The organism is Aquirufa salirivi (genome assembly GCF_045310485.1).
Classification (GTDB): domain Bacteria; phylum Bacteroidota; class Bacteroidia; order Cytophagales; family Spirosomataceae; genus Aquirufa; species Aquirufa salirivi.
Window position 1 is genome coordinate 242260 of sequence record NZ_JBEWZH010000002.1, and the last position, 57671, is coordinate 299930.

The following is a 57671-nucleotide window of genomic DNA, read 5'->3' on the forward strand; positions in this document are numbered from 1 at the left end:
AAAATGGATGTTTTTTGAATATTTTGCTGCACAAATACAGTTTCTAACCCAAATAAAAAAGGACATCCCTAGCTGAAATGTCCTCTTATTTAACTGATTCATTGTTTTGTGACCCCGGAAGGAATCGAGTCGAGCGCGACCCCGGCCTCATATTAGATACCTGAAACCTACCTGATTTGAGTTTATTTGATTCATTGTATATGTGCCAGTATTTTGTGTAGAAAATGGATGTTTTTTGAATATTTTGCTGCACAAATACAGTTTCTAACCCAAATAAAAAAGGACATCCCTAGCTGAAATGTCCTCTTATTTAACTGATTCATTGTTTTGTGACCCCGGAAGGAATCGAACCTTCATATTAGGTACCGGAAACCTACATTCTATCCATTGAACTACGGAGCCATAGAGTCAAAATTACGAAAACTTCTCCAACTGTTTGACAAGCACTCCGAAATCTTTCGGGTAGGGAGCCTCGACTGTGATAGGGCTACCATCCAACAAATTGAAACTCAAGCTATGTGCATGTAAAGCCACTCGCCGAATCAAGGGCAGCTCTTCTGTATCTTGTTTGAGATGAAACTTCTTCTTTAATTCCGATAAATAAATATCCTTGCCTCCATACATGGCATCCGCTACTATGGGAGCCTTTAAGCATGCCAAATGTATACGAATCTGGTGCATTCGTCCAGTGATGGGCATGCACTCGACCAAGGTATAATTTTTGTAAACTTTCAGCGTTTGAAACCAGGTTTCAGCATGTTTTCCTTTCGCTCGATCGATAACCACAATGCCATCTTTTAAAGGTAAAATGGGTAGATTGACCAACATCCCATCCCAATCGTGCATACCTTCCACTACCGCATGGTAGCGTTTGGCTGTTTCTCGATGCTCAAATTGCATGGAAATATGTCGGTATGCCTCTGGATTTTTGGCTATCACCAAAGCCCCTGAGGTCTCTTTATCTAGGCGATGTCCTACCTGTGCATCATCTGAATAAGCCTTAGCCAATCGTAAAACATTGGGAGCAAACACATCTTTTCGCTCATCTAGTGTGGAGATTCCAGAAGGTTTATTGATGACAAAAAAATCGCTGTTTTCGAAAAGGATAGCGTCCTCTAATTTCCATTTCATAGACAAATTTAGTTCGGTAGGCTAATTTTTCCTAAACTTAACCATGGGGAATCCCCCAATCGTCTATTCGGAGCCACTTGGTCATCCATCAATGTCTCGTTGGCCAACAAGGCAAAAAGCACAGCTTCCTTAGCTTCAGAGGCTATACCCAATTGATCTGATTCGACGACTTTCATCTTGGGATTAATTTTGCTTAATCGCTCCATTAATAAGGGATTTTTGCTACCACCACCACTCACAATCAAGTTGCAATGTATAGTTTGAATCGCTGGAATATAATTTTGCATGGCATTAGAGATACTTTGAGCGGTTAATTCTGTCAAGGTTCTCAAGGTATCTACTGGCGTTAAAGAATACCCATTTTTATGGATAACCTGGTTCAATAATTCTAGATTGAAATATTCGGGTCCAGTACTTTTTGGGAAAGCCTCATTGAAAAAAGGTAAATTTAATAAGGAGTCTAATAATGGTATATGCAAAATTCCTTGTCGAGCTAGCCGCGCATCTTTATCATAATGAAAACCTGGGAAATGTTGGCGCACGTAAGCGTCTAATAAAGTATTTCCGGGTCCGGTATCGGTAACTAAAATATCTTTGGGGTCTTGACTGGCCGACAAATACGTAAAGTTTCCTATCCCGCCAATGTTTAGTAAGATGCGATGTTCCTCTTTTTTAGAGAATAAAAAATAATCACCATACACCGCCAATGGGGCTCCTTCTCCACCTCCTGCAATATGTTTTTGGCGAAAATCGGAAAAGGTAATAATGCCTGTCAAATGAGCAATATGATCAGCATCGCCAATCTGCATTGTTGAGTTTGGCAAATTTCCAGAACGCATCGGACGATGCATTACGGTTTGACCATGCGAGGCAATTGCATCAACTTCTTTTGGAGCAATTCCCCAGCTTTGCAAGCTGTCTAAAATGTATTTTGCATGTAAACGTCCAATTTGAGCATTCAATGTAGATAAGCTAGGAAAATGAATCTGATCCTTGGCAAATACTTCCCGAATAGATTGCTTGAATTCCTCTGGATAGGGGATGGTATGATGTTTGACTAATTCTACTTGTGTCTGTAAGCCAAAACCACTAAACCGACAAAGAGCTAGGTCTAAACCATCCAAGGAGGTACCCGACATTAAGCCTAGAATCAATCGACTAGGTTTTTGAGCAATCTGGTATAATTGGGCGATTTGTGGATTCAATTTTTATTGATGGTTTAAAATGGTGCACCAGTAATTCTAATGAATAACATCATGTTATGGTAGATTTGACAACTAGATTTGACAACTAGATTTGACAACTTTTCAAAAGTTGTCAAATCTTAGTGCCATTAAACTAAACTAAACTAACTTAACTTAACTTAACTTACAGTTAGCATAACTTAATTACTAAACACATTAACAAACCCCTAATCTTAACCCCAAGCTTAGCACTAGCAAAGCTACAAAAAAAGAGGCTTTCCCCTTGACATAAATTATCAAGCAAGCGATAATTAATTGATAATTCCACCACCCGATTCTGTATATTTGTATCATTTTTTAAACAATTTGACATTCATGGCTTTAGATGTAATTATTGTAGGAGGTGGTATTGTAGGTCTAGCAACAGCTCATCGATTATTAGAAGCAAAACCCGATTTGCAAATTGCTTTATTTGAAAAGGAAAATATGGTTTCTCTGCATCAAACAGGGAATAACTCCGGAGTCATTCACTCAGGATTGTATTATAAACCAGGCTCCTTAAAAGCCAAGAATTGCATCGAAGGCTATCATCAATTGATTGAATTTTGCGATCGTGAATCTATTCCATATGAGTTGACTGGTAAAATCGTGGTGGCAAGTAATCACGATCAGCGGAGTCAATTGGAAAATTTATTTCAACGAGGTCAACAAAATGGTTTGGAAGGTCTAATGAAACTGTCTTTGGCTGAAATGCAAGAACATGAACCTTATGTGACTGGGGTAGAGGGTATGTGGGTTCCACAAACAGGAATCGTGGATTACCGTGTTGTAGCGGCTAAATTGGCTGAAAAAATCCAGCAGGCAGGTTGTACGATTCATTTAAATGAACAAGTAATAGGTATTACTAAAGGTATTAGCTATTCCATAGTTGAAACGATTAAAGGCGTTTATGAAACCAAATTGATTATTAATTGTGCAGGTTTGTATTCCGACGAAGTGGCCCAATTGTCTCAAAGAGAGCCTTTAGATGTGCGAATTGTGCCTTTTAGAGGGGAGTATTTTAAATTGAGAAAAGAGAAAGAATATTTGGTTAAAAACCTCATTTATCCCGTTCCAGATCCTAACTTCCCATTTTTAGGCGTTCACTTTACTCGCATGATGCGTGGTGGTGTGGAGGCTGGACCTAATGCAGTTTTAGCATTTAAAAAGGAAGGGTACAAGAAAATGGGGGTTGATTTCAAAGAACTTTGGAATACCTTAACTTGGCCAGGCTTTCAAAAAGTGGCTGCCAAATACTGGGAAACAGGTTTGGGTGAAATGTACCGTAGCTTCTCCAAAGAAGCATTTACCAAAGCTTTGCAAGTGTTAATTCCCGAAATTCAAGAGCAAGATTTAGTGGAAGGGGGAGCAGGTGTTCGTGCGCAAGCTTGTGACCGAAACGGTGGTTTATTGGATGATTTCTCCATCATTGAAGATGCCAAAATTATCAATATATTGAACGCACCAAGTCCCGCAGCCACCTCTTCATTATCTATAGGTAAGACGGTATCAGAGATGGCATTAACTAGATTTTAACCGTTTTTGGGACTTGGGGAACCCAAATTCACTTGAACTCGTTCAAGAATATTACCTTCACCATTAGACAATTCCCAATGAAATTATTATTTACCTATTTAAGTCATTACCGCTGGCGTGTGGTTGGAGCCTTAGCTCTAGCGGCCACGAACCAGATTTTTTCATTAATGGACCCCTATATTTTTAGGAAAATCATTGATGATGTAGCTGCTGTATATCGATCGAATACGCATACGATGGATCAATTCATACAAGCTATATGGCCCTTGGCCTTGGCTTCAGTAGGGGTTGCATTCGTTTCTCGTGTAGCTAAAAATTTTCAAGATTATGTCATCAATACGGTAACCCAAAAGGTGGGAGCCAATTTGTATTCCGACGGTATTCGGCATTCCTTGGAATTGCCATATGAAACTTTTGAAGATCAACGTTCGGGAGAAACACTAGGAAAATTACAGAAGGTACGTATTGATGTCGAGAAGTTAATTACAGTCGGTATCAACATTCTTTTTCAATCAGTCATAGCCTTGATTTTTATCTCGGTTTATGCCTTTTCAGTGCATTGGATGATTTTACCTCTGTTTTTATTGACAGGCCCTCTCATTGCTTTTGTTTCATCCGTCCTGAGTCGGAAAATTAAAACGATTCAAATTCAAATAGTTAAAGAATCTACCGCCTTAGCAGGTTCTACCACAGAGTCCCTACGGAACATAGAATTAGTAAAATCCTTGGGATTGGCAGATCAAGAAATTCGACATTTGAATGCCACTACAGAAAAAATCTTATTGTTAGAGCTAAAGAAAGTGCGTTATGTGCGCTCTATGGCTTTTGTTCAAGGAACTTGCGTGAATTTATTACGTATGCTCATGGTTGTAGTCTTGATTTATTTGATTTACCAAGGTCAAATCACCATCGGTCAGTTTTATTCTTTAAATATCTATTCTTTCTTCTTATTCAATCCTTTGCAAGAGATTGGTAATGTGGTGAATACCTATCGTGAAGCGGAAGTTTCATTGCAAAATTTTGAGCAAATTTTAAATATTCCCATTGAGAAGAAACCAGATAATCCTAAAGCGATTACTTCCATTCAAACCTTGCAATTTGATCAAGTTAGTTTCCAGCACCAATCGGCAAATTCAGAGGCTTTGAATAATATCAGTTTTGATGTGAAAGGAGGAGAAACCATTGCATTTGTGGGTCCATCAGGAGCTGGTAAATCAACCTTAGTAAAATTGTTGGTAGGTTTGTACCGTCCAAAAAAAGGAAAAGTCTTTTATAATGGAGAAGAAGGGGAACATATCGACTTTGATCAACTAAGAAAGAAGATTGGTTTTGTGACTCAGGATACTCAATTGTTTTCAGGATCGATTCGAGAAAATTTATTGTTTGTTAATCCCAATGCTACGGATGCCCATTGTTTGGAAGTATTGGAAAAAGCAGCCTGTCAAACACTATTGGCACGTGCCGATAAAGGTTTGGATACCTTGATTGGAGAGGGTGGAGTGAAAGTGTCGGGTGGTGAAAAGCAGCGATTGAGTATAGCTAGGGCATTATTGCGGGATCCCAATTTATTGGTTTTTGATGAAGCTACTTCGGCTTTAGATTCTTTAACAGAAGAGGAAATTTCGGAAACGATTCGAGCTATTTCACAAGAAGCAGAGCATCTAACGATTTTGATTGCACACCGTTTATCAACCATCATGCATGCTACCCGAATTTATGTATTGGAAAAGGGACGTATCGTAGAGCAAGGTTCGCATGAGCAGCTTATTGATAGCAAAGGATTGTATTATGCTATGTGGCGTCAACAAGTAGGAGAAAATAAATCCAGCGAAAGCTTGTAAGATACCTTTAAAAAATTTTGCAATTCCTTGATTATCCATACATTATTTGGGAATCTTTTGTTTCGAACAAATAGGATTGTGTATATTTGTTGTTTGAAAAAATTTCATACCAAAAGACTATGTCATTAAATAAATTCTCTAAAACTCTTACTCAAGAGATTACAAACCCTGCAGCTAAGGCGATGTTGTATGGAATCGGATTGACATCTGAGGACATGCAAAAAGCACAAATTGGTATTGCTAGTACAGGTTATGAAGGTAACCCATGCAATATGCACTTAAATGGTTTGTCAGTCCATGTGAAAAAAGGAATTCAGGAGAACGGCATGGTAGGTTTGATATTTCACACCATCGGGGTGTCGGATGGTATGACCAACGGAAACGACGGCATGAGCTATTCTTTGCCATCTCGTGATATTATTGCAGATTCCATTGAAAACGTGGTAGGAGCCCAGTGGTATGATGGAGTGATTGCCGTGGTTGGTTGTGACAAGAATATGCCTGGAGCTATGATGGCTTTGGCACGTTTGAACCGTCCCGGTATGTTGGTTTACGGAGGAACGATTAAATCGGGTTTATATAAAGGAGAGAAATTAGATATCGTGTCGGCTTTCGAAGCATTGGGTAAGAAATTCGCAGGAAATATTTCTGATGAAGATTACGAAGGAGTTATTCGTAATTCTATTCCTGGTCCGGGTGCTTGTGGAGGTATGTATACCGCTAATACCATGGCTTCTTCGATGGAGGCTATGGGTTTGGTACTACCTAACTCATCCACTTATCCTGCTACTCACGAAGGTAAAAAAGAAGAATGTTTAGCTATAGGTGCGGCGATGAAAGTGTTGTTGGAGAAAAATATTTGTCCACGTGATATCATGACGCGTCATGCCTTTGAAAATGCCATGACCGTTGTAATGGCCTTGGGAGGTTCTACCAATGCTGTTTTGCATTATTTGGCCATAGCATATTCCGCAGGAATCGAATTTAGTCTGAAAGATATTCAAGATATTTCGGATCGTACGCCATTATTGGCTGATTTGAAACCTTCTGGCAAATATTATATGGAAGATGTGTTAGCTATTGGAGGAATGCCAGCTATTTTGAAATATTTATGGCAGCAAGGCTTTTTACATGGAGAATGTATGACCGTAACGGGCAAGACCATGGCGGAGAATTTAGTGGATGCTCCAGATTTGAATTTTGAAACACAAAAAATTATATATCCAGTAGCTACACCGATCAAAGCTACGGGGCACTTGCAAATATTATATGGCAATTTGGCTACCGAAGGCGCCGTAGCGAAGATTACAGGAAAAGAAGGGGAGCGTTTTGAAGGTACTGCCAAAGTATGTGAGCGCGAAGAAGAGGTAATCGAGTATATTTCTAAAGGAGAAATTAAGCCAGGGCATGTGGTCGTTATCCGAAATGAAGGCCCTAAAGGAGGTCCTGGAATGCCAGAAATGCTAAAACCAACTTCTGCTTTGATGGGAGCGGGTTTAGGAAATAGTGTGGCGATGATTACGGATGGACGATTCTCAGGAGGAACGCACGGTTTTGTCGTAGGTCACGTAACGCCAGAGGCGCAAGAAGGAGGAAACATTGGATTGGTTAAGGACGGTGATAAAATTACGATTGATGCAGTAGATAATCAGATTATCTTACACGTATCGGATGAAGAATTGGCCGAGCGCCGTAAGCAATGGAAACCATTGGTTTCTGAGCATACTACGGGAGTTTTGAGAAAATATATCAAAAATGTATCATCAGCCAGCTTAGGTTGTGTCACAGATTTGTAAAAAATGACCAATTCAATTTTTTTCTAGATGAGTATGACTTAAATTAGTCGGACCATTTAACTGAAACAAAATATAGACCAATTAATCATGGGAAAAACCCAAGTAGAAGCTACTCAACCTACATCAACTCAAACCTCAAAATTTAAAACTGGGGCTCAAGCGGTTATGCAATCGTTGGTTGAGCAGGGGGTGAGTACCATTTTCGGATATCCAGGTGGAGCCATTATGCCTACCTACGATGCTTTGTTTGATTATCGTGATCAATTAAAGCATATCTTAGTGCGCCATGAACAAGGTGCAGGCCATGCCGCACAAGGCTATGCCCGTATGTTGAATAAGGCTGGTGTTTGCCTTGTGACTTCTGGTCCTGGAGCAACAAATTTAATTACACCTATTGCCGATGCCATGTTGGACTCTACTCCTATGGTATGTATTGTAGGTCAAGTAAGGGCCAATCTATTGGGAACTGATGCTTTTCAAGAATGTGATGTAATTGGTATGTCCATGCCGATTACCAAGTGGAATTATCAAATTGTTGATCCAAACGAAATTCCTGAAATTATAGCAAAAGCATTTTACATAGCAGAAACGGGTAGACCGGGCCCTGTATTAATTGAAATTACTCGTTCTGCCCAAGCAGAAACAATGTCGATTCCATTTGAATACAAAAAATGTGAATCGATTATATCCTATAAGCCTAGATTAGAGCCAAAAGAAGAGCACGTGGAGGCTGCAGCTAAATTGATCAATGGCGCTATGCGTCCATACATTTTAGCAGGCCATGGAGTATTAATCTCTCAGGCAGAAAATGAATTAAAGGAGTTTGTCGAGAAGACGGGTATTCCAGTGGCTACAACCCTTTTGGGAATGTCTGCTATGGATGCTGATCATCCGCTTTTTGTCGGTTGGCCAGGTATGCATGGAAACTATGGAGCCAATGTCTTGACTAATTCATGCGATGTTTTGATTGCGATTGGTATGCGTTTTGATGACCGTATCACAGGTGATTTAAGTACTTATGCCAAACAGGCCAAAGTAGTGCACATTGAAGTTGATCCGAGTGAGATTGATAAGAATGTGAAAGCAGATGCGCCCGTGGTAGGTGATGCTAAAGCGGCTTTAAAAGCTTTATTACCTTTAGTTAAAAAGGCAGAACATAAGGAGTGGAGAGCGGAGTTCAAGAAATATGACGACGAGGAGTATGAAAAGATTACCAAGAAAGATTTATATCATGAAGGTAATCAAATCAAAATGGGAGAAGCCATTGCTTTATTGTCTGATAAGACAAAAGGGGAAGCGGTGGTTGTGACCGATGTAGGTCAACATCAAATGATTACCAACCGTTATTACCGATTTAAAAAGCATAATTCCATCGTAACCAGTGGAGGAGCAGGAACCATGGGCTTTGCCTTGCCAGCTTCTTTTGGAGCGAAAGTAGCCGTTCCTGATCGAGAGGTCGTTGCAGTGATTGGTGATGGTGGCTTCCAAATGACTTTGCAAGAATTAGGTACTATTGCACAAAGTGGTTTAGCTGTGAAGATCATCATCTTAAATAATAATTTCTTAGGTATGGTTCGCCAATGGCAATCCATGTTCTTTGATAACCGTTATTCTTTTGTTGAATTGCAAAACCCAGACTTTATTACCATTGCTAAAGGTTTTGGAATTGAAGGGCATACCGTGAGTGACCGAAATAATTTAGGAGAATCATTGGATACCTTATTGAACTCGAATAAGCCTTATCTATTGGAGGTTATTTGTGAGAAAGAAGAAAATGTATTCCCCATGGTGCCTGCGGGTGCTTGTGTGACTAAAGTAATGCTTGAGTAGAAATTATATATGTTAACAACTTACACGATATCTGTATTTACTACCAACACGATTGGTTTATTGAATCGCATCACGATTATATTTACGCGCAGAAGGCTGAATATTGAATGTTTGACGGTTTCAGAAACTGAGCGTAAAGGGGTGTCTCGTTTTACGATTGTGATTCGCAATGAGAATCGAGAGATTGTAGAAAAATTGGTTCGTCAAATACGTAAAATTACGGACGTATTGGCGGTTTTTGGTTATTTAGATGATGAAATTGTATTCAATGAAATTGCCTTATTTAAAATAGCTACGCCTTTGGGTTCCCCATCTTTGGATGTAAAAACCATTAATTTGGATTGGAATGCCAAGGTTGTTCATTGGGGTTTAGATTATGTTGTAGTAGAAAAAAATGGATCCGAAGAAGAAATCAATGAATTCTATGCTTATTTGAAGCAATGGGAAATATTGGAATATATCAAATCGGGCAGAGTGGCTGTAGGTAAAACAGAAAAAGGATTAGTGGAGTATTTACCAGAAGGTAATTGGGAAATTGTATAAAATTTGAAAGTATAATAAATTAATTAGAAAAGAATTTAAATTAAACAAAAACGAAAATGGCAAAGATTAATTTCGGTGGGGTTGTTGAAGATGTAGTAACAAGAGAAGAGTTTCCATTAGAGAAAGCTAGACAAGTATTGGCTGATCAAACAATCGCAGTTATTGGTTATGGAGTTCAAGGTCCAGGTCAAGCATTGAACATGAAAGACAATGGTCTGAATGTGATTGTGGGTCAACGTAAAGGAAAAACCTTTGATAAGGCTGTTGCTGACGGCTGGGTTCCAGGTGTAAACTTATTTGAAATTGAAGAAGCGCTTCAAAAAGGAACGATTATCTGTTATTTGCTTTCAGATGCGGCTCAAATTGAAATGTGGCCAACAGTGAAGAAATATTTGACAGCTGGTAAGTCATTATACTTCTCTCACGGATTCGGTATTACTTATAAAGAGAAAACGGGAATTATTCCTCCAGCAGATGTGGATGTATTCTTAGCAGCACCTAAAGGTTCTGGTACTTCACTTCGTCGTTTGTTCGTAGAAGGCAAAGGATTGAACTCTTCATTTGCTATATATCAAGATGCAACAGGTAAAGCTCGTGAGAAATGCATCGCTATGGCGATTGGTGTAGGTTCTGGATATTTGTTTGAAACAGATTTCTACAAAGAAGTTACTTCCGACTTAACAGGTGAGCGTGGAACATTGATGGGAGCTATCCAAGGTATTTTTGCTGCACAATACGAAGTATTGCGCGAGAATGGTCACTCCCCTTCAGAAGCATTCAATGAGACGGTGGAAGAATTGACTCAATCTTTGATGCCATTAGTTGCTGAGAATGGAATGGATTGGATGTATGCCAACTGTTCTACTACAGCACAACGTGGTGCATTGGATTGGTGGAGACCTTTTAAGGAGGCTACAAAGCCAGTATTTGAGAAATTATATCATTCTGTAAAAACTCAAGCGGAGGCTGCTCGTTCAATCGATTTGAACTCACAGCCTGATTACCGTGTAAAATTGGAAGCTGAATTAACGGAATTACGTGAATCTGAAATGTGGAGAGCTGGTGCTGCGGTACGTAGCCTTCGTCCAGAGCGTACCTAGTTAATAGATGTTTAAAAAAGGGGGCAATTAATTGCCCCCTTTTTTAATGGCTCAAAAGCAAAAAACGCTCACCTTTTTCTAACGCTGTCAAGGTTTCAAACCTTGACAGCGTTGAGCGTTAAACGATTTTCAAAACTTTTTTATTGTCAGTTTTCTATCTAGTTCTTGATAAATCAACTTGTTTTTATCTGTTTGATCCCTACCATGCAATTCGTGATTAGAAATCGGAAACATTTTTATTAAAATAAATTGATTTAATTTAATAAAATTTTATTCTAGACAATTGTTTTAAATAAGTTTATTTGTCTTTATTGATTATAAAATTTAGATTTTTACTCTTATTTTTGCTTGTTATTTTAATTTTTGTGGATTTTTAATCTAAAAATTTACTGTTTCGATATTTTTGTTTTTTGGTTAATAATGTAATTAAAGCTAGTTTTACCAAGCAATTAACAGAAACAAACCTATGAATAATCGTATACAAATATTTGATACTACGTTACGTGATGGAGAACAAGTACCCGGTTGCCAGTTAAACCGTGAGGAAAAAATTGAAGTAGCGAAAGAACTCGAAAAATTAGGTGTCGATATTATTGAGGCAGGTTTCCCAATTTCTTCCCCAGGGGATTTTGCTTCAGTCAAAGCCATTGCGGAAGTGATAACAGAGGCAACAGTCTGTGGTTTAACGCGTGCAAGAAAAGAGGACATAGATGCTGCTGCTGAAGCCTTAAAGCCAGCACGTAAACCGCGTATACATACTGGAATTGGTGCTTCTGATGTGCACATCAAGCATAAATTCAATTCAACTCGTGAAAAAATTATTGAGCAGGCCATTTGGGCAGTTGAATATGCCAAATCCTATGTAGAAGATGTAGAGTTTTTCGCGGAAGATGCTGGTCGTGCCGATTTACCCTTTTTAGCTCAACTAACCCAAGCAGTAATTAAAGCGGGAGCAACGGTTGTAAATTTACCCGATACTACGGGGTATTTATTGCCCCATCAAATGCATCATCGGATATCTTATCTTTTTGAGCATGTTGATAATATCCATCAGGCAACCATCTCTATGCACAATCACAATGATTTAGGTTTAGCTACAGCCAATACCATTGCTGGTATTCAAGCTGGAGCACGGCAAGTAGAGGTAACCATAAATGGAATTGGTGAAAGAGCGGGAAATACGTCTTTGGAAGAAGTGGCCATGATTTTAAATGTCCACAAGGACTTAGGTTTTACCACAGGAATCAATCCAAAACTTTTATTTCCCATTTCAAATTTAGTATCCAATTTGATGGGTATGCCTGTTCAAGCCAATAAAGCAGTGGTTGGAGCCAATGCGTTTGCCCACTCATCCGGTATACATCAGGACGGCTTCTTGAAACATGCTCAAAATTACGAGATCATGAATCCTGAAGATGTAGGTGTACCTTCTTCCGCTATCCTATTAACTTCTCGTTCGGGTCGTGCTGCGCTACGTCACCGTTTGCAATTGTTAGGCTTTGAATTAGAAAAATCAGATTTAGATAAATTATACACCCGTTTCCTTCTAATGGCCGACGAGCGTAAGATGATTCATGATGAAGATTTAAAAGAACTAGTTGGCTAGGTCATATTGGGTGCTGTTGCACTGCTTACTAAGCTGATTTTAGCTTCATGTAAACAGGTTAAAATACCCAAATTAATTTCTTGTTTGACGTGTTGGAATTTCCCATAATCACTAGTTTGAACAAAAAATGTTACCGAGATATCCAATGAATAAGTACCAAAGCCCTCAAATATAATTTTGGGGGCTTTTTTCTTACATAGAGGTTCTGCCAATATGAGTTGTTCGATTTGAGGTAAAACCGATTGGATTTGTTCAGGTTTACTCTGTAGAGAGCATGACAAGGTGTATTTTGCCCTACGGAAATGTCGTTCGCTCATATTTTCTAAGGACTGAGACGTTAATAATCGATTGGGAATCATGATCAAATTTCCATCCAAAGCCCTCAGTCGAGTACTTCTAAAGCCAATTTTTTCAACATCACCTGAAATGCTTCCAACCTGAATACTATCTCCCACCACAAAAGGTAAATCCAAAAAAATAGTGAACGAAGCAAATAAATTTTCTAAGGTTTCTCTTGCCGCCAATGCCAAAGCCAAACCTCCTAATCCTAATCCAGTAATGAGGGCCATTACATCTACTTGAAATACACGACCCAATAAGACAAATCCAGAACCTGCAATAATAAACACCATACCTAAATCGTTCAGGAATGGAATGAATTGTTGTTTTGACTTTTGTTCTACCCCCTGCCATTTTTGTTGGGCTATTAAAATAATCACTTTCAACATCCGTACTATCAACCAAGTGAAAGTGATAATGATGGCAGTTTCAAAGGCTTTTTGTAATAAAAACAATAGACCAAATTTTTCTACAGGATTGAAATGCCAAGCACTAGGAACATGCAAATATTGAATGCTGAAATACAAAAATATCCAAAACAACAAGAGCTCAACAGGCTTCCTCAACAATTGGATGCAATCTTGAACCTGAATAAATTGATTTGGCAAAAAACGAAAAATGATTTTAGAAAAGGAATTGGAAAAGAACCTTCTCAGTACTAGGCCAACAATCAATATTCCAATAAAAAATAATATGTCCTCCGCCGAATTTTCCAATAAATACCAATTAGCCAATGCTTCTCTCATCTGAATTATCAATTTTGACCCCAAATATAGAGAATAACTTAGTCGAATGTGAAAAAAAAGTACGACCTTTGCAGACTTACAGGCTAAGCTGTATGGTAAATTATTTTATGATTCTTCGTCCTTTGATTATCCAAAATTCTAAATTAAAAACAAGCCGCGTCTTGTTTCTAGCACTTAGCTTATTCATTAGTGCCGTTGTTAGCTTTGAAACTTCCGGCCAAACCATATTAAATTCACCACTTTCTTACATTGGAATGGGTGAACTAGATGAGGGAGGAAGCCCAAGTAATGCCATGATGGGTGGTATAGGTGTTTCTAATTCCAATGGAATTTATGCCAATATGATTAACCCAGCCCTATTGGCAAGAAATAGATACACTGTTTTTGAAGTTGGTGCCAAAACTGAACTAAAAGATTTACAAGATACACGTCAACGCCAACAAATCTTTGGTGGAAATTATCATTCTCTTAATTTGACTTTACCTATTACGAGTCGTTGGACTGCCTCTATTGGAATCCGTCCTCACTCATCTGTGGAATATGCTACTCGTTCATTCCGCCGTTTGAACTTGCTAGGAGTGGATAGTTTGATATATAGTTATGATGGAAAAGGTGGGGTAACCAAGTTGTCATTTAATAACGGTGTACGAATCGGGAAAGAGTTTTATTTAGGTTTCGGGATCGATTATTTATTTGGAACCGTAAATCGTAATGTGTCTACCCAGAATTTATCAGATGGTCAATACTATAAAATTCAATTAGAAAATAGAATAGATTATTCCGATTTTCTTTTTAGAGGAGGTTTGGCCTACCGCAAACAATTGAAAAATGACCTTTATGTCAATTTTGGAACATCTTTTGACCTTAGTTCTACACTAAGTTCAAAACAATTGAAGCGTTTTGCTATCATGGATCTCTCCGGAATTACCGCCATTAATGCAGATACTTTAAATAAGTCAACTCCATTTACTCAAAACCTACCTGTTACCCAGCATGTGGGTGTTAGTTTAGAAAAATTAGCTAATTGGATGATTGGAATCGATTATTCAAGAACGGATTGGACCAAAGTAGACAATAATTTAGGCCGCTCCACCAAATTGCCTGTCAGCTCTCGCTGGTCAGTAGGGGGGGAATATACTCCTGATTTTGAAGCTATTTCCAGCTATTTTAAAAGAGCAACTTACCGCGCAGGATTCAGCTATTCGACCACTCCCTATGATTTCTTGGGAAATGGAAAATATGCTGTGGATAAGTATGTTAGCCTTGGCGTTGCTTTGCCATTACGAAACCTATCGTTTTTGAATATTGCCTATCAAATTGGTAAACGTGGCGTCTTAGGGGAGAATGGTTTAGAGGAACAGTATCAACGAATTACCATTGGCTTAACCCTAAGTGACCTTTGGTTCCAAAAGGTGAAACTCAATTAACACCTCCCATGCGCGATTTGAGAAATCTCTTTTTGCTGCTTGTCCTGTCAATTGTCTCCCTGGCTTGTCGTGAAGATAAAACAGCTAAAAATCTGATTTATGTGGGCCCAAAATCCGAATTAACGGATATTGATATGGTCTATTCTGATTCGGCAAGAACCGTTGTTCGAATGGTGACGCCATCTCAAATCACCCTATACTCTGAAGATCGAGTGTATCCCAAAGAAGTGAAACTATGGTTTTACGACAAAATGGGAAATGTGACTTCTCAAGTTAGAGGAGATTCTGCTCATTTTTTTAGACAAAAGAATTCATATAAAATGATGGGCAATGTGGTGATTTTTAATGTTCAACAAGCAGAAACATTAAAGACTGAGGAATTCACATGGTTGCCTGAGGAGAAGCGAGTTTTCACTGATAAGCCAGTTCAAATTCGTACCAAGAAAGAAATCATTTACGGTGTAGGAATGGACGCTGCCCAGGATTTTACCCATTATTCCTTACGTCACGTAACTAATTCAGTCTTGACTGTGGAGAGTTTACCGACCAACTAATTACAGTTTTTTAATGCCAATCGAGCACTGTCCAAGGAAAAAATCCGAGGATCATTACCCCATTTATCACGCAGATATGTCACAATTTCAGCTACATCCAGTGCTTCTAATTTACTGTTTCCCGGCATGTAATTTTGATACGATTTTTGATTCACAAGTATGGCTGATTTTTGGCCATTCTTAATGATACATGCAACTTGACTCGCATTTAATCTTTTCCATAGATCGGTTTTGGACAAAGGTGGATACAAATCTTTTAATCCCGAGCCATCCTTCTGATGGCAATTTTCACAGTGTTTCTCATATTGCATCATTCCTTCCACCACATATTGCTGCCTGAAAATTTCTTCTTTGCTTTGACAGGAGGATTGAACAACTAGTAGTATACTGGCAGCGAATAGGCCAAAAAATGCTTGCTTAATTCTCATTTATTTTTCTTTCAATAATAGTTCGATGTCTTCCATTAAATGATTGACCTCTTGTTCCTTTGTTCCATCATAAATACCGCGTACATGACGCTGTTTATCCACAAGAATAAATGCACCACTGTGTACAAATCCTCCCGCTTCATTTTTGTCTTCTTGTGCTGTGACCATGAAACTTTTTTGTCCTAATTCATAGATTTTAGACTTATCTCCAGTGACCAAATTCCATTTGGGAGCTTTGACTTGTAATCTTGTCGCGTAAGCATTCAACACATGCGGACGGTCAAAGTCTGGATCTATACTAAACGACAATAAGGCGATTTGGTTTTCATTGGCATAGCGTTCATATAAACGTAACATCTGCGTTTTCATTTTTGGACAAATGGTAGGGCATGAGGTAAAGAAAAAATCTGCTACATAAATTTTCCCCTCATAATTTTTGTCACTTACCCAGGTAGAATCTTGATTTAAAAATTGAAAAGCTGGGATTTGGTGATAAATAGTATCCACCTTTCCCGCTTTTACCACCGTATCTTTATGTCCTAGAATAGGTAAGTTTTTTTTCTCCTGACAAGCTGAAAATAGTATGAAGGTGAAGAAAAATAGTCTCCTCAATTTATTTTTTATATTGATTGGCGGCATGTAGGGTTGAGTCTGTTAATGTTTCTACCGTTTTTAATTTATTCAATTGCACTTGTAAATAAATGAGCTTTGCTTTGAAATCCATGTTAGACAAAGAGTCAATGGAAAATTGATGCATCCAATTCATCATTTCGTTATCCGCTTTATCCAAAGATTGAATCAGTTTCTTTACATGTACCGAATCAGGGCCTTTACTCAAACTGTCCAAGCTTGTTTTTAATTGAATGATTTTTTCTGTTTTGGGCATTAATTCGTCATGCAATGTCATGACAGAATCATTTAGCTTTTTTATGGCAGCATCTTCGGTTTGGCTACAAGATGCTAGAGCAATGATGACAATAAAAAAGTAGAATAAGTTATTGGATTTCATATCAGGTTTTATCTAGGATAGATTAGCATTCATAAGTTTGCGGACATTTTCTTTCAAATCAAGATATCCTGATTGTCCACCAATCATTTTAGCAATTTCATCAATTCGATCTTCACCTTCTAATGTTTTTATGCTAGAGACCGTTTTTTCACCTTCATGATTTTTATATACAAACCAATGAGTTTGGCCAGTTACTGCTATCTGCGGTAAATGAGTGATGGCAATCAATTGGTGTTTTTGACTCATTTGAGTTAACATTTGACCCATTTTAATGGCAATTTCACCAGAAACACCCGTATCAATTTCATCTAAAATCAAAGTAGGCAGCGCTCTTTTTTGTGCTAATAAATGCTTGATGGAAAGCATCAATCGACTTAATTCTCCACCCGAGGCTATTTGCTTAAATGGTTTAGGGGCCAAACCCTTATTGGCAGAAAAAAGTAATTGAATTTTGTCTTGACCAGTTTTTGTCAATTTGGTGGATTGAGTGTCCCAAGCCATTTGTGCATTGGGCATTCCTAATTGCTGTAAGGATGCTTGGAGTATTTCCTCAATGGCATCCAATGATTGCATACGGCTATTATGTAATTCCATTGCTTTTTCTTGTGCCAAATTTTCAGCTTGTACAAGAGCTTGATTGGCTTCTTCTAAGGCTTGGTCAACATTTTCATATTGAGCTAATTCCTCGGAAAATTGATCCCTCGTGGCGATTAAATTGGCTATATCTTTTGATTGATATTTTTGTAAAAGTCGATTCAAAAGGTCTAGTCTTTTTTGGCATTTTTCCAATGCCACGGGATCCAACTGAAAGGATTCAGCTTCTCCTTCTACCTCTACTGATAGATCTTTTAATTCTATCCAAAGTGATTGAATGCGTTGATTCCATTGTTCAAATGTTTGACCCCACTTGGACAAACTCTGACTTAACTGCCGGGCTTGACCAATTTGTTCCATGGCAGCAGATTCTGATAAACTTAAGTAATTGGCTAATTGAGCCAACTTTTCTAGGATCTGTTCTGAATTTTGGAGTTTTTGTACTTGTTCACTGAGGTGCTCATATTCTCCAATTTCTAAATGAGCCTTGTCCAATTCTTCCCATTGATATTGTAGGAAATCAAGGGCTTGATTTCCTAATTTTGATTTTTGAGCCAATTGCTCTTGATGCTGTTGAGCTTGTTGAAATGCTTTATAAGCTTTTTCGTAAGATAATTTTACCACCTGATTTTGAGCAAAATCATCTACCAGTTCCAAGGCAAAATCAGGATGTCCCATCCAACCATTATCTTGCTGAGAATGTATGTCCACCAGTTCTTGACCAATCCGTTTCATGCTTTCCAAAGTAACAGGCGTGTCGTTGATAAAACATCTCGACTTTCCTTGAGGATTAATTTCTCGTCGGATCAAACAAGGATCTTCAAAATCAATCGCTTCTTGTTCAAATATTTCCTTCAAATGTGGATAGGCTGCAACGGAAAAAGTACCTTCAATAACACATTTTTTTTGGTCGTCATACAAGCTTTTATTATCAGCCCTTTGTCCCAATAGCAATGAAATGGCGCCTAATAAGATGGATTTTCCAGCTCCTGTTTCCCCTGTAATTACAGTCAAGCCCCCAGCTAGATGTAAATCAAGCTGGTCAATCAATGCATAATTTTGAACCTCTAAGTGCCTAAGCATGTATTTGGAATGGAAGCTTAAATTTACGGAAAATAATTTGTTGAAATATTTATTTACTCCCTCTTAAAGCTTTTTAAATTAATTTATCAATAATTTGTACCTTTGGAAAAATTTTTCGCCTTAGATTAATTAAACCAGACAAAATGAGTGTTTTAGTAAATAAAAATTCCAAAATTATAGTTCAGGGTTTTACAGGTACGGAAGGAAGTTTTCATGCCGAGCAAATGATCGCTTATGGAACCAATGTAGTCGGTGGTGTTACTCCAGGTAAAGGAGGAGGAACGCATTTAGATCGTCCTATTTTCAATACCGTTGCTGAGGCTGTAGATAAAGCGGGAGCTGATACATCCATTATTTTTGTTCCGCCGGCATTTGCTGCTGATGCCATTATGGAAGCTGCTGATGCTGGAATTAAAGTGATTATTTGTATCACAGAGGGTATTCCTACCAAAGACATGATTATTGCAAAGGAATATATTTCTACTAAAGAGTGTCGTTTAATTGGACCAAACTGCCCAGGTGTGATGACAGCTGAAGAATGTAAAGTAGGTATTATGCCAGGCTTTATCTTCCAAAAGGGGAAAGTGGGTATCGTTTCTAAATCAGGAACGTTAACCTATGAAGCCGTAGATCAATTGACTAAAGCAGGTTTAGGTCAAACCACAGCCATTGGAATTGGAGGAGATCCTATCATTGGAACTACCACTAAAGAGGCTGTTGAATTATTAATGAATGATCCAGAAACCGAAGGTATTGTGATGATTGGAGAGATTGGTGGTGGAATGGAAGCTGAAGCAGCTCGTTGGATCAAAGCGGATGGAAATAGAAAACCAGTAGTTGGCTTTATTGCAGGTCAAACAGCTCCTAAAGGTCGTCGTATGGGTCATGCTGGTGCCATTATTGGTGGCGCTGATGATACAGCAGAAGCTAAAATGAAAATTATGCAGGAATGTGGCATCCACGTGGTGTACTCTCCAGCCGATATTGGCGAAACCATGTTGAAAGCATTGTCTGCTAAGTAAAATACTAAAGGATGATTCCTTTTATTGAAAAATCTGCTTCATTCCACGCATTCGTGCTACGATGGAGCAGATTTTTTTTATGGTTTATGCTTTTTACTTCAACAGCGCAAGCTGCAGTTTGGAAGCCCTTGCATTCCATTGAGAAGGAATGGTTGGTTTATCAATCTTCCTGGAACAGTTTTTTGCCTTATATTCCAAGTCAACATTACGCTTACCATTCCAAATCCATACAACTAAGTAACCGGGATTATTACCAAGCTTATTTGACAATTAAACCCAAAGAAACCTATCATTTGTTCATTGATGGGGCATTTCAGCGCAAACTTGAAAAGGGTGAATTGGTCAGAATGTCTTTAGATAGTTTACTTAAAGAGCATCATAAAGAACAAGTAATAGCAACATTCTATAGTAGTAGCTTAGAGGGGCTTCCAGGAAACTTAAGTATTGAAAAAAAGTTTGATCAAGTGATTGCACAGAATAGGGAAGTTCAATTATTCTTGAATCGCGCTCCTGCCGTTTATACTCATTTTTTTACCCTAGGCTTTTTAGTACTATTGGCTCTTTCAGCTTTGTTATTTGCGGGATTCCCTCGCTATTTTCATGTATATTTTCGTTTTAGCGATTGGGTCAATTGGGAAAGTAAAGAAAATACCATGGTCAAAAGCCCTTTTGCTTTGGCCAACATGTATGTGCTTTTCATATTAAGCCTCCTGATTTCCTTATTGGCTTTTTATAATGGAATCAGCTACCGTTCGGGAGACGCTTTTTTTGTGAACGAAGAGAATTATAGTACCTTAATTCCTTCTCTATGGTTTGTTTTTTCTAGAACTTTATTGGCTTACTTTATTTTTATTTTACAATACTTCTTATTTCAGCTTTTTGCCAATTTATTTAAATTAAAATCAGTTGCGAATTTACATTTTTTCAAATCTATTCAGACTAATATTCAATTCTTTATCATCATTTTCATTGGAATAGGATTGTATGCTGTTTATCGTGGCCCCGCATATTCCATCGACATGGAAATTGTTTCTTATTTCCTAAACGCCTATTTTATCGTTCGTTTCATTTATTTTACCCAAGTTTTCAATAAAGTTCTATCAGTCAATAGATTATCTCTATATGCATATCTGATTATCACCGAAGCCATCGTCATTTTGTTTGGAATTCGAGAATTGATATTTCCACAATACACCTAGACTTTGGAGAGTGATTTTCAAGATTTTTTTTTGTATATTTGCCACATAAAGTTGACTATTCTAGATTGTCGAGTTAATACAAATTTGATTTATGAGTGAAATAGCTAACGTTGCTACCCCGGACATCAAGCGGTTAAAAAAAGTTAAAAGTATTTTAGTTACTCAAGCAGCACCTACTGATGCCAAGTCTCCTTATTTTGAGATTGAGAAAAAGTATGGTGTTAAAGTGGATTTTCGTCCATTCATTGAGGTGCGCGGAATAGCCTTTAAAGATTTCCGAAAGCAGAAGATTCATGTTTTAGAACATACGGCTATTATTTTTACTAGCCGTAATGCCATAGATCATTTCTTCCGTATTTGTAAGGAAGCCAAAATAGAAGTGCCATCAGATATGAAGTACTTTTGTATCACGGAGCAAACGGCCAATTACCTGCAAAAATACATCGTCATTCGTAAACGTAAAGTGTTTACTGGGACAAAGACCGCATTGGATTTATTGGAAATTATCAAAAAGCATAAATCGGAGAAATTTTTATTCCCTTGTTCTAACAAGCGCCAAAAAGATTTACCTGACTTTATGGGGACGAATGATTTTCAATTGACTGAGGCCGTCATGTACGAAACGGTATCAGCTGATTTGTCCGATTTAGAAGAAGTGTTCTATGATGTATTAGCCTTTTTTAGTCCATCAGGTATTACTTCTTTGTTTGAAAATTTTCCAGATTTCAAACAGAATAATACACGAATAGCTGCATTTGGATCAACCACAGCTCAGGCTGTGACTGATGCAGGTTTACTATTAGATATTCAAGCGCCTATGCCTAATGCGCCGTCCATGACAGGTGCACTAGAACATTATATCAAGCAAGCTAACGCTTAAAATGAAAGCCCCGATTCGGGGCTTTTTTGTTAATATATGTCATGGAGTTTTCTCGTTTGAAAATAATGCTTATTTTTAGCCATCAAATCGCCTAACAAGCTAAAAATTGAACATGCGCTTCAACAAGCAATCACTCATTTTACCCTCATGGATTTTTGTGTGCTTTGGCATAGGATTGCTATTTAGGAGTCCTAGTATGTTGGCACAGCAAGATCCGGGTTTAAGCATGTTTCAGCTAAATGCAATGAATCAAAATCCTGCTAATTCAGGATTAAGAGGGGCAGCATTTGCGCAATTGCACTACCGAAATCAATGGACACAGTATGAAGCTAGTATCGAAGGGCCAGGAAATCTGGGAACTCAATTACTCAGTGTTTCTCTGCCAATAAGTAAATTGAATCTAGGAATAGGTTTATTGGTTATGTCGGACAAGACTCCATCTGGAGTAGGTCAGCAAGCCATGAAAATTCAGTTGGCCTATCATTATACCATAGGAGAGGCCATTTTTTCTGTAGGATTACGAGGAGGATTACAAGGTAAATCATTTGACGGCCGAGTATATCGAATACGAGATGATAATGATCCTATTGCTAGCCAGTTATCGGGAAAAGTAATTAGTCAAAACCAATTTGACCTTGGTTTAGGGATGCTATATTCCAAAGACAATTGGCAAATCGGAGTATCAGCTGATCATCTGACTTCTCCAAAATTTACCATGGATACTCCGCAAGGTAATATGCCAGTTAATCTTGTGGCTGCTTTACACGGTTCAGCTGAAATCGCTTTGTCAGAGAATTTGGCCGCCATGCCATTCGCACAGGTGCGCTATTATTCGAGTAAAATTTTACCTGAGTTAGGAAGTAGATTCGGGTACAAAGATTTGTTCTGGTTAGGAGGATCTTACCGTTTAAATGATGCCGCAATAGGTATGGCGGGAGTGTCTTTATTACAGCAAAGATTAGATATTGGTTATTCATTAGATGTGTCCATGGTGCAAGCAGCGGTAAAAGCACCATTGACTCATGAGATTTTTATACGCTTTCAAATACCTTCTTTTCAATCCAATGGAATTAAGGGGCTTCCTGTAAGAACGCCTAGGTTTAAGATTTTATAGGATTTCAGTGTAAGGCATAAAAATTTGTACTTTTGCTGAAATATTCCTAGAAAATGCTTTAAATTTGAGGAATTTGAATGAGTGTGAGTAGGGTTAATTGTGTAAAAACAATTTTTTGAACCCTGTTACGTTAACAAACAGTAATTTTAATTTGCTTCTATGAATTTTCAATTTGTTGAAAAGAGATTAATAGTAGGACTGTCGATTTTGGCAATGGCTGTTGTTTTAAACAGTTGTGGATCCAAAAACTCAGGTGGTTCCAAAACACTAAGTAGTAAGAAAGGCTCTTCTGGTAAAGGAATTTTGGGAATTGGCAAAGCTAATAAAGAGGTTCCGGGTGTCCAGAATGGAGAGATTGTAGCTACTACTCGTAAAGGATGGTCACAGCCAACGCCTTATGGAATGGTATTAGTCCCATCAGGCAGTTATATGATGGGTCAAGCAGATGAAGAGGTATCACACGCAGGAGTTAACTTTAACAAGCGTGTAACTGTAGCCGCCTTTTACATGGATGATACAGAAATTACCAATCATGAGTACCGTCAATTCACTTATGCCTTATTGAAAGATTCAGTATCTGTTTTAGGAGAAGATAAAATCATGTCGGAATATTATCCTGACACCACAGTATGGAAGCGCGATTTTACGTATCACAACGGGGATCCGATGACCGAATATTATTTCTCTAGTCCAGCCTTTGATCAATATCCTGTTGTGGGTGTTAGCTGGGTGGCTTCCAAGTATTTTTGTTTGTGGAGAAGTAAATTGATGAATGATTATCGTAGAAAACAAGGTCAATTTATTTTACCTCGCTTTGAGCTTCCATCAGAGTCAGAATGGGAGTGGGCAGCACGTGGAGGAAGAGCATCGGCTAAATATCCTTGGGGTAATCCATATATTTCCAACGCCAAAGGTTGTTTATTAGCGAATTTCAAGCCTCACAGAGGTAATTATGATGCGGATGGTTATTCCTATACAGCTCCAGCCAATGCCTATGATCCCAATGATTTTGGATTATACAATATGGCAGGTAATGTGGCAGAATGGTGTGAAGATGCGTATGCAGACAATGCCGTAGCTGTCACTTGGGATTTGAATACCGTCAACAAAGATTCGGATGAGCCTAGAAAAGTCACACGTGGTGGTTCATGGAAAGATATTGCTTATTACCTAGAGACAGGTACCCGAGCTTATGAATTGGAACAAAACAAACGTTCATATATTGGGTTTAGATGTATGATGCGCTATTTGGGACGTCCTAAGCAAAACTAAATTTTACTCTTTATCTAAAATATATTACATTCTTTTTAACATGGAAAAATCAATCAATGTCATCGCTAGTTTTGGTGCGGCAGTAGTAATTGTAGGAGCCTTATTTAAAATTGTCCATTGGGATGGAGCCAACGAAATGTTAATGGTTGGGATGTTCACCGAAGCGGCCATTTTTATTTTGTTCGGGGTTTTGTACTTACAAGCAAAACCAGAAAAATCGTATGATTGGGAAAAGGTTTATCCAGAGTTAGTAGGCGGTGCTCCGGTAGCAAGACCCACTTCTACGAGTGGTATAGATGCTTTATCTAGCTTAAAAGGATTAGGCCCAGAAGTAGTGGAAGGATTGACAAAGAGTTTGAAGGGGCTAACCGAAACGGCCAATAGTCTACAAGATATTTCTAAAGCTACCGTGGCAACCCAAGATTTTGTGAAATCTTTATCTTCGTCTTCTGAATCTTTAGGAACCTTAAACAAATCGGTGTCTGAAGCAGCGAATTCATTAGGGGCTATTTCTGTTTCTTCAGTAGAAGCAGCTAAATATGCACAACAATATGCTAAAGCAGGTGATCAATTATCTACTTTGAATACCATTTATGAAACGGAGATCCAAGAGGCTACCAAGCACTTGAAAGCTATTAATAGTTACTATGGGAATGTTAATTTGACAGTTGAACAAATGGCCGCTACTCAAAAAGATGCGGAATTGTTCAAAACAGAATTGGCAAAATTGAATGCGAATATTCAATCATTGAACCAAGTATATGGTAGTATGTTAACAGCTATGAAAGGCTAATTTTTTTCCACTTTAGCTTTGATCTCATAAGTATATGGCAAGTTTAAAAGAGACCCCCCGGCAGAAAATGATCGGGATGATGTATTTGGTACTCACGGCCCTGTTAGCTTTACAGGTAAGTGATGCACTTTTACAGAAATTCACCTTGTTAAATAATAGTTTAGAAATTGCAAATCAATCGGCAAGTTCTAAGAATAAGAGTATGGTCACTGGTATTGAAGAACGCATTAAAGATCTTCCCAATCCAGCTGCTTATGCTGATATTCTTAAGAAAGCGAATGAAGTACGCAAATTGGCAGATGAATTAGTGAATCACATTGATGGATTAAAATCCAAAGTGATTGAATCAGGTGGAGGAATTGATCCAGAAACAGGAACAATTAAAAATCCAAAAGAAGAAGAGAAGGTATTTGAATTGATGGTAGGAGCTAATTCTAAAGGAGAAGCATATCAATTGGTTCCTATGTTTGATCAATATGTGGCCAAAATGCAATCTATTGCTGATCCAGGTACAAAATTTCCATCTTTGGCGCTAGCCGCTAAAGACGATCCTGTGGCGAGTCGTGATGCAGCACAATCCAATAAAGATTTTGCGGAATTGAATTTTGAACAAACACCAGTACCTGCTGCTTTAGCTACACTAAGCCAGAAGCAAGCTGAGATTAGACGTTATGAAACGGAAGTATTGAGTCAATTGGCTTCCAAAGTAGGAGCTAAAGAAATTAAGTTCGACAAAGTTTTTGCACAAGTTTCAGCCAATGCCAACACCGTGGTAGCGGGTATGGAATACCAAGCTGAAGTGTTCATTGCAGCTACTTCATCTGGATTTACTCCTCGTATGAGCTTTAATGGAGCTTCTATTCCAGTGGTGGATGGACGTGGTCAAATTAAATTTAAAACCTCTGGTGGTGGATATGATGCGAATGGGCTTTCTAAAAAGACTTATACTGCAACGGTGGCTTATATGAGTCCAGCTGGTCCAAAAACAGAATCCATCCAAAAAGAATATTTTGTATTAAAGCCTACCTATAATATTGAGACTGCTACTTTGCCAGCTTTATATTTAGGTTGTGCGAATCGTTTAAGTGTAGTTAGTCCAGGCTTAGGTGCTTTATGGAATCCTCAATTCTCGGCAGAGGGTGGAGAGGTTATTCCTGGCCAAAACAGAGGCAAGGTGACCGTTGTCCCTTCTTCAGCAAGCATTACGTTAAATGTGAACAATGGAGGTACTTTACTTGGGAAAGAAACGTTTAAAGTTCGTCGTGTTCCTAGGCCTGATGTACGCATCTTCGGTAATGGAGGTGAATTAAATGAGAAAAAAGGTACTAGTGCATCTGGTTTGAGAACCTTAGACGCTAGAGCCATTGCAGATGAGTCATTTAAAGCTACAAACCCCGATGATGCCAATTACCGTGTGGCTCAGGTATATGTAGCTCTAGTGCGTGGTCAAAGAAAAATTGACGAAATAGCTAATTTACCTGGTTCTGGGTCAATTGCTAAGTTAGCTTCTCAAGCTCAGCCTGGAGATCGCTACTACATTGAAGTAAAAGAAGTTCAAAGAAAAAATTTCAAAGGAACTATTGAGACTATCCCTGTATCGATGGTCAAAAATATCCCTTTGAGTGATTAGGAAAACCCTGTATATGAAATCAGTCAATCAGTTATTATTGTTAATTTCTCTGATCTGTGGATTCAGTGCCCTGGCTCAAGAGAAACCTATTGATGAATCTAAGTTGAATTCAGTGCGCCCCATTGATCCAGCGAACATTCATTATAAAGCTCGCTTATGGCGCAGGATGGACTTGAATGAGAAAATTAATCAACCATTTTTCTCTGTCAATAATGAGATTTCTAAATTCTTAGTGGAATGGGTGGAAGCTGGTATTTTAGTACCTTATGTGAATGACTCATTAGTGACTAAATTAAGCACTGCGCAGTTTAAGGAAAAGTTACGCATGGATGATTCCATAGGTGAAGGAAGTCTATCCGAAGCAGAGAAAGCTGCTGGATTTGGTGCTGAAGGTGGGGATAAAAAAGCTGGTGAAGATGATGGTTGGGGAACAACCACAAAACCTGGTGCAACTGTAAAAAAAGCTGATGATTTTGATACAAAACCTGTAGCAAGTCTGGATTCTTATTTTTTTCCGAAAGAACTTTCAATCATTGAAATTAAAGAAGATGCGATCATCGATCGTCAACGTTCGAGATTGTATTTTGATATTCAGGCACTTACCTTAATTATTCCAGCTTCTAAAACAAAAGCTGGATTTGATAAACCTGTAGCATCTTTCCGATATAAGGATGTGTATAAGTTGTTTAGAAGTAACCCCAATTGTATTTGGTACAATGCAGAAAATGAAACTCAACACAAGAACATGGCCGACGCCTTTGATTTGAGAATGTTTCAGGCTAGAATCATCAAAAAAGGAAACCCAGAAAATAAATTCTTAACGGATATTTATAGTTCTGATCGTGAGGGACTCTTAATGTCTCAGCAATTGGAATATAAATTATTGGAAATGGAACATGATATGTGGGAAAACTAAAATAATAATTTTTAGAAGGAAAGGAGGCCTAAGCCTCCTTTTTTTATGTCCAATTGGTTGATATTCTCTGTTATTTATCAACTTATTTGTACACTATTATTCATCTATATTCGAAATTGTGACATTAAATTTCTAACCATGCAATGTCTTAAACAATTAGAACGCTTACATCGAATTCATCGATTAATTCAACAGGAATCTACTGGTTCTGCGGCTTCCTTTGCCGAGCATTTACACATGTCGCCCCGTCAACTTGGTACCTACATGGAAGTATTACGGGATATGGGAGCGCCCATAACCTTTTGCTCAATTATTAAGAGCTATAAATACAGTTTACCTGTCAAGTTTGATTTTGAATTGCGACTTTTTGTGTCGGATAAATTGGTTTATTCTTTAGATTAATCAGATTCCAGCGAAATTTGGACATGATTTATTATAATTATTCAATTTTTTGATGACTAAGCTGTAACTTGCAGGGTAAATTGAATAATTAAGCATATATGTCGTATCAACGCAAGACAAAAATAGTAGCCACAGTAGGTCCAGTTTCTGAATCAAGAGAATCCTTAATTCAATTAGCTCAAGCTGGAGTCAATGTATTCCGTTTAAATTTCTCGCACGGAACTCATGAAGATCATTTGGAACGTTTAAAAACGATTCGTTCTATTAGCGAAGAGCTAGGCATGAATTTGTGTATTCTACAAGATTTGCAAGGTCCTAAGATTAGGACTCAGATGGTGGAGAACAATGGTGTTGTATTAGAAGCGGGTAAGCAACTCATCTTTGCGATGGATGAAAACTTGCTTGGAACATCAGAGAAAGTAGGGACTACGTATACTTCGATGTATTTGGATGTGAATGTAGGAGAGCGTATTTTGATGGATGATGGTAATTTAGAGGTGAAGGTGCTTGCCATTGATAAAGAGAAAAGAGAAGTCTTAACAGAGGTGATTTATGGAGGTATTTTGAAATCTAAAAAAGGGATTAATTTACCAGGTACTAAGGTTTCTTTACCATGCTTAACACCGAAAGATGAGGCAGATTTATATTTTGGTTTAGATCATGGAGTAGATTGGGTTGCTTTATCATTTGTACGTAAGGCTTCTGATATCTGGGATATCAAAGAAAAAATTAAAGCATACGGTAAAAATACCCGCGTGATTGCCAAGATCGAAAAGCCAGAAGCGATTGATTATTTGGATGAAATTATTGAAGCTACGGATGGTATCATGGTGGCGCGTGGCGATTTGGGTGTGGAGATGGATGGAGCGGTAGTTCCCTACTTGCAAAAAGTTATGGTGGAGAAATGTACAGCTGCCGGTAAGCCTGTGATTGTGGCAACTCAGATGTTGGAATCCATGATTCAAAACCCTGTTCCTACTCGTGCTGAAACTTCTGACGTAGCTAATGCGGTATTGCAAGGTGCCTCTGCTACCATGCTAAGTGGCGAATCAGCTTCGGGTTCTTACCCCATAAAAGCAGTGGAAACGATGGCTCACATTCATGAGATTGTGGAGCAGCAGCAAAATGCTATTTCGGTTATTAAAGGAGATGAAGTAGCGATTTATTTCAAGAACCATGCTTTAGCACAAAGTTCAAAAGAAGTAGCTTTGACCGACCGTTTGATTGCAGGAGCATGTCGTTTAGCTCGTGATTCAAAAGCCAAGGCTATACTTTGTATTACTAATTCTGGTCATACAGCATTTCGCTTATCTGCACATAGACCCAAAGCAGACTTATATGTTTTCACTTCTGACAAACAGTTAATGTCCACGATGGGCTTGTTGTGGGGGGTGAAAGTATTCTTTTATGATCCATCCGCTGAAAGTGCTGAAAAGACAGTAGCTGCTATGGTGGACAAATTAAAGCAAGATCAATTATTATCAGCCGGGGATGTTTTTGTAACCACCTTGTCTATTCCTGCCCATTCGGGTAAGAAAACCAATACAGTACAATTAGGGGTGGTTGAATAATCAACCCCTAATTGTTTATTTTTTGGGTATGTAAAGCATGAATAAAAAGAACCCATTTCTTTCAAATCCTTTTCTAGGTCTTTTTACTCTTTGGTCCTTATTTTGGTTCATTGTAGTTTTTCTGCTTTTTTACCCTTTCATCTTTATTTTACTTCAAAAGCTTAGTTATCGGAAATATGCCGCCAAATTGGTGCGAATATGGTCTAAGTGTTTTTTCTTTTTTAGTTTTATTCGTTTTGAAGTAAAACACCATTTTGTTCCTGATAAAAAACAGAATTACGTTTTTTGCGCCAATCATTTCTCGTTTCTGGATATTCCCGTGATCGTTTATCTGCTGGAGCATTATACGTCTTTTGTTGGAAAAAGTTCTTTGGGCAAATTACCCTTATTTGGATACATGTATGCCCGCTTAAATATCTTGGTTAATCGGTCAGATAATGCCAGTAGAGCAGGTTCATTATCCAAAGCCCTAAAAGCATTGCAATCAGGCAGGAGTATAGCTATATTTCCAGAAGGTGGCATTGTGTCAAAGAAGTACCCTTATATGGCAAAGCCTTTGAAGGATGGAGCTTTGATTATGGCGATTCAGCAACAAATTCCATTGGTACCTATCAGTTTATTCAATAATTACCAAATATTCTCCGATAAGCCTTTGATGATTAGGCCTGGAGTAATTCGTGCGGAAATACATCCTCCTATTATCACGAAAGGTTTAACCATAGATGATGTGCCTATGTTACGAGAGAAGTTGTACCATATCATTCAAGATCCCATTTTGAAATATTATTCTTTAGACGAACCTCAATAATAATAAGGGCTATGAGGCATTGGATATCCATATTAATTTTAAGCTGGTTTTTCCTTGCTTGTGCTGATAAAACAGCCGAACAGAAGGCTGATTTACCTCGTCCTAAAGGATATAATCGAATTATTTTGCCTAAGGCAAAGTATCTAAATTTGGAAAAAGGACATCCATTTACTTTTGAAGTTTCTCAATATGCCCAAGTAATGCCTGATACGGTTTCATGGGCAGAGCCACATTGGTTATATATTTATTATCCACAATGGCATGCCTTCATTCAGTTGACATATAAGCCTTTGAATAAGGATCAAAAGAAATTAGCTAACCTAATCAATGATGCCTATATTTTGGCTGCCAAACACCAAGGGAAGGCACGAGGAATACAAGAATATGTCATGACCACCCGTTCTGGAAGAAAGGCTGGAATCATCGAGTTGGATGGAGAAGTGGCTACATCTTTTCAGTTTTATACCACAGATAGTGTACATCATTATTTAAGAGGAGCAGTATATGTCAAAACAGCAACACAAAATGACTCCCTTGCTCCAGTTATTCAGTTTTTAAAAAAGGATGCTATGCATCTCATTCAAACATTGCAGTGGAAACCTTAGTTTTTTAGGTTAAATCCAGGTTTGCCAGTGCACGAATCTTTCCTTTTCTTTGTAGCTAGCATGAACGAGTCAACAGCATTGTCGTCTTCAGAGGAATCAACGGTTTTTGTGGATGCATTACTCCCCTTACCCATTCCACGGTATTTTACGTACCGTGTACCTAGGGCATGGTCAGATGTAGTACAAGCTGGAATACGCATTGTGGTACCTTTCGGTTCCTCCAAGGTTTTGACAGCTGTCATTGTACAGGTTCATCATCAACCTCCTAAGCAATATCAAGCCAAGTACATTTTAGAAATATTAGATGATAGCCCTTTGGTAACGGCTTCTCAAATTAAATTATTTCATTGGGTAGCAGCGTATTACATGTGCTACCCAGGAGAAGTTTTTCAGATTGCATTACCTGCAGGATTGAAAATTTCTAGTCAATCCAAAGTACAAATTAATCCAGCATATTCATTAGAAATGGCTTTGAATGAGAAGGAGCAATTGATTTTTAATTCCATTCAAGAAAAGGGGTCCATGTCTTATGATGAGATTGCTCAACTAGCTGAATTAAAGAGCCCTTATCACTTGATTAAGTCTTTAGTAAGTAAGCAGGCTGTTTTGATTTTTGATGAATTGAAAGATCGGTACACACCTAAAGTGATGCGTAAAATTCGATTGGCAGCAGTCTACGAAGAAAAGGAGAAATTGGTTGAGTTAATTCAGCAATTGGAATCCAAGCCCAAGCAGTTGGCCATCATTTTACATTATCTTCAGTTTATTCCTGTTTTACGTAATGCCGAAATAAATCAAAAGGGACTTGAAAAATCTAGTTTTTCTCAAGCAGATCTGTCTGAAAGTTCTTTACAAACCTTGATTAAAAATCAGGTTTTTGAAAGTTTTGAGGTGATTGTTTCCCGATTCGGACAAGATGCAGAAGATTTTATTCCAACTGCATTTGAATTAAATCAAGCACAGAACAAAGCTTATCAATCTATCTTGAATCAGTTTCAGGAAAAGGATGTCGTATTGTTACATGGCATTACGGGCAGTGGAAAAACAGAAATTTATATTAAGCTCATTCAGGAAGCCTTGGCCAATGGCAGTCAAGTGCTTTATTTATTGCCAGAGATAGCCCTTACTACCCAAATCGTCTTACGTCTTAAACGTATTTTTGGAGAGCAAGTGGGAATTTATCATTCTAAATTTTCAGATAATGAACGTGTAGAAGTTTGGAAATCCATTGTTGAAGGAAAATATCCTTTTGTGGTGGGTGTCCGTTCTTCCGTCTTTTTGCCTTTTTCGAATTTGGGTTTAGTGATTGTGGATGAGGAGCATGAGTCATCCTTTAAACAAGTAGACCCTGCTCCAAGGTATCATGCTCGAGATGTAGCCGTGGTTTTGGCCAAACAACAAGGAGCTAAAGTGCTTTTGGGTTCAGCCACACCTTCTATTGAGTCATATTATCAAGCTAAGGAAGGGAAATATGGTTTGGTGACGATCAAAGAGCGCTTTGGGACAGCACAATTGCCTCAAATCAACTTGTTGGATACCAAGTATGCTCAGAAAATGAAGCAAATGAAGGGTGGTTTTTCCGTGGATTTGATTACCGCTTTGGAGGAAAATTTCAATCGAGGAAAACAAAGTTTATTGTTTCAAAATAGGAGAGGGTATTCTCCTTACATTCAATGTCAGGATTGTGATTGGATTGCTACTTGCAATCAATGTGATGTAAGTTTGACTTTTCATGCTCGAGATCAAGAATTGCGATGCCATTATTGTGGATATCGAGAAGGTTTATTAAGACGCTGCGCAGCCTGCGGAAGTACGCAATTGAAGACCATGGGCTATGGTACGGAAAAATTAGAGGAAGAATTGCAATTACACATGCCTGATGCACGTATTGGTCGGATGGATTTGGATACGACGCGCTCCAAAACAGCATTTACGAGTCTATTGGCAGAAATAACCTCAGGCAATATTGATGTTTTGGTAGGTACTCAAATGGTGGCTAAAGGATTGGACTTTGAAGGTCTATCCATGGTGGCTATTTTTGATGCAGATAAGGTGATTAACTTTCCCGACTTTAGAGCTCACGAGCGAGCATTCCAATTGATTTCTCAGGTGGCTGGTAGGGCAGGTAGAAGAGAAGAACTGGGTCAGGTCTATATTCAAACGAATCAGCCTACCCATCCAATATTTGATCATATTTTACAAAATAATTATGAAGCCATGTATGCGGAAGAAATCGTGGAAAGAGAAGGATACCATTATCCTCCTTTCAGTCGATTGATTAAGTTGACGCTACGTAATATGGAAGCTTCTCGTGTAGAGACAGCAGCTAGGCATTTGGGAACAGCCTTAAAAGAGAAATTTGGTCATGGTCGTGTACTTGGGCCAGAAAAACCTTTGATCGAAAGAATCAGGAATCAATATGCCATGGAAATATTGATTAAAATAGAGAAAGGTTTGGCACTAGCAAAATTTAAAGAAGCATTACGAGAGGAAATTGATATTCAATCATCACATTCGGCATGTAAGGGAGTTCAAATCATCATGGATGTGGACTGTTTATAATCAACGTTTGAAAACAAGCTCTTCCAAAGGCAAACGATTTCTTTTCCCATAAATTCCTTCTTCCGTTCCTTTGCCGACCGCCACTATCATGTTGATTTCGGCTTCATTGGGGAGATTTAAAGCTCTTTTAACCAGCTTAGCGTCAAATCCCTCCATCGGACAAGTATCGTATCCTTCCGCAACGATAGATAGCATGAAAGTTTGAGCAGCTAATGCACATGATTTATGTACCATAACCCGTTGATCGGCCAATCCTGCAAATCGCATAAAAGGATTATTAAATCCTTTAACAAAAGTAATGGCTCTTCTAATTAAGGTACTTAATCCCAAGATATCGGTACGGTACAAAATCGGCATTAATATGCCGTAATAATCCAAGGCTCTTTTTTCTAACTTACTGGGTTCACCTGAGATGGATGATTTAATCTTGCCGATGTTCCATTGTGCATGTTTTTTCCAATGATCTTGTCTTGTAACGAACACAACTAAATGAGCGGCTGTTCTTGCCGCAGATTGACCTAAACAAAGTTTTTCATATTGGGCTTTTTCTTCTGGACTACTGATCCAATAAAATTCCCAGAGTTGCATATTGCTACTGTTGGGGGAGAGAATAGCCCTTTCTAAACTTTTTTGAATGACTTCATCAGGAACCAGTATTTCGGTATCAAATCGTCTGTTTGATCTTCTTTTTAATACAATTTCGTCAAAAGCTTGTGATAGATTCATCGACATATATTTCGATATAAATATACACAATTACCTGTTGTTTAAGGTTTTTTGTCTTCTAGTTCATAGCGAACATAGGCAAATTTGGAACCGTCTGGTGACCATGATGGAACATTAATACTACCTTGTCCTCCATAAAATGCTTCTGTTAAATCTTGAATTTTTTTAGACTTCAAATTCAATAATCGAAGTTTTACTTGATGTCCAAATGGATGGTTTTGTTTTTGATCTTCTAAATAACTGATGACAACAGCTTCTTTTCCATTGGGTCTAATATGGGCAAACCAGGTTGAGTAATCATCAAAGGTCATTTGTTCCGCATTAGTGCCATCAGGATGCATGCGCCAGATTTGCATTTTCCCCGTGCGGAAAGAATTAAAGTAGATGAATTTGCCATCTGGGCTATATTCTGGTCCATCATCCAATCCTTCTTCTGTCGTAAGTCTAATTTCTGCTCCGCCTTGGGTATCCATGGCATAGATATCATAATTTTTATTTCTTTCGGCACAGTAGACCATGGTTTTACCATCAGGAGAGATACCATGCCAATAGGATGGACCCTGGTTCGTTAATCGAACAGGTTGTCCACCTTGACTATCGACTTTAAAAATAAGTGAGCCACTGATACCTGAACTCGGATCAGAACTAGAAATGTAAAGCGTTTTTCCATCAAAGCTATACCCGTGATCATTATTGCATTTTTGTATACTACCAGTGGGAAGGGCACCTAATTTTGTGCCATTTGGGCTGATTTTTTCTAATAAACCCAAACTATTGATAAGTAAATGTGATCCATCAACGGACCAATTGGGTGCTTCAAAATGGCGATGCTCTTTGAGGATTTCGGTGGTTTTTTTCGTTTTTACATCAAAGATGTGCAAAGAACTAATGACACTTTTACCGGAAGGAATTTGTGAAAAACAAGTCCAGCTAATACATAGTAATGAGATGACTGATGCGAATTTCATAGGAGTGATTTTGATGAAGAAAATGTACAAAAAAAAAGTCAGGACTTCTGTCCTGACTTTTTCGAATAACATGAAATAAACGACTAGTAGTTGTTTTGTTTCAATGTTGGTTTTCCATCTTTCTGCGAGTTTAAGATCTCATCATTTGGTAGAGGGAAATATTCATTCTTACCAGTAGTAAATGATTTACCAGCTAAGTAACCTCTTTTGTTGTAGGTTCTTCCTGACATATCAGTTCCGTTTTTAGCTTCTTCCGCCATGTATTTGTTCAAGTAAGGTGCAGCAATTCCCCAACGAACTAAGTCGAAGAAACGGTGACCTTCCATCGCAAACTCTAAACGGTTTTCCATACGAACTGCGTTCAAAGCGTAATCTTTACCTTTAGCAACAAATGTGCCAACAGGATAAGGATTAACGATGTAGGTAACAGTTGGATCTTGTACAGAACCATTCTTAACACGGTTACGGATAATGTTTACATAAGTTTCAGCACCACTTAAGTTGCCTAATTCAGCTTCACACTCAGCTAACCAAAGGATCACTGAAGACATTTTTAATAAACGGTAGTTGTTGTTAACTGCACGTTTAGATGTTGAGTGAGTCGAGCTACCTTCATCAGCTAAATAGTACATCCATTTTTTACCTGTATACGGACCAGAATAGTTTTGGTCACGAATCCAAGGAAAACCTGGCATTACGCCCCAATCCAAGAATTGAACTCCACGACGACCTACTGTCCAGTCTAAACGAGGGTCAACAGGAATCGATTTATTCAAGTTGAAATCAATGGTTGAAGAACGAATTCCTTGATCGTTTGGAAGGTCTACCATGTTGTATGTATCTGCTGTTCCATCCGCTTTATCTCCGATTAATGGTAAACCATCAGAAGAAGTTTTGAATGAATTTACCAAGTTTTGAGATGGTAAATAGAATCCGCAACATCCACGACCAGGAGCATTAGCAGAATATGGCCAGTTCAAGTTATCACCTGCATTACCATTGTTACCAGTAGAACCATCATTTACAGAGAATTCAACTTCGAAAATAGACTCGATGTTATTGTTCGTTGTATTTCTATAGTTATCATGGTAGTTCGTTACTAACTTTTTACCTGAATTTTTATATACATCTTCAAGCAAGGTTTTAGCTGCAGCCCATTTCTTTTGGAAGATATAGGTTTTCGCTAAATAAGTCATTGCTGCCCATTTAGTAGCACGGCCTTTTTGAGTTTGTACAGCTGGAAGGTTTTCCATAGCAAATTTGAAATCCGCCTCAATGTTTGGCCAAATGTCTTTATCATTTGGAATTTTAGTTGAGTTAGGATCTTCACGCTTGTAGATAGTCTCATCGATGTAAGGAATCATGTTCCACATCTTTTTACCTTCAAAGTGATAGTGACCACGTAAGAAACGAGCTTCAGCTACTACTTGCGTTCTTTCAGCATCTGTCATGTCTTTTACGTCAGTACTTTTTGCTAAAAGAATAGCTTCGTTTGCACGAGCTACACCATCATACGTGTGTTGCCATTTTCCTAGGAAGTAGGTATTATCTGCCAACCAGTTGAATTGCTCAATAAAACTTTGTTCTGGTTGGTCACCAGCATCTGTTCCTTTAACAGCATCACCTGACGTGATACCACCAAATACGTAATTGGAAATAGTTGATTGACGACCCGTATTACCAGCACCAACGCCGTCTAATAATGAGTATGCTCCAATCAATAATGCATTCACTCCATTCTTATTGCTCAAGGAGGTTAATGAAGCCGCTCCTTGTGGCTGAATGTCGAAGAAACTATCTGAGCAAGAAGTGCTCAGTCCGACGGTCGCTACTAACGCGAATATGATTAACTTTTTCATTTTTTTATGATTTATTTTCAAATGATATCTAGATTAAAATCCTACTCTTAAACCAACATTGTATGATTTAGCCACAGGGAATGAACCTTCATCAATACCCATGTGGATATCTTGGTTGTCATTACCTGCAGTTCTCAAGTTGATATCTGGATCTAGGCCTTTGTACTTACTAAATGTGAACAAGTTTTGACCTTGAACATACACTTGTAATGAGCTTAACTTTAACTTCTTAGTGATGCTAGAAGGTACCGTGTAAGTCAATTGGATGTTCTTGATACGAGTATAAGATCCATCTTCTACGAAGTAAGTAGAAATCTGCTGACTGAATGTGTCATTTGAGTTCAAACGTGGTAATTGAGCTACGTCACCTTGTTTCTTCCAAGAGTTGTATAACATATCCTTAGAACGGTTTCCTTGGAATGTGTTAAAGTCTGTCCAGTATTTCAAGTAGTTGAAAATTTCATTTCCTTGAACACCTTGAGCAAATACAGTCAAATCAAAGTTTTTGTAACCAAGGCTTAAGTTCAAACCGTAAGTGAAGTCTGGGTGAGGATTACCAATGATAGTTTTGTCATCAGCAGTAATCTTACCGTCTCCGTTTACGTCTCTAAACTTGAATACACCCGCACGTGTATAACCAGGGATTTGAGTAGCAGAAGCTGCCTCAGCATCGTCTTTGATAACACCATCTACGATATAACCGAAGAATGAAGCGATTGGTAAACCAGCTTTAGTCACTGAAATCGATGGAAGACGAGTTGAGAATCCAAAAATAGATGCTTTAGGATCGTCGTTCAACTTCACTACATTATTTTTGTACTGGCTATACTGTCCTGAGATCGAGTATCTCACATCACCAATTTGGTTACGATAAGTTACATTGATATCAATACCTGTATTGTTTACTTCACCAATGTTAACGTAAGGAATAGATGCTGTTCCAGCTGTTCTTGGAATAGGTACCTGGGTTAACATGTCAGATGTAGTACGTGTGTACCAGTCAAATGCGATGTCTAATTTGTTGTTGAACAAACTACCATCAAAACCAATGTTGGTTGAAGTATTTGTTTCCCAACGTCCAAATGAGTTACCGAATTGCGCGATATCAAATCCAGAAGCGATTGAACTACCTGTTCCTCCAATATCGTATGCGTTATTGTTAGGATCTGGTGTAAACAAAGTATACGCATTGTATACGTTTGGAATCAACTGGTTACCAGTCTTACCCCAACCTGCACGTACTTTCAAGTCGTTGATGAAAGTCAAATCTTTCATGAAAGCTAATTCTGTCAAACGAGCACCCACAGAGAATGCGGGGAAAGTACCATAACGGTAAGCAGGAGAGAAACGAGATGAACCATCACGACGTAATGTGAAGTCAGCTAACAAGAAATCCTTATATGAGTAGTTAACTTTTCCGAATTGAGAGAACAAAGCTGTTTGAGTAGCACCTGCACCTGCATTGGATAAACCAGCAGCTGCACCATTGTTCAAGTAACGATAAGATAAATCATCAAAAGCAAAGTTCGAACGAGCAGCATTGAAACCAAATGCATAGGTAGAAACAGCTTCAGTACCTACTAATACGTTGAAAGTATGATCTCCAATTGTTTTATTGTAGTTCAACGTATTATACCATGTTACTGCACGATCATACGAGTTTGAAACCGTTAAGCTGTTGGAGTTTCTAGCTTCAGCAGCTTCAATATCACGATTTAAATAAGCCGACTGGTTGTAGTTATTGTATTCAAAACCTAAACTAGTACGTGCTTTCAAATCTTTGATGATTTCATATTCTAAGAATACGTTACCAAAAATGTGGCTACCTTTTGTAGGGTTATCTTTCTCTCTCCACTGACGAGCAAATGGGTTAGGAGCATTACCTAAGTTAGAACCACGAGAACCCGCAAATCCGTTTAATTCAGATGAGTTAGTACCACCTAATGCTACTGGACCACCTGTGATATCGTATACTGGAATGATTGGTTGGATACGAATCGCAAACATGATCGGGTTTGATTCGTTGTTGTTTCCAGAAGGGATACCTACTTTTTCATCATAGGATACAGTAAAGTTCTCTCCGAAAGTTAAACCACCTTTTTTGAACTCGGTGTTCGCACGAACAGAGTAACGTTTATAGCTTGTATATTTCAAAATACCATCTTGGCTGAAATAAGATCCAGAGATCGCATACTTACCATTTTTTGATCCACCTGTTGCTCCAATTTGATAATTCGAGATTTTAGCTGGTCCAAAAATAACTTTTTGCCAATCTGTTCCTGCTTTATTAGCCTGAGTGATGTTCCAAGACGTTTTTCCTAAGTTAGGATCAGTAATGTCATTCGTATAAGTATAGTTAGCTGGTAATGAGCCATAAACGTTTGGATAAATATAATCCGCAACGGTTTGTGTTCCATCAGCTCCAAAACGGTATTGTACCGAAGGAGAAGTTCCTGCTGGTTTACCAGCACCAATTTCAGACTCATAGTAATATTGACCTAATTCTTTTGTGTTCAATAGATCCAAGGTTTTACCAACATCTTGAGTACCAGTGTACATATCAAAGTTGATTTTTGGCTCACCTTCGCCACCACGCTTAGTTGTAATGATAACAACACCGTTCGCAGCACGTGCACCATAGATAGAAGCCGCAGAAGCATCTTTCAATACTTGCATTGACTCAATATCACTTGGGTTGATTTGGTTCAACGTACCTTGAGTTGGAACTCCGTCAATAACATACAGCGGACTGTTGTTGTTGATGGAACCAAAACCACGTACACGCACCATCGTACCACCACCTGGAGAGTTGTCATTACCCACCGTTACACCTGCCGCACGGCCTTGTAACATTTGAGTAACGGATGCTGAAGGAACAGCTGTTAATTCTTTCGAACTAACCACGGCTACCGCACCTGTGATGTCTTTTTTACGTTGTGAGGCATATCCTGTTACAACGATTTCGCTTAATTGGCTTACATCTTCATCTAAGGAGATGCTGATGCTAGATCTGTTTCCAACGGGAACAGTTTTAGACACATAACCTACTGAACTAATTGTTAATTCAGCATTGGCTGTTTTTACTGTGATGGAGAATGCTCCATTACCATCGGTTGTAGTTCCGGTGGTTGTACCTTTAACTAAGACGGATACTCCTGGAATGCCGTCGCGTTTAGCGTCTTGTACAGTACCAGATACTTTTCGGTCCTGACCCCAGGCTACCCAAGAAACGGATAACATTAAAGCCATTAAGAAGACCACTCTGCTTACGTAGAAATTTGTTTTCATTTAGTAAAAGATTTGAGTGAAAATTTGATTTTGTCGATAAAAAATAGCCTTTTATCCACTTAATCGTATGCAAGTTAGGCCTTACAAATTAAAGATTAGCACATTACGGCAAAAAAATTTCACTTATTTAATATACCATTCTTGCACTCAGGACTTTATACAACAAGGTATATTTTGTATAATGGTGGTTTTATCCTTCGGCATTGATTACCTTTGTCCTTCAATTTTTATTCTTGTTTAACAGTCAACCTTTACATTCTTTATGTTGAATCTTGTACTATTTGGGCCTCCAGGGGCAGGGAAAGGAACTCAATCGGCTAAATTGATTGATCAATATGGTTTAATTCATTTATCCACTGGTGATTTATTACGTGCAGAAATATCGGCAGGGACTGAATTAGGTCTTGAGGCAAAAAAATTAATGGATCAAGGAATATTGGTTCCCGATTCTGTGGTGATTGGAATGATTGAGAATAAATTGAATGAAAAGAAAGGGGCTGCAGGCTTTATTTTTGATGGTTTTCCTAGAACAGTAGCTCAAGCTGAGGCTTTGGATAATTTATTAGAAGGACATCAATTATCCATTAAGCACATGATTTCCTTGGAAGTAAACCAAGAGGAATTAACTCAACGTTTATTAGAGCGCGGTAAGACTTCTGGAAGACCCGATGATCAAAATGAAGAACTAATACGCAAAAGAGTACAAGAATATGGAGAAAAGACAGCTCCAGTGGCTGGTCACTATGATTCCCAAGGAAAATTCCAAGGTATCAATGGTATCGGTGAAATTGAAGAAATATTTGGACAAATTGTCCGCATTATTGAAGGTTAATAACCTTGTATCATACTTATGACATCCAATTTTATAGATTACGTAAAGATAAACGTCCGCTCCGGTAGAGGAGGATTTGGATCGTCCCATTTTCGCCGTGAAAAACACGTGCCAAAAGGCGGTCCCGATGGTGGCGATGGCGGTAGAGGAGGGCATATCTATTTGGTTGGCAATTCCCAACTTTGGACTTTACTTCACCTGAAATACCAAAAACACATCATTGCTGATAATGGCAAAGGGGGTGAAGGCGGAAGAAGATCTGGTGCAGAAGGTGAAGATATTTACATTGAAGTTCCGCTTGGAACCATCGTGAAAGATGCTGAAAGCAATGAATTTTTAGCTGAGGTAACAGAAGAAGGTCAAAAGATCTTATTACTTCCAGGTGGAAGAGGCGGTATGGGTAACACCCATTTTAAATCCTCTACCAATCAATCTCCACGCCATGCTCAACCCGGAGAGGAAGGGCAGGACCGTTGGGTTATCATGGAATTGAAAGTCTTAGCGGATGTTGGTTTGGTTGGTTTCCCAAATGCAGGTAAATCCACTTTATTATCTGTTCTTTCTGCTGCCAAACCTGAAATTGCGGATTATCCATTTACTACTTTAGTACCTCATTTAGGTGTAGTCGCTTACCGTGATTACAAATCTTTTGTTGTAGCCGATATTCCAGGTATTATTGAAGGGGCCTCCGAAGGTAAAGGTTTAGGCCTACGTTTTTTACGTCATATCGAACGAAATTCTATATTATGCTTCTTAATTCCTTCTGATGCGAAAGATTGGGGGAATGAATACGAGATTCTATTAGGTGAATTGGAGAAATTTAATCCTGAATTACTCCAAAAACAACGGGTTTTGGTTGTTTCTAAAATGGATATTTCCATTCCTGAGATGCAAGAAGAAATTCGGGCGACTTTGCCATCAGATTTACCTGTAGTATTCATCTCTTCTATAACCCAAGAAGGTATTCAAGAATTAAAGGATGTACTTTGGAAGACCTTGCAAGAAGAAAATGCTAAGTTTCATGCAGATACTTTGTTAGCCAAGTCGATACAAGATGAAAATAATGCTGCTTCCGAAGAAGATCAACCTTCCATCGAAGATTAAGCTCGAATTTGATCGGCTACAATAGCAATCCCCTCATCAAAACTCCTAGGCTGATACCCTAGGATTTTTTTTGCCTTGTCTAAAATAAACCCAGTCCTTGGAGGCCTTTTAGCAGCTTGTTGGAATGTAGAAGAATCGGCTTTAGTAATTAATTCAAGTGGCAATTGAAAGAAATTAGCTGTTTTAATGGCCATTTCATAGGGAGTTAAGAAATCAGAACCTGAAATATTGTAAATTCCTTCTGCTTCTTTTTGGGCTATTAGCCAGCAGCCAATGGCTAAATCCTCAGCTAATGTTGGCGTTCTGAATTGATCTGTTACTACCTGTATGGATTTCCCCTCTTCCAAGGATTTCTTTACCCATAATATGATGTTCGTGCGGCTCATATCTTGTACGATGCCAAATACAAGTACTGTTCTGGCAATTGCCCAACGAATGGAAGAAGCTTGAATTAATTTTTCAGCAGCTAGTTTACTTTCTCCATAAATGGAAATAGGATTCGGTTGAGCTTCTTCATCATATGGGCCATCAGCTCCATCAAAAATAAAGTCAGTAGATAAATGACACATAAACGTATCATGTGCTTCACAGGCCTGTACTAAATACTGAACTGCTGTGACATTCAACAATTCACAACCTGCTGGGTCCACTTCGCACGTGTCGACATTGGTCATGGCAGCTGTATGAATCAATACATCGGGTTGGTATTGTTGAAAGACTTCCATTACCTCTTTTGCTTGTGTAATGTCCAAGGATACATAGGTGTAGCCTGTGGTAGACGCAAGACGGTTGGGACCTTTAGCTGTTGCTATTAGCTCAATATCATCCTGTTTGACGAGTAATTGGACTAATTTTTGACCTAATAAGCCATTGGAACCTGTAATTAAAATGCTCTTTTTCATGCGAAATTTCAACAAGATTATGGATTTAACTCTGCCCTAATGGCTTGTAGGATTTTTCTAGCACCCGAATTTACCAAATCTCCCGCTAAATGTTCACCTAAAATTTGAGGATGAGTACCAATTTGCGTGAATTCTATTTTTTGTTGCCCATTTAAGCTCAAAACTCCACCTGTTAAACGGATCGAATTTTCTATCAATACGGCATGCCCATATACAGGAACACTACATCCACCTTCTAATTGATACAATAAACTTCTTTCGGCCAGCAGGCATTTTTCCGTATCATCATGATTACAAGCGGCCCTAATTTGTTCTTTGAGGCTAGGATTCAAGCTTACAGCGCATTGAATGGCCACAGATCCTTGTCCTACCGCTGGAACAAATTGAGATATCGATAAATGTTGTGTGATGTACGCACTCATTTCCATGCGATGTACTCCCGCATAGGCAAGTAACATAGCGTCACAAGAGCCTTGTTTTAATTTTTCAAGTCGTGTTTGTAAATTTCCTCGCATTTCTACAGCTTCATGTTGTGGGTAGAAATGTTGTAAAAATGCCCGTCTGCGTGTAGAAGAGGTGCCAATTGTTAATTTTTTATCTGAATCTAGACATACACTAGGGTCTAAACTAAGTACCACGTCATGCGCCTCCTCTCTTTCCGTGTAGGCAATTAATGCTAAATCTTCTGGTAAATGCGATGGCAAGTCTTTAGCAGAATGTTGAGCAATATCAATTTCCCCCTCTCGGAGCATGGTTTCTAATTCTTCCGTAAAAACACCTTTAGACCCAATTTTCGATAAAGAACGATCTAATACTAGATCCCCTTTGGTACTGATGGCCTTCAGTTCATAACTAAATCCCGCCTTTTCCAACAAATGACCAATATGATTCGCTTGCCATAAGGCTAATGCGGAATTTCGGGTACCTATTCTAATATGTTGCATGTTTAGGCGTTTTATTGTGCATGATAAATGCGGACAAATTGTAAGGATAAGTCCAAATGCACCATTTTGGCACGAGCATTTCTTTCCAAATGGTAGTGGACATCTGAAACTTTACTCGACATTTTTTCTATTTTATCTTGACTCAAGGTCTTGGAAAAATTATCGATGAATTTCTTTTCTTTTTCCAGTGATTTTATCAGTTGAGGAGCCCCCGAAATTTGGTATAAACATTGCCTAAGAACATGTAAGCTATATTCCAAAAGCCCTTTTTGGTCTTCTTTAGCAAAACCATCAAATTGATCAGCCAGAATAACCAACTTACTTAAGTTTTTTGCATACACGGCACGCATCCATTCGGCAAACCAGGTCGATGTACTTAAGTTTTCCGTTTTCGATTTTTCTAATGCCCAGGCAATATTTCCTTCGGCACTTTGGGCTAATTGCAAAGCTTTTTCTGCATCAATGGCAGATTGTTCCACCAAAAAATCAGCTAGTGCATTTTCTTCTACTGAAGGGATTTTGACGCGCTGTGTCCTCGATAGAATAGTAGCTAGTAATTTTTGAGGCTCAGAGCAAACTAGCAAAAACAAGGTCGTTGAAGGTGGTTCCTCCAAGGTTTTTAATAGGGCATTCCCAGAGGAGGCATTCAAGGATTCTGGATTCCATAAAATTACCACCTTAAATGGTGCCTCAAAGGGTTTTAAGCTAATTTTTGGTATTAATTTTCGGGTTTCTTCCACGGGGAAATTACCTTGTTTATTTCCTTCTGCTCCCAAAAAAACGAGCCATTCAGGTAATGTACGATAGGTAGACTCCGCTATGAAATTTCTCCACTCGGGTAAAAAGATGTCAGATTCAGGCTCTTTTACTTTTTTTGTTACAATAGTGGGAAATAAAAAGACCAAATCGGGATGTACTGCTCGTTTCATTTTTTGACAACTCGCACATACTCCACAAGCATCCTCACCTTGTCGATTTGTACAAAACAAATAGGTAGTAAAAGCCAAGGCCATGGCTAATTGTGGACCCCCATAAGGACCATGAAACAATTGAGCATGTGCGATGTGCTGATTTTGCACAGCAGCACTCAATGTTTTCTTGATGTCAAATAAGCCCGGAATGTCCTTAAAAAGCATGCCTTTTGGAATGAGTAAACGAAAAGGCTAAGTTCGGAAAGAAGCCTCCTCTTTCCAAATTTCTTCCATGACCTGAGCTAGATTTTCAGGAATAGCTTGCTGTTTTAGTCCAATCCATTGGGAAGCTACTTGTTTCGCTTTTGCCATTTGGTAGATTTGTAGCTTGGGAAATTCGCCCCAGGTAAAAGATGGAATGAATTTAGGTAAGAAACCTTGACTACTAATATTGCTGTGGCAACCCACTACGCTGCCTGTATTGAATTTGCTATGTATGCCAGTAGTGACAAAATCTCCCATGATAAGTCCTAGTGCCGTTAAACCCGTATTTCTTTGTTTATTTTGAGGATAATCGAAGATGGAGATGGGCTTTAAATCGTTTTTTACATTGGAATTACTGCTTAGAGCACCCATGTTGACGTATGACCCGATGACAGAACTACCTATATACCCTTCGTGGGCTTTATTACTAAAGGGGAAAAAGATCGAATGATTGATTTCACCACCTACTTTGCATCCCGGACCAATCGTGGTATTAGGTCTAATTTTCGCTCCCAGGTTGGTGGATGAACCTTTCAAGAAGGCGGCAGGTCCTTGTATGATGGTTCCCATCTGTAGGTTAACTTCTTCTCCGATATAGATAGGTCCATGACTCGCATCCAACATACATCCTTTCATTTGTGCACTTGGATGAATGAAACAGTTATCAGGAGCCAGAATGGTATTTCCCAAGGCTTGATATTTCTCTATATCGAAAGGTGTTGGATTTATTTCATCAAGTAGAGCTGCAGCTTGATGTTTTAAAAGATCTTCTGGATGCTGAATCCATTGAGCTTTACCTGAGTATTCTATCTTATTATTTCTTGAAGGAGGCAATGGTTTTTGACCCAGTTCATAGCTGAAAGCCAAGACTTGATTTCCTTGAACTAAGGCTGTATTGGGACTTAATTGTTGGATTGCTTGTACCATCTCGGTATTGGGGAGTAAAGAACCCAAAATAGCTATTGGAACAGATGGTGTTGTATTTAGCGGATAGGCCTTCCATTTATCCTGTATCGTTCTGGTTCCTAGCCACAATTGATCTAGAGATCGATAGTAGCTTAGAGGTCTCAATGCTTGTACAAGGAGAGGGTCGTTATAGAAGGTGACGTTTTCCAGCATGCGACAAAAATACAATAAAAAAGCCTCCTTGAAACAAGTTCGAGGAGGCTTGGGTAATGTTTTTTGTTTGGATTAGTTTTTCTGAGCGTAACGCTTGTTGAATTTATCCACACGACCAGTAGTATCCAATAACACATTTTTACCTGTGTAAAAAGGGTGTGATTGAGAAGAAACCTCAATTTTGAATACTGGGTAAGTAGCTCCTTCGAATTCAGTTGTTTCGGTTGTATTAACGCAAGAACGAGTTAAAAACTTGTAATCTGCTGATAAATCGTGAAATACAACTTCTTTGTATTCTGGGTGAATGTCTTTTTTCATGTTGGGTAGTATAATGACGATTCCCTGCCGTCTTTTGTTTTATAATGAAACCTTTGGGATGAAGGTTCAGCTAATTCGGGATGCAAAATTATAAATTTTATAAGGAATTCCAAAATATTGCATAACAATTTTTTAGGGTTTTTGCCAATTTTAAGGAGCTTAAAAAAATCTTAAAAAATATTTTCTGGTACTTTTCAAAGACGTAGATGTCGTAACGAATTGACATGAGGTTAATTGAATGTTGCATTTCAAATAAGCACCTTTTTTTTATTTTTTTTGGAGAAAAAATAGTTTGCAAGCGGTGTTCTTTTTTTCTAATTTTACATAGTGCCCAACCCCCCAAGGAGTATGCAATCCTTGGATGAAGTTAAAGCTTAAAAACAAAACCGCCAACCAATTTTCAAGTGATATTAGCTTGAATATTTTAGATGAGAAATTTTCTAGAATGGGAATCTTTTGTGCTTTAACAAGGTTGTAACTAAATTATATAGACGCTAATTTTTCTAATATATCAAGTATGTACGTAATTAAAAGAGACGGTCGACGGGAATCTGTCAAGTTCGATAAAATCACAGCAAGAATTGAGAAGCTTTGCTATAGCTTGGATCCATTTTTTGTTCAACCTCTTGAGGTTGCTAGAAAAGTGATTACAGGGCTTTATGACGGGGTTAAGACCACGGAGTTGGATAACTTGGCCGCTGAGACAGCAGCTTCGTTAACAACCAAGCATCCTGATTACGCTGTTTTGGCAGCACGAATCGCGATCTCTAACTTACATAAGAATACATTGAAGTCCTTTTCGGCTACGATGAAGCGCTTGTTTACGTATGTAGATCCAAAAACTGGCCAAAACGCTGCACTTCTTTCTAAGGAAATCTATGATATCATCAAAAAGAACGCCGTGGAGTTGGATGAAGCCATTATCTATGACCGTGATTTTGGGTATGATTATTTTGGTTTCAAAACCTTAGAAAAATCGTATCTATTGAAATTGGAAGGGCAAATCGCTGAGCGTCCTCAACATATGTTGATGCGTGTAGCTGTGGGTATCCATGGTGCTGATATTGCTGCTGCTATTGATACGTATAATTTACTCTCGGAGCGTTGGTTTACCCACGCCACTCCAACCTTATTCAATGCAGGTACACCCAAGCCTCAAATGTCTTCTTGTTTCTTATTGACCGTGCAAGATGATTCTATTGAAGGTATTTACGATACATTGAAGCAGACTGCTAGGATATCACAATCTGCCGGAGGAATTGGTTTGAGTATTCATAATATTCGTGCCACGGGGTCTTACATTAAAGGAACCAATGGTACTTCCAACGGTATTATCCCTATGTTGCGCGTTTTCAACGATACAGCTCGTTATGTAGACCAAGGTGGAGGAAAGCGAAAAGGATCATTTGCTATATATTTGGAGCCTTGGCATGCCGATGTATTTGACTTCTTAGAATTGAAGAAAAATCATGGCAAAGAAGAAATGCGTGCAAGGGATTTATTCTATGCCCTATGGATTCCAGATTTATTCATGAAACGTGTGGAAGAAAATGCCGAGTGGTCATTGTTCTGCCCTCATGAGTGCCCAGGGCTTTCTGATGCCTATGGTGAAGAGTTTGAAGCTCTATACGAAAAATATGAACTGGCAGGAAAAGCTCGTCAAGTCGTGAAAGCTCAAGAACTTTGGTTTAAAGTATTGGAGTCACAAACGGAAACAGGTACACCTTACATGTTGTATAAAGATGCCGCCAATAAAAAATCCAATCAGAAGAATCTAGGTACGATCAAGTCGTCCAACTTGTGTACTGAAATTATGGAGTTTACTTCCAAAGACGAAGTTGCTGTATGTAACCTAGCCTCTTTGGCATTGCCAAAATACGTACGCATGAATGAGCAAGGAGCTTTAGCTTTTGATCATGATAAATTATATGAAGTTACAAAGGCGGCAACTCGCAACCTGAACAAAATTATTGATGTTAACTATTACCCAGTACCGGAGGCTAGAAACTCCAACATGCGTCACCGTCCTATTGGATTAGGTGTACAAGGTTTAGCCGATGTGTTCATTATGTTGCGTATGCCATTTGAGTCAGAGGCTGCGAAACAATTGAACAAGGATATCTTTGAAACGATTTACTACGCATCGATGGAAGCATCCATGGAGCTAGCTAAAGTGGAAGGACCTTATTCTACCTGGGAAGGTTCTCCAATCTCTAAAGGTGTTTTCCAATTTGATATGTGGGGAGTAACTCCTGAATCAGGTCGTTGGGATTGGGAAGCACTTCGCCAATTGGTGGTTGAAAATGGAGTTCGTAACTCATTATTAGTGGCTCCTATGCCAACAGCTTCAACTAGCCAGATTTTAGGTAACAATGAGTGTTTTGAACCATATACTTCTAACATTTATGCTCGTCGTGTATTGTCAGGAGAGTTCGCTGTCGTGAATAAGCACTTATTGAAAGATCTAATCAAATTAGGCCTATGGAATGAGAGTATGAAGAACAAGTTAATCTCCGCGAATGGCTCAGTTCAAAATATTCCTGAAATTCCACAAGACTTAAAAGAGCTATACAAAACGGTTTGGGAGATTAAGCAAAAAACTATTTTAGAAATGGCTGCAGATCGCGGAGCTTATATCTGTCAATCACAAAGTTTGAACATTCACATTCAAGACGTCAACTTTGGTAAGTTAACATCCATGCACTTCCACGCTTGGAAGCTTGGTTTGAAAACAGGTATGTATTACCTACGTACCAAAGCTGCTGCCGATGCCATTAAATTCACCATCGAGAAACAAGCAGAGGTGGCGATTGAACAAACCAACAACGTGCATGAAATAGAAATGCAGTATGCGAGACAACAAGCTGCATCTGCTGCTTCATTCACCGAAGAAGAATCGCAAAATAGAGCCGATATGACTTGTTCTTTAGATAATCCTGAAGCATGTGAGGCCTGTGGTTCTTAATCAAAAGCTGTTATTCAGTATCAAAATGTGTTTAAAAATCACTTGATGGCAACATCAAGTGATTTTTATGTTTTCTAGCTAAACGTGTTCAATGAAAAATAAAGGCCTTTTTGTTTTAAGTTTTTTTGCCTTGATGATCTTAGCATTGGGCCTAAGAATCTACCATATTGGCCAATTTGGCTTGTTTGGGGATGAAAAACAAAGCCTGCTTTTAGCCGTAGGAAATACCAATTTTGGCGGTATGACCGATCTGCTAGCCCCACCTAAAACCTTTACTCCAGAAGATTTTTGGAAATCAAGAGGGATTACAGCATGGCTAGATGCCGATGCCCGTGGAGATGTCAGCGGCAATAGTTTAGTGCACGACTTGATGCTCAAACTCTTTGCCTTTTTATTTGGGAAAGAAGACGGTGTACTTCGCTCCGTCTCTGTCTTATTTAATATGTTGACACTTTGGCTCCTTTTTTATTGGGCCAGAAAAATTCGACCTCAATCAAAAGGTTTTCCCATCCTCATATTGGCTTTAGCTGTCATAGAGCCCTTTTTTGTGATATATAGCCAACAAGCAAGAAATTATACCACAAGTATTTTCTTTACCGCAGCCTCGAATTTTTACTTCTGGTCGGTCATGCAAGCTGAAAACCAGCAAAAGAGCACACGTAAAAAGTGGATGATGTGGATTCTTACAAGTTTGGCCGCTTTATTTAGTACCTACCTAACTGCTTTAGTTTTTGTGGGTCAAGTGATTTTCTCTTTACTACAAAGAAATACTTGGCGATTTTGGCAAAAACATATATTGAGCGGACTTATCGTCATCATACCCTTTGGTTTATGGATGCTATGGGGACCTGGGCAATATTTTTTAGCGTATCAAGCTGATGCTGCCAAACAATACCGGGAATTTTTGGAGCAAAGTGGCCCTATTGCAGGTTGGATAGAGCCTGCCAATGCTGGAAATTTATTTAAAAGAACTGTTTCAATTTTGTCGGACCAATTTTTGTGGACCAACGATCTGTATGTTCGTCATGGGTTTAAAATTGGCGCGGTTTGTCTAGTGCTTTTTGGAACCGGTGTTTTTTCCTGGTTGAAGAGCCTATCCAAAGAGGCAAGGTCCTTCTATGTATTTGGAATCATACAAATTGTATTTCCCATATTGGTTCTAATCCTTTCCGCAATAAATGCAGGTACTACCACAGGTTATTTTTTGCGATATGCTAGTTTTGGAATACCTTTTGGTATTTTTATTTCCCTTGGTTTGGCTGAGTATGCATTTCAGCAAGCCATCTGGATTAAGATCGTAGCCAGTATATTTTTATTCATTCAAGTAAATTATTTAGTTCAAATATTTTTGCCACTCTATTCGGATAAAGTACAGAAATACACCTTTGCCCATGATAGAAGATCAAATCCTTACATTGAAATAGCTCAAAAAATCAAACAACAATACCAACTAGGGGATACCGTGATTTATCCTTCAAAAATGAATAATTTTTTGAATTCAGCTCACTTACAAGTTCGCACTGCGGATGTTAGTGATGCACAGTTAACCAATGTGTACTTTGAACCCAGCGATTTGTTCATTCAAAAAATAGATACCTTAATTCAAGATTCCGTGCTTTTAAAGAAAAAAAATGGCAGAAGATTGCTTATTTTTGACTTCCAAAAAGGGAAATATAGATATTAGACGCATGACAAATGGAATTCCCCAGGTATCCTTCGTGATTCCAGTTTATAACGAGGAAAGTAATTTACCTACACTAGTAGAGCGATTGACCAAGATTATGGATCAATCCAAAATTACACTAGAAGCTGTATTGATTGATGACGGTAGCCGAGATAATTCACGTGCCATGTTGAAGCAATTAGCCTTAGCTGACCCTCGCTTTCATGTCGTTTTATTATCCCGTAACCACGGACATCAATTGGCACTAACTGCGGGATTATCTGTAGCTCGAGGTTCAGAGGGTGTATTCGTGTTGGATGGTGATTTGCAGGATCCCCCTGAATTATTGGAAGAATTTTATGCCAAACACCTTGAAGGTTATGAGGTCGTTTATGCCATTCGAGAGAAGCGAAAAGAACCTTGGTATAAGCGTATGGCCTATTTTGTTTTTTATCGAATTTTGAAGAAAATTGCGAATGTCGATATTCCATTGGATAGTGGAGATTTCTCTTTTATGGGAAGGAAAGTGGTTGATATATTAAATCAAATGCCCGAGGAGAGCCGATTTATTCGAGGCATGCGAACTTGGATTGGATTTAAGCAGGTAGGAATTTCATATAACCGACAAGAGAGAGCTTTTGGTGATTCTAAATATACCTTTTCAAAACTAGTACAGTTAGCATTGAATGGGATTTTTAATTTTAGTGAATTTCCTATCAAATTCGTTTCTTCGACGGGTTTTTTGGCCATTTCCTCTTCTTTGATGTACTTCTTTTATGTTGTCATTAAGAAATTATTCATTGGTCAAGTGATTGAAGGATTTACGTCTCTCTTATTTGTGATCATTTTGTTTGGAGGGATACAATTATTAGCCATTGGAATATTGGGGGAATATATTTTACGCATCTTTTTTCAGTCAAAAAATCGCCCCAATTACATCATTGACCAAGAAATTTGTGAAGGTAAATTATTGAAATAGAACATATGAAAGGGCCAAGATTATTCTTGTTGCTGTACGGAATTGCTGCTTTCATGGATGTCATCATTCCCATGCTCTTTCCTTCCATTGCTCAAATTCGTTATATAGCCAAACCTGCTCTGATGTTGTTGCTGATGGCTTATGTCTTCACGTCTAAAGATGTAGAACGTAAACCCACTATTCTATTGGCCTTGTTTTTCGCTTGGTTGGGAGATGTGTTTTTGATGATCCCGGGTAGCAGTCCACTTTTTTTTCAATTAGGTCTTGGAGGGTTTTTAATCATGCAATGGATTTACATTGATATGTTTAGGAAACAAATTAGCAAAGTGCTGAGCCCTGTAAATGGGATGACCCTGATCGTTTCAATCTATGTAATAGGCTTATTGAGTCTTCTTTTGCCCAGTATGAACTTGGCTTTAGCCGTCCCTGTAATCATTTATGCTTTTAGTTTAGGTACGATGCTCTGGTTTGCATCCCAACGAAAATCCAGCGTTTCTCGTTGGAATTATCAAATTATACTTAGTGGAGCCACATTGTTTGTTGTATCTGATAGCTTATTGGCTATGAACAAGTTTTATTATTCATTTCCAGGGAATTCCTTTTGGGTTATGTCCACTTATATTCTAGCCCAATTGTTACTCACGCAAGGTTTGGTTAAATTGCGCTCTTAATTAGATATTAATTTCATGCTTTCAACTGTTGAAACAACACCAGTCTTAGCTGAATTGGCTGAGAAAATTCAAGGATTTTTATACACAGATACGGTCATGCGTACATTGTATGCCACAGATGCTTCCGCGTATCGAGAAATGCCTTTGGGTGTTGTTATTCCAGAAACCAAACAGGATTTAGAAACCATCATTCGATTTGCCGATCAGCATGCTTTGCCTTTGATTCCAAGAACAGCGGGTACATCTTTAGCTGGACAAGTGGTAGGAAAGGCCTTGATTGTCGATGTGTCTAAGTTTTTTAATCGCATTTTAGAAATCAATCAAGAAGAGTCATATGTGTGGGTGGAACCAGGCGTAGTTCGGGATGTCTTGAATGTTGAATTAAAAAAGCAAGATTTATTTTTTGGGCCAGAAACATCTACAGCCAACCGTGCTATGATCGGTGGTATGTTGGGAAATAATTCATGTGGTTCCAATTCCGTAGTATATGGTTCTACGCGCGACCATGTTCTGGAGGTAGAAGGATATTTATCGGATGGGACTTTGGTCCACTTTAGTTCAGAAAACCCTTTTGAAACCCTGAAAGGTTTGAAAGAGGGTACTCGATTACACGATATCTATTCCAAAACATTGGAAGCTCTTTCTGATCCCCAAAGACAGCAAGAAATACAAGATGAATTTCCAAAACCGAGTATACATCGCAGAAATACGGGCTATGCGGTAGATATGTTATTAAATTCGGATGCTTTTGATTCCAAGAAAGCCCCATTTAACTTTTGTGCATTACTGGCAGGCTCGGAAGGTACACTTTGTTTTGCTACCAAAATAAAATTACATGTTGATAAGCTTCCTCCTGCACATTTAGGATTAGTTTGTGCGCATTTTAATACCATTGATGAAGCTTTACGAGCTAATTTAATTGCTTTGAAATTTAATCCATCGGCCTCTGAATTGATGGATCACTATATTTTAGAATGTACAAAAGCTAATCCTGAACAAAGACAAAATCGTTTTTTTGTGGAGGGGGATCCAGGTGCCATTTTGGTAGTAGAACTACGTTCGGAAGACCCCAATGAATTAGCTGCACAAGCCAAGGAAGTTGAAAAAGCGATGTTAGCTGAGAATCTAGGCTATCATTTTCCTTATGTCACAGGAGAGAATGTCAAGAAAGTGTGGGATTTGCGAAAAGCAGGCTTGGGTTTATTGTCTAATTTACCCGGCGATGAAAAAGCAGTAGCGGTTATTGAAGATACTGCGGTCGATGTGAATGATTTGCCGGCTTTTATTGCGGAGTTCAACGAGATACTTTCTGAAAATAATTTGTATTGTGTGCATTACGCTCATGCAGGTTCAGGCGAGTTACATTTAAGGCCTATCATCAATTTAAAGACGCAAGATGGGCATAAGATGTTCCGACATATTGCGGAAGAAATAGCCCGTTTAGTCAAGAAATACAAAGGATCCTTATCTGGAGAACACGGAGATGGAAGACTTAGAGGGGAATTTATCCCTTGGATGGTCGGAGAATCCAATTACCAATTGATGCGGGAGTTGAAATCATGGTGGGATCCCAAAGGGATTTTCAATCCCAATAAAATTGTAGATACACCTCCTATGGATAGCTTTTTGCGTTATGAGGCAGGTCAAATAACGCCAGAGTTCAAAACGGCGTTTCGATACCAAGATCAAGATGTTTTGCAGCATGCAGAACAATGTAATGGTTCGGGTGACTGCCGCAAAACGCCCGTTTCTGGTGGTACGATGTGTCCATCTTTTATGGCAACTCGAAATGAGAAAGAAACGACGCGTGCCAGAGCCAATATTCTTCGTGAATTCTTAACCAGATCACCTCAAGAAAATCGATTCGCACATGAAGAGATTAAAGAGGTCATGGATTTGTGTTTGGCTTGCAAAGGATGTAAATCCGAATGTCCATCCAATGTGGATGTGGCTAAATTGAAAATGGAATTTTTATACCAATACCAAAAAGAAAAAGGATTGCCTATACGGAGTTGGTTGGTGGGTCATTTTTCAAGTATTTCATCTTTGGCCTCTAAAGTCCCATTTGCTTATAACCTAATCATGGGTACTCCGTTTTTACGCAGGATTGCCAATCAGATAGTAGGTTTTCATCCAAATCGGACCATGCCTTTATTAGCCAATCAAACTTTAAAAGCTTGGTTGAGAAATAGGCCTAGTATTTCGTCCAACAAAGCTGTGTTTTTATTTGTTGATGAGTTTACCAATTTCAATGATGCCGAAGTGGGGCGTAAGGCTGTTTTGCTTTTGGAAGCATTGGGCTATGAAGTAAGAACATTGGATCATCCAATCTCAGGCAGATCATTTTTGTCAAAAGGGATGTTGGATGAAGCTAAGGAATTAGCTCAGAAAAATGTGGAATTATGGAGTGATTTAGTGAGTCAGGATGTACCCTTAGTGGGTATTGAACCCTCCGCTATATTAACCTTTCGGGATGAATATCCAGATTTAGTTTCAGAAGCTTGGGTAGATCGAGCTAAACAATTGGCTAAAAATGCCTTGTTATTGGAGGAATTTATTGCCCAGGAATTGGAGGCTAAACGGATTTCTCCCAATCAGTTTACGCAGGAAAAGCGCTTAATTAAATTACATGGACATTGCCAACAAAAATCCATTAGCTCTTTAGTACCTGCCAAGAAAGCTTTATCCTTGCCAGCCAATTATGAAGTTCAATTAATTCCTTCGGGATGTTGTGGTATGGCGGGTTCTTTTGGATATGAAAAAGAACATTATGATTTATCGATGCAAATTGGTGAATTGGTCTTGTTTCCAACGGTACGAGCGCAAGCACCTGAAGTGATTATTGCGGCATCTGGAACAAGTTGTCGTCACCAGATTCACGACGGTACGCAACGCAAAGCGAAGCATACCGCCGAAATCTTATTTGAGGCTTTGGTTTAGAGGCTTGTTTTTAAAATCTCCAGCGAACGAATGCTTCCATGGCTTCGTATTCCGCTAGTCCTAATTTATTGTAAATGCTTGCCGTTCCACGGTTACGCTCTTCCGCTCTTTGCCAAAATTCGCGGGAATCATCCCCTTGGAATACCACACCATCTTTTTGAGATTGGTGTTTAAAGATACCCATACGCTTTTGGAATACTTGATCGGGCGACATCGGTACGGCCATTTCAATTTGATCGATATCCCACTCTGCCCAAGCACCTTTGTAGAGCCATACCCAACAATTTTTCATGTATTCACGGTGCTTCAAGCGCTGTACGGCCTCTAAAATGGCATCCAAACATACTTTATGCGTTCCATGCGGATCGGCTAAATCGCCTGCTGCATAGATTTGGTGAGGCTGAATTTCCTCAATCAAATCCATGATGATTTGGACATCTTCTTCGCCTATTGGATTTTTACGAACCGTACCAGTTTCATAAAATGGCATTTCTAAGAAATGGGTATTTTCTTTTTTAATACCTACAAAGCGGCACGTATTTTTAGCTTCTCCTTTTCGGATTAAACCTTTGATTTCTCTCACTGAAGGAATATCAATTTCAGAATCACGTTTGCTTTTTAGGAACCTGACAGCTTCTTTATAAATTTTATTGGCCTTGGGATTGGAGTTTTCAAATTTTTCATTGAAATCAACGACAAACTCGGCAAAACGAAGGGCTTCATCATCCGCTACAGCAATATTCCCAGTAGTTTGATATGCCACATGTACATCATGTCCTTGGTCGTGCAAACGCTGGAATGTACCGCCCATGGAGATGATATCATCATCTGGGTGTGGACTAAAAATGATGACTTTCTTTTTGGCTGGGAAAGCTCTTTCTGGTCGATGTGTGTCATCTGCATTGGGTTTTCCACCTGGCCAACCCGTAATAGTGTGTTGTAAGTAATTGAATACTTCAATGTTGATATCATAAGCCTGACCATAAAGCGATAACAATTCAGAAAGACCATGCTCATTATAATCTTTACTGGTTAATTTTAAAACAGGCTTATCCAATTGTAATGCCAAATGGGTTACTGCCTTTTTTATCATTTTGCGATCCCAAATGACGGAATCTACGACCCAAGGGGTTTTAATGCGGGTTAATGCGGCAGCAGCCGTTTCATCCAAGATGAAAGTAGCATTGTTGTGTTGTTGCAAATAGGATGCTGGAATATCGGAAGTCACGGGTCCTTCTACCGCACGGGCAACACTTTCAGCCTTATGTTCACCCCAAGCTAATAAAATCAAACGCTTAGCGTGCATGATTTTATCAATACCCATGGTAATGGCCTTTTTATGTACTTTTTCTAAACCGCCAAAATCAATAGCAGCATCAATTTTAGTGCTGATATCTAGGGTCATTAAACGAGTTTTAGAATTAATTAAGGAACCAGGTTCGTTAAAACCAATATGTCCGTTTCGTCCAATGCCTAATATTTGAAAATCCAAGCCACCCAGTTTTTCGATTTTTTCATCGTAATCCCGACAAAATTCTGGAATTTTTTCAATGGCAAGGGTTCCATCGGGTATATTGATGTTATTTAAGGCTATGTCGACATGATCAAACAATTGCTCTTTCATGAAGCGAACATAACTTTGAATGGCATCCGGCTCC

46 protein-coding genes and 1 tRNA gene (1 of these 47 running past the window's edge) are annotated in these 57671 nt (G+C 38.6%); 29 read left to right on the forward strand and 18 right to left on the reverse strand.

The genetic code is table 11. From position 1 onward, the window contains the following. Positions 1-330: 330 nt before the first annotated feature. The 3 genes from U0R11_RS03380 to U0R11_RS03390 all read right to left on the reverse strand — a co-directional run bounded on the left by U0R11_RS03380 (position 331) and on the right by U0R11_RS03390 (position 2336). Positions 331-402 (reverse strand) — tRNA-Arg (locus tag U0R11_RS03380). A gap of 12 nt (positions 403-414) precedes the next feature. Continuing rightward, positions 415-1131 carry an RluA family pseudouridine synthase gene (locus U0R11_RS03385; protein ID WP_275613483.1) on the reverse strand — a complete coding sequence of 239 codons (717 nt, stop codon included), beginning with the start codon at positions 1129-1131 and terminating at the stop codon, positions 415-417. Between the two features lie 8 nt (positions 1132-1139). Then, positions 1140-2336 (reverse strand): anhydro-N-acetylmuramic acid kinase, encoded by a 1197-nt coding sequence (locus tag U0R11_RS03390; RefSeq protein WP_406749805.1) that lies wholly within the window; start codon positions 2334-2336, stop codon positions 1140-1142. Positions 2337-2690: 354 nt separating this feature from the next. Here U0R11_RS03390 and lhgO point away from each other — a divergent pair, with 354 nt between their 5' ends. The 7 genes from lhgO (at position 2691) to U0R11_RS03425 (ending at position 12606) form a co-directional block, all read left to right on the forward strand. Next, the gene (lhgO, locus tag U0R11_RS03395; RefSeq protein WP_406749806.1) at positions 2691-3890 is read left to right on the forward strand and encodes an L-2-hydroxyglutarate oxidase; all 1200 of its coding nucleotides are present in this window, start codon (positions 2691-2693) and stop codon (positions 3888-3890) included. Between the two features lie 77 nt (positions 3891-3967). Beyond that, positions 3968-5731 (forward strand): ABC transporter ATP-binding protein, encoded by a 1764-nt coding sequence (locus tag U0R11_RS03400; protein ID WP_406749807.1) that lies wholly within the window; start codon positions 3968-3970, stop codon positions 5729-5731. 119 nt (positions 5732-5850) lie between these two features. Further along, positions 5851-7527 carry a dihydroxy-acid dehydratase gene (gene ilvD, locus U0R11_RS03405; RefSeq protein ID WP_406749808.1) on the forward strand — a complete coding sequence of 559 codons (1677 nt, stop codon included), beginning with the start codon at positions 5851-5853 and terminating at the stop codon, positions 7525-7527. An 87-nt stretch (positions 7528-7614) separates the two neighbouring features. Beyond that, positions 7615-9357, forward strand: a complete 1743-nt coding sequence (gene ilvB, locus U0R11_RS03410; protein WP_406749809.1) for a biosynthetic-type acetolactate synthase large subunit — start codon at positions 7615-7617, stop codon at positions 9355-9357. A gap of 9 nt (positions 9358-9366) precedes the next feature. Beyond that, on the forward strand, positions 9367-9900 hold the full coding sequence (gene ilvN / locus U0R11_RS03415; RefSeq protein WP_166374395.1) for an acetolactate synthase small subunit: 534 nt from the start codon (positions 9367-9369) through the stop codon (positions 9898-9900). Between the two features lie 56 nt (positions 9901-9956). Then, positions 9957-11000: a ketol-acid reductoisomerase gene (gene ilvC, locus U0R11_RS03420; RefSeq protein WP_406749810.1), complete on the forward strand. Its 1044-nt coding sequence runs from the start codon at positions 9957-9959 to the stop codon at positions 10998-11000. A gap of 466 nt (positions 11001-11466) precedes the next feature. Next, complete coding sequence (locus U0R11_RS03425) at positions 11467-12606, forward strand: 2-isopropylmalate synthase (RefSeq protein ID WP_406749811.1); 1140 nt, start codon at positions 11467-11469, stop codon at positions 12604-12606. On the opposite strand, the gene U0R11_RS03430 is transcribed toward U0R11_RS03425, so the two are convergent. Beyond that, positions 12603-13691 (reverse strand): mechanosensitive ion channel family protein, encoded by a 1089-nt coding sequence (locus U0R11_RS03430; RefSeq protein ID WP_406749812.1) that lies wholly within the window; start codon positions 13689-13691, stop codon positions 12603-12605. The two genes, U0R11_RS03425 and U0R11_RS03430, sit on opposite strands and share 4 nt — an antisense overlap. 92 nt (positions 13692-13783) lie before the next feature. On the opposite strand from U0R11_RS03430, the gene U0R11_RS03435 reads away from it, so the two are divergent. Both U0R11_RS03435 and lptC read left to right on the forward strand, forming a co-directional pair. Further along, positions 13784-15118: a hypothetical protein gene (locus U0R11_RS03435; protein WP_406749813.1), complete on the forward strand. Its 1335-nt coding sequence runs from the start codon at positions 13784-13786 to the stop codon at positions 15116-15118. Positions 15119-15219: 101 nt separating this feature from the next. Next, positions 15220-15672: an LPS export ABC transporter periplasmic protein LptC gene (lptC, locus tag U0R11_RS03440; RefSeq protein WP_406749814.1), complete on the forward strand. Its 453-nt coding sequence runs from the start codon at positions 15220-15222 to the stop codon at positions 15670-15672. On the opposite strand, the gene U0R11_RS03445 is transcribed toward lptC, so the two are convergent. Genes U0R11_RS03445 through recN form a run of 4 tightly spaced genes read right to left on the reverse strand, consistent with a single transcriptional unit; the run spans position 15669 to position 18786 of the window. Next, complete coding sequence (locus U0R11_RS03445) at positions 15669-16100, reverse strand: c-type cytochrome (protein WP_406749815.1); 432 nt, start codon at positions 16098-16100, stop codon at positions 15669-15671. The two genes, lptC and U0R11_RS03445, sit on opposite strands and share 4 nt — an antisense overlap. Next, entirely contained in the window at positions 16101-16712 is a 612-nt protein-coding gene (locus U0R11_RS03450) for an SCO family protein (RefSeq protein ID WP_406749816.1), read from the reverse strand. A 1-nt stretch (position 16713) separates the two neighbouring features. Beyond that, positions 16714-17109, reverse strand: a complete 396-nt coding sequence (locus U0R11_RS03455; RefSeq protein ID WP_406749817.1) for a hypothetical protein — start codon at positions 17107-17109, stop codon at positions 16714-16716. Positions 17110-17121: 12 nt separating this feature from the next. Next, entirely contained in the window at positions 17122-18786 is a 1665-nt protein-coding gene (gene recN, locus U0R11_RS03460) for a DNA repair protein RecN (RefSeq protein WP_406749818.1), read from the reverse strand. Positions 18787-18929: 143 nt separating this feature from the next. On the opposite strand from recN, the gene sucD reads away from it, so the two are divergent. From sucD to priA, 13 genes are all read left to right on the forward strand, one after another. Continuing rightward, positions 18930-19808: a succinate--CoA ligase subunit alpha gene (gene sucD / locus U0R11_RS03465; protein WP_406749819.1), complete on the forward strand. Its 879-nt coding sequence runs from the start codon at positions 18930-18932 to the stop codon at positions 19806-19808. 86 nt (positions 19809-19894) lie between these two features. Then, complete coding sequence (locus tag U0R11_RS03470) at positions 19895-21007, forward strand: hypothetical protein (RefSeq protein ID WP_406749820.1); 1113 nt, start codon at positions 19895-19897, stop codon at positions 21005-21007. Positions 21008-21098: 91 nt separating this feature from the next. Continuing rightward, positions 21099-21887: a uroporphyrinogen-III synthase gene (locus U0R11_RS03475; RefSeq protein WP_406749821.1), complete on the forward strand. Its 789-nt coding sequence runs from the start codon at positions 21099-21101 to the stop codon at positions 21885-21887. 112 nt (positions 21888-21999) lie between these two features. Further along, positions 22000-23001, forward strand: a complete 1002-nt coding sequence (locus tag U0R11_RS03480) for a PorP/SprF family type IX secretion system membrane protein (RefSeq protein ID WP_406749822.1) — start codon at positions 22000-22002, stop codon at positions 22999-23001. A gap of 159 nt (positions 23002-23160) precedes the next feature. Further along, positions 23161-24273, forward strand: a complete 1113-nt coding sequence (gene porK, locus U0R11_RS03485) for a T9SS ring complex lipoprotein PorK/GldK (protein ID WP_109323656.1) — start codon at positions 23161-23163, stop codon at positions 24271-24273. A gap of 40 nt (positions 24274-24313) precedes the next feature. Continuing rightward, a complete protein-coding gene (gene porL / locus U0R11_RS03490; RefSeq protein ID WP_406749823.1) occupies positions 24314-25066 on the forward strand; it encodes a type IX secretion system motor protein PorL/GldL in 753 nt (250 codons plus the stop codon). Positions 25067-25100: 34 nt separating this feature from the next. Next, positions 25101-26696 carry a type IX secretion system motor protein PorM/GldM gene (porM, locus tag U0R11_RS03495; RefSeq protein ID WP_406749824.1) on the forward strand — a complete coding sequence of 532 codons (1596 nt, stop codon included), beginning with the start codon at positions 25101-25103 and terminating at the stop codon, positions 26694-26696. A gap of 13 nt (positions 26697-26709) precedes the next feature. Beyond that, positions 26710-27612 (forward strand): type IX secretion system ring subunit PorN/GldN, encoded by a 903-nt coding sequence (gene porN / locus U0R11_RS03500; RefSeq protein WP_406749825.1) that lies wholly within the window; start codon positions 26710-26712, stop codon positions 27610-27612. A gap of 138 nt (positions 27613-27750) precedes the next feature. After that, entirely contained in the window at positions 27751-28014 is a 264-nt protein-coding gene (locus tag U0R11_RS03505) for a hypothetical protein (RefSeq protein WP_406749826.1), read from the forward strand. Between the two features lie 98 nt (positions 28015-28112). Next, the gene (gene pyk / locus U0R11_RS03510; RefSeq protein WP_406749827.1) at positions 28113-29585 is read left to right on the forward strand and encodes a pyruvate kinase; all 1473 of its coding nucleotides are present in this window, start codon (positions 28113-28115) and stop codon (positions 29583-29585) included. A 37-nt stretch (positions 29586-29622) separates the two neighbouring features. Beyond that, positions 29623-30393, forward strand: a complete 771-nt coding sequence (locus U0R11_RS03515) for a lysophospholipid acyltransferase family protein (RefSeq protein ID WP_406749828.1) — start codon at positions 29623-29625, stop codon at positions 30391-30393. 11 nt (positions 30394-30404) lie between these two features. Then, positions 30405-30998 carry a gliding motility lipoprotein GldD gene (gene gldD / locus U0R11_RS03520; protein WP_406749829.1) on the forward strand — a complete coding sequence of 198 codons (594 nt, stop codon included), beginning with the start codon at positions 30405-30407 and terminating at the stop codon, positions 30996-30998. A gap of 60 nt (positions 30999-31058) precedes the next feature. After that, positions 31059-33560: a replication restart helicase PriA gene (gene priA / locus U0R11_RS03525; RefSeq protein ID WP_406749830.1), complete on the forward strand. Its 2502-nt coding sequence runs from the start codon at positions 31059-31061 to the stop codon at positions 33558-33560. On the opposite strand, the gene U0R11_RS03530 is transcribed toward priA, so the two are convergent. The 4 genes from U0R11_RS03530 to U0R11_RS03545 all read right to left on the reverse strand — a co-directional run bounded on the left by U0R11_RS03530 (position 33561) and on the right by U0R11_RS03545 (position 40401). Further along, the gene (locus tag U0R11_RS03530; protein ID WP_406749831.1) at positions 33561-34286 is read right to left on the reverse strand and encodes a nitroreductase family protein; all 726 of its coding nucleotides are present in this window, start codon (positions 34284-34286) and stop codon (positions 33561-33563) included. Positions 34287-34327: 41 nt separating this feature from the next. Continuing rightward, complete coding sequence (locus U0R11_RS03535) at positions 34328-35254, reverse strand: TolB family protein (protein WP_406749832.1); 927 nt, start codon at positions 35252-35254, stop codon at positions 34328-34330. An 83-nt stretch (positions 35255-35337) separates the two neighbouring features. Then, complete coding sequence (locus tag U0R11_RS03540; protein WP_406749833.1) at positions 35338-37113, reverse strand: RagB/SusD family nutrient uptake outer membrane protein; 1776 nt, start codon at positions 37111-37113, stop codon at positions 35338-35340. Between the two features lie 33 nt (positions 37114-37146). Then, entirely contained in the window at positions 37147-40401 is a 3255-nt protein-coding gene (locus tag U0R11_RS03545) for a SusC/RagA family TonB-linked outer membrane protein (RefSeq protein ID WP_406749834.1), read from the reverse strand. A 262-nt stretch (positions 40402-40663) separates the two neighbouring features. On the opposite strand from U0R11_RS03545, the gene U0R11_RS03550 reads away from it, so the two are divergent. Both U0R11_RS03550 and obgE read left to right on the forward strand, forming a co-directional pair. Then, entirely contained in the window at positions 40664-41233 is a 570-nt protein-coding gene (locus U0R11_RS03550; RefSeq protein WP_406749835.1) for an adenylate kinase, read from the forward strand. An 18-nt stretch (positions 41234-41251) separates the two neighbouring features. Next, positions 41252-42337 (forward strand): GTPase ObgE, encoded by a 1086-nt coding sequence (obgE, locus tag U0R11_RS03555; protein WP_166374368.1) that lies wholly within the window; start codon positions 41252-41254, stop codon positions 42335-42337. On the opposite strand, the gene U0R11_RS03560 is transcribed toward obgE, so the two are convergent. The 5 genes from U0R11_RS03560 to U0R11_RS03580 form a co-directional block, all read right to left on the reverse strand. After that, positions 42334-43239, reverse strand: coding sequence for an SDR family oxidoreductase (locus tag U0R11_RS03560; protein WP_269003771.1), 906 nt, complete (start codon positions 43237-43239; stop codon positions 42334-42336). The genes obgE and U0R11_RS03560 overlap by 4 nt on opposite strands. A gap of 17 nt (positions 43240-43256) precedes the next feature. Then, positions 43257-44183 carry a hydroxymethylbilane synthase gene (gene hemC / locus U0R11_RS03565; RefSeq protein ID WP_269003773.1) on the reverse strand — a complete coding sequence of 309 codons (927 nt, stop codon included), beginning with the start codon at positions 44181-44183 and terminating at the stop codon, positions 43257-43259. Positions 44184-44194: 11 nt separating this feature from the next. Further along, the gene (locus U0R11_RS03570) at positions 44195-45319 is read right to left on the reverse strand and encodes a DNA polymerase III subunit (protein WP_269003775.1); all 1125 of its coding nucleotides are present in this window, start codon (positions 45317-45319) and stop codon (positions 44195-44197) included. Between the two features lie 27 nt (positions 45320-45346). After that, a complete protein-coding gene (locus U0R11_RS03575) occupies positions 45347-46477 on the reverse strand; it encodes a putative sugar nucleotidyl transferase (protein ID WP_275613466.1) in 1131 nt (376 codons plus the stop codon). A gap of 72 nt (positions 46478-46549) precedes the next feature. Beyond that, positions 46550-46795: a type B 50S ribosomal protein L31 gene (locus U0R11_RS03580; protein ID WP_109323601.1), complete on the reverse strand. Its 246-nt coding sequence runs from the start codon at positions 46793-46795 to the stop codon at positions 46550-46552. 517 nt (positions 46796-47312) lie between these two features. Between U0R11_RS03580 and U0R11_RS03585 the strand changes: the two genes are divergently transcribed. From U0R11_RS03585 to U0R11_RS03605, 5 genes are all read left to right on the forward strand, one after another. Continuing rightward, positions 47313-49760, forward strand: a complete 2448-nt coding sequence (locus U0R11_RS03585; protein ID WP_406749836.1) for a ribonucleoside-diphosphate reductase subunit alpha — start codon at positions 47313-47315, stop codon at positions 49758-49760. A gap of 91 nt (positions 49761-49851) precedes the next feature. Then, positions 49852-51444: a glycosyltransferase family 39 protein gene (locus U0R11_RS03590; RefSeq protein WP_406749837.1), complete on the forward strand. Its 1593-nt coding sequence runs from the start codon at positions 49852-49854 to the stop codon at positions 51442-51444. A gap of 4 nt (positions 51445-51448) precedes the next feature. Then, positions 51449-52402, forward strand: a complete 954-nt coding sequence (locus U0R11_RS03595) for a glycosyltransferase family 2 protein (RefSeq protein WP_406749838.1) — start codon at positions 51449-51451, stop codon at positions 52400-52402. A gap of 5 nt (positions 52403-52407) precedes the next feature. Then, positions 52408-53073 carry a lysoplasmalogenase gene (locus U0R11_RS03600; protein WP_406749839.1) on the forward strand — a complete coding sequence of 222 codons (666 nt, stop codon included), beginning with the start codon at positions 52408-52410 and terminating at the stop codon, positions 53071-53073. A 15-nt stretch (positions 53074-53088) separates the two neighbouring features. Further along, complete coding sequence (locus U0R11_RS03605; RefSeq protein ID WP_406749840.1) at positions 53089-56013, forward strand: FAD-binding and (Fe-S)-binding domain-containing protein; 2925 nt, start codon at positions 53089-53091, stop codon at positions 56011-56013. 10 nt (positions 56014-56023) lie between these two features. Here U0R11_RS03605 and nagB read toward each other — a convergent pair whose 3' ends face one another. After that, positions 56024-57671, reverse strand: partial view of a glucosamine-6-phosphate deaminase gene (nagB, locus tag U0R11_RS03610; protein ID WP_406749841.1) — the 3' portion only. Its footprint extends 254 nt past the window's final position; 1648 of the gene's 1902 nt are visible here — the last part of the coding sequence; the start codon falls outside the window, past its right edge — the gene reads right to left on this strand; the stop codon is at positions 56024-56026.

What these genes read in the sequence shown, in the direction of transcription:
- U0R11_RS03385 (WP_275613483.1), bottom strand. Translation starts at nt 1,131, where the DNA reads ATGAAATGGAAATTAGAGGACGCTATCCTTTTCGAAAACAGCGATTTT.
- lhgO (WP_406749806.1), top strand. Translation starts at nt 2,691, where the DNA reads ATGGCTTTAGATGTAATTATTGTAGGAGGTGGTATTGTAGGTCTAGCA.
- U0R11_RS03400 (WP_406749807.1), top strand. Translation starts at nt 3,968, where the DNA reads ATGAAATTATTATTTACCTATTTAAGTCATTACCGCTGGCGTGTGGTT.
- ilvD (WP_406749808.1), top strand. Translation starts at nt 5,851, where the DNA reads ATGTCATTAAATAAATTCTCTAAAACTCTTACTCAAGAGATTACAAAC.
- ilvB (WP_406749809.1), top strand. Translation starts at nt 7,615, where the DNA reads ATGGGAAAAACCCAAGTAGAAGCTACTCAACCTACATCAACTCAAACC.
- ilvN (WP_166374395.1), top strand. Translation starts at nt 9,367, where the DNA reads ATGTTAACAACTTACACGATATCTGTATTTACTACCAACACGATTGGT.
- ilvC (WP_406749810.1), top strand. Translation starts at nt 9,957, where the DNA reads ATGGCAAAGATTAATTTCGGTGGGGTTGTTGAAGATGTAGTAACAAGA.
- U0R11_RS03425 (WP_406749811.1), top strand. Translation starts at nt 11,467, where the DNA reads ATGAATAATCGTATACAAATATTTGATACTACGTTACGTGATGGAGAA.
- U0R11_RS03430 (WP_406749812.1), bottom strand. Translation starts at nt 13,691, where the DNA reads ATGAGAGAAGCATTGGCTAATTGGTATTTATTGGAAAATTCGGCGGAG.
- U0R11_RS03435 (WP_406749813.1), top strand. Translation starts at nt 13,784, where the DNA reads ATGGTAAATTATTTTATGATTCTTCGTCCTTTGATTATCCAAAATTCT.
- U0R11_RS03445 (WP_406749815.1), bottom strand. Translation starts at nt 16,100, where the DNA reads ATGAGAATTAAGCAAGCATTTTTTGGCCTATTCGCTGCCAGTATACTA.
- U0R11_RS03455 (WP_406749817.1), bottom strand. Translation starts at nt 17,109, where the DNA reads ATGAAATCCAATAACTTATTCTACTTTTTTATTGTCATCATTGCTCTA.
- recN (WP_406749818.1), bottom strand. Translation starts at nt 18,786, where the DNA reads ATGCTTAGGCACTTAGAGGTTCAAAATTATGCATTGATTGACCAGCTT.
- sucD (WP_406749819.1), top strand. Translation starts at nt 18,930, where the DNA reads ATGAGTGTTTTAGTAAATAAAAATTCCAAAATTATAGTTCAGGGTTTT.
- U0R11_RS03470 (WP_406749820.1), top strand. Translation starts at nt 19,895, where the DNA reads ATGCTTTTTACTTCAACAGCGCAAGCTGCAGTTTGGAAGCCCTTGCAT.
- U0R11_RS03475 (WP_406749821.1), top strand. Translation starts at nt 21,099, where the DNA reads ATGAGTGAAATAGCTAACGTTGCTACCCCGGACATCAAGCGGTTAAAA.
- U0R11_RS03480 (WP_406749822.1), top strand. Translation starts at nt 22,000, where the DNA reads ATGCGCTTCAACAAGCAATCACTCATTTTACCCTCATGGATTTTTGTG.
- porK (WP_109323656.1), top strand. Translation starts at nt 23,161, where the DNA reads ATGAATTTTCAATTTGTTGAAAAGAGATTAATAGTAGGACTGTCGATT.
- porL (WP_406749823.1), top strand. Translation starts at nt 24,314, where the DNA reads ATGGAAAAATCAATCAATGTCATCGCTAGTTTTGGTGCGGCAGTAGTA.
- porM (WP_406749824.1), top strand. Translation starts at nt 25,101, where the DNA reads ATGGCAAGTTTAAAAGAGACCCCCCGGCAGAAAATGATCGGGATGATG.
- porN (WP_406749825.1), top strand. Translation starts at nt 26,710, where the DNA reads ATGAAATCAGTCAATCAGTTATTATTGTTAATTTCTCTGATCTGTGGA.
- U0R11_RS03505 (WP_406749826.1), top strand. Translation starts at nt 27,751, where the DNA reads ATGCAATGTCTTAAACAATTAGAACGCTTACATCGAATTCATCGATTA.
- pyk (WP_406749827.1), top strand. Translation starts at nt 28,113, where the DNA reads ATGTCGTATCAACGCAAGACAAAAATAGTAGCCACAGTAGGTCCAGTT.
- U0R11_RS03515 (WP_406749828.1), top strand. Translation starts at nt 29,623, where the DNA reads ATGAATAAAAAGAACCCATTTCTTTCAAATCCTTTTCTAGGTCTTTTT.
- gldD (WP_406749829.1), top strand. Translation starts at nt 30,405, where the DNA reads ATGAGGCATTGGATATCCATATTAATTTTAAGCTGGTTTTTCCTTGCT.
- priA (WP_406749830.1), top strand. Translation starts at nt 31,059, where the DNA reads ATGAACGAGTCAACAGCATTGTCGTCTTCAGAGGAATCAACGGTTTTT.
- U0R11_RS03530 (WP_406749831.1), bottom strand. Translation starts at nt 34,286, where the DNA reads ATGAATCTATCACAAGCTTTTGACGAAATTGTATTAAAAAGAAGATCA.
- U0R11_RS03535 (WP_406749832.1), bottom strand. Translation starts at nt 35,254, where the DNA reads ATGAAATTCGCATCAGTCATCTCATTACTATGTATTAGCTGGACTTGT.
- U0R11_RS03540 (WP_406749833.1), bottom strand. Translation starts at nt 37,113, where the DNA reads ATGAAAAAGTTAATCATATTCGCGTTAGTAGCGACCGTCGGACTGAGC.
- U0R11_RS03545 (WP_406749834.1), bottom strand. Translation starts at nt 40,401, where the DNA reads ATGAAAACAAATTTCTACGTAAGCAGAGTGGTCTTCTTAATGGCTTTA.
- U0R11_RS03550 (WP_406749835.1), top strand. Translation starts at nt 40,664, where the DNA reads ATGTTGAATCTTGTACTATTTGGGCCTCCAGGGGCAGGGAAAGGAACT.
- obgE (WP_166374368.1), top strand. Translation starts at nt 41,252, where the DNA reads ATGACATCCAATTTTATAGATTACGTAAAGATAAACGTCCGCTCCGGT.
- U0R11_RS03560 (WP_269003771.1), bottom strand. Translation starts at nt 43,239, where the DNA reads ATGAAAAAGAGCATTTTAATTACAGGTTCCAATGGCTTATTAGGTCAA.
- hemC (WP_269003773.1), bottom strand. Translation starts at nt 44,183, where the DNA reads ATGCAACATATTAGAATAGGTACCCGAAATTCCGCATTAGCCTTATGG.
- U0R11_RS03570 (WP_269003775.1), bottom strand. Translation starts at nt 45,319, where the DNA reads ATGCTTTTTAAGGACATTCCGGGCTTATTTGACATCAAGAAAACATTG.
- U0R11_RS03575 (WP_275613466.1), bottom strand. Translation starts at nt 46,477, where the DNA reads ATGCTGGAAAACGTCACCTTCTATAACGACCCTCTCCTTGTACAAGCA.
- U0R11_RS03580 (WP_109323601.1), bottom strand. Translation starts at nt 46,795, where the DNA reads ATGAAAAAAGACATTCACCCAGAATACAAAGAAGTTGTATTTCACGAT.
- U0R11_RS03585 (WP_406749836.1), top strand. Translation starts at nt 47,313, where the DNA reads ATGTACGTAATTAAAAGAGACGGTCGACGGGAATCTGTCAAGTTCGAT.
- U0R11_RS03590 (WP_406749837.1), top strand. Translation starts at nt 49,852, where the DNA reads ATGAAAAATAAAGGCCTTTTTGTTTTAAGTTTTTTTGCCTTGATGATC.
- U0R11_RS03595 (WP_406749838.1), top strand. Translation starts at nt 51,449, where the DNA reads ATGACAAATGGAATTCCCCAGGTATCCTTCGTGATTCCAGTTTATAAC.
- U0R11_RS03600 (WP_406749839.1), top strand. Translation starts at nt 52,408, where the DNA reads ATGAAAGGGCCAAGATTATTCTTGTTGCTGTACGGAATTGCTGCTTTC.
- U0R11_RS03605 (WP_406749840.1), top strand. Translation starts at nt 53,089, where the DNA reads ATGCTTTCAACTGTTGAAACAACACCAGTCTTAGCTGAATTGGCTGAG.